43 protein-coding genes are annotated in these 48,821 nt (G+C 70.3%); 4 read left to right on the top strand and 39 right to left on the bottom strand.

Annotated elements, in window-relative coordinates; translation table 11 throughout:
• Window positions 1–64 precede the first annotated feature (64 nt).
• Window positions 65–1,231, top strand: a complete 1,167-nt coding sequence (locus VK611_08490; protein HMG41354.1) for a hypothetical protein — start codon at window positions 65–67, stop codon at window positions 1,229–1,231.
• Here VK611_08490 and VK611_08485 read toward each other — a convergent pair.
• The 6 genes from VK611_08485 to VK611_08460 all read right to left on the bottom strand — a co-directional run bounded on the left by VK611_08485 (window position 1,215) and on the right by VK611_08460 (window position 8,589).
• Window positions 1,215–2,519, bottom strand: coding sequence for a hypothetical protein (locus VK611_08485; protein ID HMG41353.1), 1,305 nt, complete (start codon window positions 2,517–2,519; stop codon window positions 1,215–1,217). The two genes, VK611_08490 and VK611_08485, sit on opposite strands and share 17 nt — an antisense overlap.
• A 323-nt stretch (window positions 2,520–2,842) precedes the next feature.
• On the bottom strand, window positions 2,843–3,247 hold the full coding sequence (locus VK611_08480; protein ID HMG41352.1) for a hypothetical protein: 405 nt from the start codon (window positions 3,245–3,247) through the stop codon (window positions 2,843–2,845).
• Window positions 3,244–5,457 (bottom strand): ATP-binding protein, encoded by a 2,214-nt coding sequence (locus VK611_08475; protein ID HMG41351.1) that lies wholly within the window; start codon window positions 5,455–5,457, stop codon window positions 3,244–3,246. The genes VK611_08480 and VK611_08475 overlap by 4 nt, the downstream gene beginning before the upstream one ends.
• Window positions 5,458–5,748: 291 nt before the next feature.
• Window positions 5,749–6,306 carry an AAA family ATPase gene (locus VK611_08470; protein HMG41350.1) on the bottom strand — a complete coding sequence of 186 codons (558 nt, stop codon included), beginning with the start codon at window positions 6,304–6,306 and terminating at the stop codon, window positions 5,749–5,751.
• A gap of 441 nt (window positions 6,307–6,747) precedes the next feature.
• Window positions 6,748–8,265 (bottom strand): class I adenylate-forming enzyme family protein, encoded by a 1,518-nt coding sequence (locus VK611_08465; GenBank protein ID HMG41349.1) that lies wholly within the window; start codon window positions 8,263–8,265, stop codon window positions 6,748–6,750.
• 15 nt (window positions 8,266–8,280) lie between these two features.
• A complete protein-coding gene (locus VK611_08460; protein HMG41348.1) occupies window positions 8,281–8,589 on the bottom strand; it encodes a hypothetical protein in 309 nt (102 codons plus the stop codon).
• 117 nt (window positions 8,590–8,706) lie between these two features.
• Between VK611_08460 and VK611_08455 the strand changes: the two genes are divergently transcribed.
• The gene (locus VK611_08455) at window positions 8,707–9,138 is read left to right on the top strand and encodes a MarR family transcriptional regulator (protein HMG41347.1); all 432 of its coding nucleotides are present in this window, start codon (window positions 8,707–8,709) and stop codon (window positions 9,136–9,138) included.
• Here the strand turns inward: VK611_08455 and VK611_08450 are convergent.
• The 11 genes from VK611_08450 to VK611_08400 all read right to left on the bottom strand — a co-directional run bounded on the left by VK611_08450 (window position 9,104) and on the right by VK611_08400 (window position 21,583).
• A complete protein-coding gene (locus tag VK611_08450) occupies window positions 9,104–10,426 on the bottom strand; it encodes an MFS transporter (GenBank protein HMG41346.1) in 1,323 nt (440 codons plus the stop codon). The genes VK611_08455 and VK611_08450 overlap by 35 nt on opposite strands.
• Window positions 10,423–11,454: an ABC transporter ATP-binding protein gene (locus VK611_08445; protein ID HMG41345.1), complete on the bottom strand. Its 1,032-nt coding sequence runs from the start codon at window positions 11,452–11,454 to the stop codon at window positions 10,423–10,425. The genes VK611_08450 and VK611_08445 overlap by 4 nt, the downstream gene beginning before the upstream one ends.
• A complete protein-coding gene (locus tag VK611_08440; GenBank protein HMG41344.1) occupies window positions 11,451–13,460 on the bottom strand; it encodes a dipeptide/oligopeptide/nickel ABC transporter permease/ATP-binding protein in 2,010 nt (669 codons plus the stop codon). Before VK611_08440 ends, VK611_08445 begins: the two co-directional genes overlap by 4 nt.
• The gene (locus VK611_08435; GenBank protein HMG41343.1) at window positions 13,457–14,416 is read right to left on the bottom strand and encodes an ABC transporter permease; all 960 of its coding nucleotides are present in this window, start codon (window positions 14,414–14,416) and stop codon (window positions 13,457–13,459) included. The genes VK611_08440 and VK611_08435 overlap by 4 nt, the downstream gene beginning before the upstream one ends.
• 49 nt (window positions 14,417–14,465) lie before the next feature.
• Window positions 14,466–15,839: an ABC transporter substrate-binding protein gene (locus VK611_08430; protein HMG41342.1), complete on the bottom strand. Its 1,374-nt coding sequence runs from the start codon at window positions 15,837–15,839 to the stop codon at window positions 14,466–14,468.
• A gap of 301 nt (window positions 15,840–16,140) precedes the next feature.
• Window positions 16,141–16,965: a TauD/TfdA family dioxygenase gene (locus VK611_08425; protein HMG41341.1), complete on the bottom strand. Its 825-nt coding sequence runs from the start codon at window positions 16,963–16,965 to the stop codon at window positions 16,141–16,143.
• Entirely contained in the window at window positions 16,943–17,407 is a 465-nt protein-coding gene (locus tag VK611_08420) for an OB-fold domain-containing protein (protein ID HMG41340.1), read from the bottom strand. The genes VK611_08425 and VK611_08420 overlap by 23 nt, the downstream gene beginning before the upstream one ends.
• Before the next feature lie 2 nt (window positions 17,408–17,409).
• The gene (locus tag VK611_08415) at window positions 17,410–18,609 is read right to left on the bottom strand and encodes a thiolase family protein (protein HMG41339.1); all 1,200 of its coding nucleotides are present in this window, start codon (window positions 18,607–18,609) and stop codon (window positions 17,410–17,412) included.
• Window positions 18,609–19,901 carry an amidohydrolase family protein gene (locus VK611_08410; protein ID HMG41338.1) on the bottom strand — a complete coding sequence of 431 codons (1,293 nt, stop codon included), beginning with the start codon at window positions 19,899–19,901 and terminating at the stop codon, window positions 18,609–18,611. The genes VK611_08415 and VK611_08410 overlap by 1 nt, the downstream gene beginning before the upstream one ends.
• A 33-nt stretch (window positions 19,902–19,934) precedes the next feature.
• Window positions 19,935–21,164: a CoA transferase gene (locus tag VK611_08405; protein ID HMG41337.1), complete on the bottom strand. Its 1,230-nt coding sequence runs from the start codon at window positions 21,162–21,164 to the stop codon at window positions 19,935–19,937.
• Window positions 21,165–21,340: 176 nt separating this feature from the next.
• Window positions 21,341–21,583: a hypothetical protein gene (locus tag VK611_08400; protein ID HMG41336.1), complete on the bottom strand. Its 243-nt coding sequence runs from the start codon at window positions 21,581–21,583 to the stop codon at window positions 21,341–21,343.
• Between the two features lie 17 nt (window positions 21,584–21,600).
• Between VK611_08400 and VK611_08395 the strand changes: the two genes are divergently transcribed.
• Both VK611_08395 and VK611_08390 read left to right on the top strand, forming a co-directional pair.
• Window positions 21,601–21,840, top strand: coding sequence for an ATP synthase delta/epsilon chain alpha-helix domain-containing protein (locus tag VK611_08395; GenBank protein HMG41335.1), 240 nt, complete (start codon window positions 21,601–21,603; stop codon window positions 21,838–21,840).
• Window positions 21,804–23,027, top strand: coding sequence for a lipase family protein (locus VK611_08390; protein HMG41334.1), 1,224 nt, complete (start codon window positions 21,804–21,806; stop codon window positions 23,025–23,027). The genes VK611_08395 and VK611_08390 overlap by 37 nt, the downstream gene beginning before the upstream one ends.
• Window positions 23,028–23,271: 244 nt before the next feature.
• Here VK611_08390 and VK611_08385 read toward each other — a convergent pair whose 3' ends face one another.
• From VK611_08385 to VK611_08280, 22 genes are all read right to left on the bottom strand, one after another.
• Window positions 23,272–24,231 (bottom strand): hypothetical protein, encoded by a 960-nt coding sequence (locus VK611_08385; protein HMG41333.1) that lies wholly within the window; start codon window positions 24,229–24,231, stop codon window positions 23,272–23,274.
• Between the two features lie 240 nt (window positions 24,232–24,471).
• Window positions 24,472–25,626, bottom strand: a complete 1,155-nt coding sequence (locus VK611_08380) for a ferritin-like domain-containing protein (protein ID HMG41332.1) — start codon at window positions 25,624–25,626, stop codon at window positions 24,472–24,474.
• Window positions 25,623–26,462 carry a PhnD/SsuA/transferrin family substrate-binding protein gene (locus VK611_08375; GenBank protein ID HMG41331.1) on the bottom strand — a complete coding sequence of 280 codons (840 nt, stop codon included), beginning with the start codon at window positions 26,460–26,462 and terminating at the stop codon, window positions 25,623–25,625. Before VK611_08375 ends, VK611_08380 begins: the two co-directional genes overlap by 4 nt.
• Entirely contained in the window at window positions 26,459–27,562 is a 1,104-nt protein-coding gene (locus VK611_08370) for an acyl-CoA dehydrogenase family protein (GenBank protein ID HMG41330.1), read from the bottom strand. Before VK611_08370 ends, VK611_08375 begins: the two co-directional genes overlap by 4 nt.
• Entirely contained in the window at window positions 27,562–28,779 is a 1,218-nt protein-coding gene (locus tag VK611_08365; protein ID HMG41329.1) for an ABC transporter ATP-binding protein, read from the bottom strand. Before VK611_08365 ends, VK611_08370 begins: the two co-directional genes overlap by 1 nt.
• Window positions 28,780–28,799: 20 nt before the next feature.
• On the bottom strand, window positions 28,800–30,503 hold the full coding sequence (locus VK611_08360) for an iron ABC transporter permease (protein HMG41328.1): 1,704 nt from the start codon (window positions 30,501–30,503) through the stop codon (window positions 28,800–28,802).
• 59 nt (window positions 30,504–30,562) lie between these two features.
• The gene (locus VK611_08355; GenBank protein HMG41327.1) at window positions 30,563–31,621 is read right to left on the bottom strand and encodes an extracellular solute-binding protein; all 1,059 of its coding nucleotides are present in this window, start codon (window positions 31,619–31,621) and stop codon (window positions 30,563–30,565) included.
• 124 nt (window positions 31,622–31,745) lie between these two features.
• Window positions 31,746–32,786 (bottom strand): ABC transporter ATP-binding protein, encoded by a 1,041-nt coding sequence (locus tag VK611_08350; protein HMG41326.1) that lies wholly within the window; start codon window positions 32,784–32,786, stop codon window positions 31,746–31,748.
• Window positions 32,779–34,713, bottom strand: a complete 1,935-nt coding sequence (locus tag VK611_08345; protein HMG41325.1) for a dipeptide/oligopeptide/nickel ABC transporter permease/ATP-binding protein — start codon at window positions 34,711–34,713, stop codon at window positions 32,779–32,781. The genes VK611_08350 and VK611_08345 overlap by 8 nt, the downstream gene beginning before the upstream one ends.
• A 2-nt stretch (window positions 34,714–34,715) precedes the next feature.
• Complete coding sequence (locus VK611_08340) at window positions 34,716–35,597, bottom strand: ABC transporter permease (protein ID HMG41324.1); 882 nt, start codon at window positions 35,595–35,597, stop codon at window positions 34,716–34,718.
• 87 nt (window positions 35,598–35,684) lie between these two features.
• Window positions 35,685–37,232 (bottom strand): ABC transporter substrate-binding protein, encoded by a 1,548-nt coding sequence (locus tag VK611_08335; GenBank protein ID HMG41323.1) that lies wholly within the window; start codon window positions 37,230–37,232, stop codon window positions 35,685–35,687.
• A gap of 110 nt (window positions 37,233–37,342) precedes the next feature.
• The gene (locus tag VK611_08330; protein ID HMG41322.1) at window positions 37,343–38,803 is read right to left on the bottom strand and encodes an amidohydrolase family protein; all 1,461 of its coding nucleotides are present in this window, start codon (window positions 38,801–38,803) and stop codon (window positions 37,343–37,345) included.
• Complete coding sequence (locus VK611_08325) at window positions 38,800–40,548, bottom strand: amidohydrolase family protein (protein HMG41321.1); 1,749 nt, start codon at window positions 40,546–40,548, stop codon at window positions 38,800–38,802. Before VK611_08325 ends, VK611_08330 begins: the two co-directional genes overlap by 4 nt.
• 72 nt (window positions 40,549–40,620) lie before the next feature.
• Window positions 40,621–42,168, bottom strand: coding sequence for an AMP-binding protein (locus VK611_08320; GenBank protein ID HMG41320.1), 1,548 nt, complete (start codon window positions 42,166–42,168; stop codon window positions 40,621–40,623).
• Window positions 42,169–42,173: 5 nt separating this feature from the next.
• Window positions 42,174–42,449 carry a hypothetical protein gene (locus VK611_08315; GenBank protein ID HMG41319.1) on the bottom strand — a complete coding sequence of 92 codons (276 nt, stop codon included), beginning with the start codon at window positions 42,447–42,449 and terminating at the stop codon, window positions 42,174–42,176.
• Between the two features lie 5 nt (window positions 42,450–42,454).
• Window positions 42,455–42,991: a carboxymuconolactone decarboxylase family protein gene (locus VK611_08310; GenBank protein HMG41318.1), complete on the bottom strand. Its 537-nt coding sequence runs from the start codon at window positions 42,989–42,991 to the stop codon at window positions 42,455–42,457.
• 14 nt (window positions 42,992–43,005) lie between these two features.
• Window positions 43,006–44,199, bottom strand: a complete 1,194-nt coding sequence (locus VK611_08305; GenBank protein HMG41317.1) for an amidohydrolase family protein — start codon at window positions 44,197–44,199, stop codon at window positions 43,006–43,008.
• Window positions 44,199–44,525 carry a hypothetical protein gene (locus tag VK611_08300; protein HMG41316.1) on the bottom strand — a complete coding sequence of 109 codons (327 nt, stop codon included), beginning with the start codon at window positions 44,523–44,525 and terminating at the stop codon, window positions 44,199–44,201. The genes VK611_08305 and VK611_08300 overlap by 1 nt, the downstream gene beginning before the upstream one ends.
• A 22-nt stretch (window positions 44,526–44,547) precedes the next feature.
• The gene (locus tag VK611_08295) at window positions 44,548–45,912 is read right to left on the bottom strand and encodes an acyclic terpene utilization AtuA family protein (protein ID HMG41315.1); all 1,365 of its coding nucleotides are present in this window, start codon (window positions 45,910–45,912) and stop codon (window positions 44,548–44,550) included.
• A 150-nt stretch (window positions 45,913–46,062) separates the two neighbouring features.
• Window positions 46,063–46,914 (bottom strand): ABC transporter permease subunit, encoded by an 852-nt coding sequence (locus VK611_08290; GenBank protein ID HMG41314.1) that lies wholly within the window; start codon window positions 46,912–46,914, stop codon window positions 46,063–46,065.
• Entirely contained in the window at window positions 46,901–47,860 is a 960-nt protein-coding gene (locus VK611_08285; protein HMG41313.1) for an ATP-binding cassette domain-containing protein, read from the bottom strand. Before VK611_08285 ends, VK611_08290 begins: the two co-directional genes overlap by 14 nt.
• Window positions 47,850–48,821 (bottom strand): ABC transporter substrate-binding protein (locus VK611_08280; GenBank protein HMG41312.1); only part of this gene is annotated, 972 nt, incomplete at its 5' end. The genes VK611_08280 and VK611_08285, both read right to left, overlap by 11 nt.

The following is a 48,821-nucleotide window of genomic DNA, read 5'->3' as shown; positions in this document are numbered from 1 at the left end:
CCTCGTAGCCCCCCCACGTCGTCGCCCCCGATCGGCACTGGCAATTGAGGATACTGTATCACCCATGGGGAACATCAAGGTCGGCGTGGCCGTCGCCGACATGTCGGCCTTCGAGGCCGTCGACCCGGCCTATGGCATCGGCGACCAAGCGGCGCAGGTCGCCGCCGCCCTCGAGGGCACCCGCGCCCGCGGCGTGGCCCACGCGGCCGACGTCGAACTGGTCTTCCGCACCTTCGACGCCGTCGATCCCGACCAGAAACGGGCCGTGGCCAGGGCATTCGCCGCCGACGGCGTGGCTGCCGTGCTCGGCGCCCGCGACTTCACCTACGGCGCCGTCGCCCTCGCCGAGCGCCTCGGCGTGCCCGTCCTCGACGTCAACGCCGTGCCCACGCCGGTCCACGCCCGGTGCGCGCCGCTGCTCTTCACCATCAGGACGGCGCAAGACGTTCTCTACCGAGCGTTCATACGGTGGGCCGCCGCACGGGGGGCGTTCGACGGGTCGCCCCGCATCGGCGTGTTCTCCGACCGGTACACCGAGACGAGCACCAACGCCGCCCTGGCCGAGCTGGAACGGCTCGGCCACCACGACGTCGTGCGGGTCCGCTCCGACGGCCTGGGCTACGGGAGCGACGACGACGTCGACGCCGCCACCCGCTTCCGTGACGAGGGCGTCACCGTGCTACTCCCGTTCGTGAGCGGGAGCAGCCTCGTCGAGCTGCTCGGGACCTCGTCGGCCCTCGGGCATCGTCCGACCGTCGTCGACCTCGAGACCGGCGAGCACGCCACCGACGTCACCGCCAGCCTCATGCCCCCGGCCATCTACGACGGCACCGTGGCCCTGGCCCTCAACCGCGTCGGCGAGTCCGCCGCCGGGCGGGCGCTCACGCCGCGCACCGAGCAGGCGCTCGCCGACCACGAGGCAGCGACCGGGCGCCGGTTGGACACCAGCGGTCGGGCGTCGAGCGGGGAGCTGTCCAACGTGCTGCTCACCTCCGACCTCGTCGACCTGCTGCTCGCCGCCCTCGGTCACGTCGACGGGGCGACGGCAGCCGACGCCGTCGTGGCCGGGTTCGAGGCCATCACCGACCGGCCCTCGGCCAGCGGCGGCGACATCACCTTCGCCCCGGGCGAGCACTGGGGCTACCGCCACGGCCGAACCATCACGTGGTCGGCCGCAGCGGAAGCCTGGCAGGCCCAGGACGAGTACCGGCCGCTCAGCCGGTCAGGCTGAACTCCTGGTAGTCACCTTCGACCTGGTAGCAGGAGCAGTCGGCCCCGATGCTGACCGGGCGGAAGGTGTTCGAGCCGCTGTGGTCGTCGGCGGAGAAGCTGATGCTGTCCCAGTTGGCCGTGGCGAGGCCCTGGATGTTCTCCAACCCGGCCACCAGCCCCTCGGGGGTGATCTCGTCGGCGTTCGACAGCCCGGCGAGGAGCACCTCACCGAGGCTGCACATGCCGAGGATGTTGTTCAGCTCGGCCGACTCCGGCACCGCGGTGTCGGGCGCCTCCCCGGCGAAGTCCTCGTAGTTGTCGAGGCAGGCCTGGGTCTCGGGCGAGACCTCGCCGCCCTCGGTGAAGTCGCCGACCCGGTTCTGGGAGGTGGCGGTCAGCCCCTCGATCTGGGCCGGGGGCCGGCCGGCGACGGCGGCGTCGACCATGTGCTCGGAGAAGTCGAAGTCGAGGTAGGCCGGCCGGTAGCTCTGCTCATCGGCGAAGGTCATGAAGTTCGTCAGCGTCGTGCCCCCGATCATCGGGATCACCGCGGTGACGCCGTCGGCCTCGAAGCGCTGCACGGCGACCTGATCCTGATCGCTGCCGACCCCCTGACCGCCGGTCTCGATCTCACTGGCGATCTCGTAGCCCCGTGACGCGAGCTCGTCCCGGAGAGCGTCGACCGCCTCGATGTTGGCCGTATCGTAGAACAGGCCGATGGTCTGGTCCTCGAACTGGCCTTCCTCGTCGGCGTAGGCCACGAAGTTCCGGGCCGTCGTCGACTCGTCGGAGCGGACCGTGAAGAGGTAGGGCGAGGTGCGGTCGTAGACGCTCACCGCCGCCGCGTCGGCCGAGATCGTGGGGATCTGGAACCGCTCGGCGAGGCACTCGGCCCCGACCGTGAAGGTGCGATGGGCCAGCACGGCGAACACCTCGTCCTCCTCGGCCAGCTGCTGGCAGACCGCCGCCTTGGTGGTGTCGTCGGTCGGGTCGAAGCTGCGGACCACCAGCTCCACCTCGACGCCCTCGGGCAGGAGTCCCTGTGATTGCCAGGCGTCGGCGATGGCCAGCGCCTGCGCTTCGTTGTCGCCGGTGTCGTAGGCCGGGTTGATCGCAGCGAACTGCGACAGGTCGGCGTACACGAGCCCGATGCGCAAGGTCTCCGGCTCACCACCGCCCGTGTCGCCGACCGTCGTCGAGGAGTCGTCGGCCGTTCCCTCATCGTCGTCGCCGCAAGCGACCAGACCCAGGATGAGGAGCCCTACTGCCGTGCCGGCAGCCAGACCCCTACGTGCACGTGCCCCCATGCGACCCCTCCCTCTCGCGGTCCCCCCAGCGGGCGACCTCCTTTTCAGTGTACTCAATAAGACGGCCTGCGGATAGGGCGCACCGCACAGCCGACGACTCCGGCGCCGTAGCAGCGGCCGGCGTCGTCGCCGAGCAGACGCTCCCTGGTGATGGCGCCGAGGTCGTCCCCGCTCCTTCACTGCCCTCACCGAGCAGGGGAAGGCCGAGGCTGCCGTCGATCACCTGGATGTCGATGCCCTCGGTGTCGAGGTCGTCGAGCCGGGCCCGGGCGTTCGACGCGCCGGCCCGGACGCCGCCGAGGTCCTTGCCTTCGTTCTGTGCCCTAGCAGGTTTCTCGGGATGCCACGTGGGCCACGAACTCGTCGAGCTCCTCCCGGAGCTCCTGCTCGCTGATGCCGTCGAGCTCCGCCACGAAGTTCACGCTCTGCCCCGGGCGGATCCGCCCGTCACCCTGGCGGGGCTCGGCGACGACCTCGTCCTGGAGGTCGAGGCCCTCGCCGTCGAGCGCGCTGATCCGGATCTCGACGCAGTAGGTCGTCTCCTCGGAGTAGTTCTTGGCGAGGACCTGCACCCGGGACACGGTCCCCTCGCGGGCGTCACGCACGTCGTCCAACCGGACCGGCGGACGATTGACGATCTCGGCCACCGTCGCGCTGGCCCCGACGACGAGGCCGACGCCCACCACGACGTGGAACAGCCGGGCCCGGTGCCGCCCGTCGAGCCTCACGACGGGGACCGGCCCATCATCCGCTCCACCAGCGCGTCCTCGCGCACGTCGGCAACCGGCCCGAGCGAGCTGACCTCGCCCCGGTCCATGAAGAACACGGTGTCGGCCACCTCGAGGGCGACGGGCACCGACTGCTCGACGATCACGACGGTGGTGCCCAGCCCACTCAGCCGCCCGACGACCTCCAGCAGGTCCCTGGTGACCACCGGGGCCAGGCCGAGGGACAGCTCGTCGACGAGGAGGAGCTGCGGACCGGCCATGAGGGCCCGGCCCAACGCCACCATCTGCTGCTCGCCGCCGGACAGCGTCCCCGCCGTCTGATGGAGCCGGGAGCTCAGCTGCGGGAACACCTCGAGCACGGCGCCGAGGCGCTCGCCTAGCAGCTTGTGGTCGTTGCAGAACGGGAACGACCCGATCCAGAGGTTGTCGTGGACGCTCAGGCTCGGGAACGTCGACCGACCGCCGGCCATCAGCGTGATCCCGAGACGCACCCGTTGCTCCGGGGGCACGCCCACCAGGTCGATCCCCTCGTAGAGGATCCGGCCCCGTTCGGGGTCGACCAGGCCGGCGACCGCGTTGAGCAGCGTCGACTTCCCCACGCCGTTGCGGCCCACCAGGGCGTGGCAGCCGCCGCGAGGGATGGCGCACGACGTGCCGAACAGCACCTGGATCGCGCCGTAGGAGAAGTCGATGCCGTCGATCACCAGCAGGTGGTCGGGATCGGCGACCGGCACGGCACGGTCGCGGACCAGGATGGCGTCGACCGCATCGGGGTCGGCCGCCCTGGCCTCCTCCACCAGCAGTTCGCGGACCCGGCGCTCGTCCCGGACGTAGGTAGGCAACCCGGCCACGAGGAGGATGGCGCCGGCGATGCCGGCCAGCGGGGCGAGGATGAGGAAGCCGGTGCGCAGCGTGGTGGCGTCGGCGAGGATGCCGAGCAGGAGCGGAGCGCCGGCCGCGAAGACGCTCTGGACCACGGCGTCGAGGGCTGTGCCCCGGCCCCGCAGGCTCGGGTGCAGCACGTCGGCCCTCGCCGCGTTGAGCACGGCCTGCGGAGCGATGAGCGTCAGGGCGGCCAGCGAGAAGAGCACCAGCATCACCGGCGTGTTGCCGGTCGTGAAGGTCAGGTAGAAGAGGGGAAAGGTGAGCAGCCGGGCGACGCCGGCCACCATGATCCGGGCCGACGGATGGCCGGAGTAGGTGAGGCGGTCGGCGATGACGCCCGAGAGCAGGGCCCCGGTGAGGCCGCCGACGGCGAGGAGCGTGAGGGCCGTGGCCGCCTGCGACACCGACAGGTCGTGGTAGCGCACGAAGAAGGTGGGGGCCCAGGCCCCGATGCTGCCGAAGAAGACGCTGCCGAGGGCCGACGACACCAACGCCACGGTGAACGTGGGGGTGCGGAGGACGGCCTTGTAGGCGTCCCGGGCCCCCATGGTGTCGTAGGCCGACGGCGGCTGGACGGCGCCGTCGAGGTTCTGCTCCCGCCGGTCCTGCTCGCCGCGGACGGGCTCGGACAGGCGCCAGGCCAGAAGGGCGACGACGAAGGCCGGCAGCGAGAAGAAGTAGAAGGCGCTCCGCCACCCCCACTGGGTGGCCATGGCCGCCGCGATCGGGACGAAGAGCACGCCGATCAGCTGGCCGGTCTGGTAGACGCTCATCACCTTCGAGCGCTGGCCGACCGGGTAGTAGTCGGCCAGGAGCGACTGCGACGTGGGGTTGTCGCACGGGTCCCATGCCCCCAGGGCCATGCGGGAGGCCAGCAGGCTGATGTAACCCCGAGCCATGCCGGTCCAGATCATGGTGACGCCCCAGGCGGCGGTGCCCCAGGCGATGATCCGGGTGCGGGTGTAGCGATCGGCGAGCGTGCCGAAGGGCACGGTCAGGATGGTCACCACCGCGAGGTAGGAGCTGCTGAGCACGCCGAGGGACGTGTCCGAGAGCCCGAACTCCTGCTTCAGCAGCGGGAAGATCGTCGGCAGCAGGTACTGGTCGCTGACGTTGATGGCATAGACCGCCGTCAGGAGGATCAAGGGCCACCGGGTCGAGCCGACCAGTCGGCGGGTGACCTGGAAGTCCTCCCGGGGCGTCCGGCTCGGGCTCAATGAGCCGTGGGCGGCCACGTCGTGGCCGTAGCCGTCGCTGACGCGGAGGGTCGCCGCCCCCGTGTCGTTGGCCTGGTCGATCGCCGGTCGCACCTGCTGCCCGTCCAAGGCAGAAAGAGTAGCCTTAATTATCCGGCGTACTCAACAACCCCGTGCCGTATCGCTGGAACGCCATGCCACACATCCATGCCGTGACCAACGATCCATCGGCCCAGCAATGCCGCCGAGCCCTGGTCGAGGGGGTCAGGAGCCGCGGGTTCTGCTGCAGGAGACCCACAACTCATTCGTCAGCGCCGCGCACACCCACGATGACATCGAGCGAACCGCCGAGGCACTTCATGCCGCTGCAATTCACGCGCTCGGCTGGTGTCGGTGGACGCAAGGGCCATGCTTGCGCGGTTACACGGTGCGAGCTTCAGGCCCTCGGATGAGGGCAAACACATCGCTGGCCAGGGTGTGGATGTCGACGGGAGCGGTTGTGTCGACCCTGATGACCGGGCCCAAGGCGACAGGACGGTCGAACTCGGCGAGGGCCTCGGGCGTGACGGTGCGTCCGACGTGCGCGGCGTGGTGCGCATCAGATGAAGCGCGGGCTGCGTAGCGACAGGCAGCGATCTCAGCTGCGCATGAGCAGTAGACCTCGACAACGCAGGCGTCCAGGCCTGCGAGTTTGCCTCGCTCGTAATGGCTCCGGGGACGGAAGTTCGCCTCCAGCACGACTCGGTCGCATCGTGCGGCGACAGCCCAAAGGACCTCCATCACCGCTGCGCCGGTCCGGCGAGACCAGGTGAGGTCACCGACCGGTGGGCCGACGGCGTCCCAGATCGCTTCCTTCACGTAGTCCTTGGCCACCAGCGGGAACCCGAGCGCGCCGGCCAATGGCACTGCCACGGTCGACTTGCCGCTCCCAGGGGGTCCTGACACCAGCACCACGACCCGTCGACCCGACGACACCATCCCCACACCATCGCAGCCCGACCGACCCGCCCCAGCCCACCCCCGTACCCCCGCTCAGACGCGAAGCACCCGTTACCCCACCTCTCCTGCCGAAGACAGGTGTCTCCGCCAAGCGGACGTGTCCGAGGCAATTGCACCCAGATAAGCAGGAACGTAGCTCGCAACGTAGCTTTTTACCCTCGCAGGACTGATCACAACGCGGTAGTTCAAACAAGTATCAAGCGACACTGCGTGAACGATTGATCTCTTCCGGGGCGATCGACAGCGCCCTGACCTGCCGTGATAGCATGGCAATAGATGGACGCCGAGGAGCGCATTGAACTAATGACCGAGTCCATGGCATGGAAGAGGTCGTGGGTTCGATTCCCACTAGCTCCACTCCCTCGTCGGAGTATCGGGCTCGGCATCACGCCTCGCCCTCGATCGGCTCGGAGCCGGAAGCTAGCCCTGTCCGGACACGGCCGGTTGGGCTGCCAGCTCGTCTCGGAGGACGCGGCGCAGGAGCTTGCCGGTCTCGTTGTAGGGCAGCTCGTCGTAGAAGAAGACGCGCTCCGGCGTCCGGGCGGATCGCAGCACCTGCCGGACGTGCTGCCGCAGCTCCTTCTCCGACGCCTCGGCGCCGGCACGGAGGACGACCGCCGCCACGACTCGTTCGCCCCACTCCTCGTCGGGGACTCCGACGACGGCCGCCGCGCCGACCGTCGGATGGTCGAGTAGCACCGCCTCGATCTCCTCGGGCCTCAGGTTCTCGCCACCACGCACGATGACGTCGTCGAGGCGTCCGCGCAGGTAGAGGTAACCGGCTGCGTCCAGAACGCCGGCGTCGCGGGTGTTGAACCAGCCGTCGTCGGCGCCGCCCCCGCGTCCGAGGTACTCGCCTGAGACCTGCTCGCCCCGAACCCAGATCTCGCCGGCGTGACCAGGAGGCACCGGCCCGCCGAGCTCGTTGCGAATCGAGACCTCGATGCCGGGCAACGGCCGCCCGACGGAGCTGAGCCGAGCCCGAACCTCGGGATCGTCGCTCGTCGCGGCCAGCCGATGGTCCGACGGTCCGAGCACCGCGACGGTGCTGGAGGTCTCGGTGAGCCCGTACGCGTTCACCATGTCCGTCTCCGGCAGCAACCGCATGGCGCGCTCGACCACGGCTCTCGGCATCGGTCCACCCCCGTAGGCGAGCGACCGGAGGGACGGTAGGCCCTGGCCGTCAGCCTGGACGACGTCGAGGATCCGGTTGAGCATCGTGGGGACGACCATGCCGTGCGTCACCGACGAACGCTCCACGACGTCGACCCACGCCTGCGGATCGAACCGCTCGAGCTGCACGACGCGACGCCCGAGGTAGGTGTTCGACAGGACCGCGGAGACCGCGGCGACGTGGTACGGCGGGACCGACACGACTGCCGCTTCGTCCTCGCCTGCCGTTCCGAACTCGAGGGATGCGACGATGTACGCCGCCAGGTTGCGGTGCCGGAGCACGGCCGCCTTCGGCTCGCCCGTGGTCCCGCTGGTGAACAACAACACCGCGACGGCGTCGGGATCGCAAGCCCATCCATCGGACTCCGGGACGGACTCGTCCTCGATCGAGGCGAGGAAGTCGAACCGCGAGATGACGTCGATCTCACGCACGCCGGCGAGTCGCTCGGCGACGCCGTCGCCGGCGATCACCACTGCTGGCGCGGTGCGCTGGACGATCGCCACCAGGCGCTCGTCGGCGAGGCGATAGTTCACGGGCACGAAGGGCTTGGCGGCGATGCCAGCGCCGAAGAGCGCCACAGGGACCGCTGGCGAGTTCTCGTCGATCAAGACGATGTTGTCGACGGTCCGTCGTGCCAGCAGCGAGCCGGCACGCCGCGCCCGGACCCCGAGCTCGGCGAAGGTCCAACCCTCGCCCCGTGCGCCGAGCGCGGTCCGTTCGCCGAGCGAGTCGGCGGCCATCTCGAGGATCATGCCGGTGTGCATCGGTCCCTGCCTGCGTCAGTCGGAGGAGGGGAGCGGCTTGGCTCCCTTGATCAACAAGGCGGCACCGCCAACCGACAGGGAACCGGCGCCGGCCTTGCTGCAGAGCGCTTCGAGCGAGTCGTCGACGCTGACGTAGCGCTTGCCGACCAGGGTGCCCTCGTCGAACGGCGGGGTCGGCTCGCCGCTCGGAGCGCCTTCGTCAGGGAGCGGCAACATCGACAGGCCGCCGCAGCGCAGGTCCACGTCGCCCTCGGGCGCTTTGACCACGACGATCTCGGTCGAGCATGCGGCTGACCGCAGACGGGTGCCGGGCTTCAGTTCCATCGCTGGCCACCTCCTTCGCTCGCACACGCGAGCTGAGCGGGCTGCCTCAATGGTCTTGATACAGCCGGTACGATTGCTTCGTTCTCTACGGATCCTCTAACGGTCAGGTGCGACGCAATGTCACAACCTCCTCGCGTTACGGTCGGACGGCTGATCGTCGAGTTGCACAGGCTCACCCGCCAGGAGCTCGATGCTGCGACCCGTCCCCACGGCATCACCCCCACGCAATTGGGCATGCTCAGGCGGCTGGCGGAGCAACCGGGCCTTTCCGGTGCGGATATGGCCCGGCGCTTTGGCACGTCCCCGCAGGCTTCGTCGGCCGCCCTGGCCACGCTCGAGAGCAAGGGGCTCATCGAGCGGTTGCAGGAGCCCAACGGACGCAAGCTGGTCCGGTCCTCCCTGACGGAGACAGGCAAGGAGGTGCTCGCGGTTGCGTTGGACGATCTGTGGGAGGTCGAGCGACGGCTCCTCGCCCCGTTCACGGATGAGCAGCTCGAGACGTTCATCGAGCTGATCACGTTGTACCTGTCGCATTCGGCTGCAACGTGACGGGCTCGGCAGGGCACGGCCCGATCGGGTCGGCGACCCGTACGTCGGCTGCTCGCCGGCCCGGCCTGAGATCGGCGTACCAGGCCAATGGCAATGCGATCGCGGCACCGGCCAGCAGGACCGCCATCGAGCCGACCGCATCGGCTATCGGGCCGAGCATGAGGCTCGACGCACCGACCGTCCCTGCGAACGCCATCGTCCAGAGGGTGCTGAGACGACCGCGCTCGTGGTCCTCGAGCTCGACCTGGAACGAACTGGTGAGGGCGGTCGTCGCGGCGAGGTAGCTGGCGCCGACGCCGATCACGAGGATCGATCCGCCGATCGGCCCTCTGACGAGCGCGAAAGCTGCAAGCAGGAAAGCGAACGCAACAAGGCCCCTACGGACGACGGCGGCCTGGGAGACTCGGCTGAAGATGGTCCCGTTCGAGAGCGCGCCGAGCACGGCACCGAGTCCGAAGCAGGCGTAGAAGACGCCATAGGCGGGGGAGGTCGCTTCGAGGCCGAGGTTCTCCTCTGCGATCACCGGTAGCTGGTTGACGAAGTAGAGGCACGCGAACGAGAAGACCGTGATGGTGACGAGCGCCCTGCCCACGACCCGGTTGTGTCGACCGGTCGCGAAGCCGGCCAGCAGCGCCTCCTTCAAGGGCTCCGATCGCGCCCGTTCCACGCTCGCGATCGGCACCCGCACGAGCGTGACGATGACGAAGATCATCGCCAGCCCGGCGATCACGAAGATGTGCCACGGCTCGAGCGCCACCAGGCAGGCGCCCGCCGCCACCGGCCCGATCACCCGTGTCGCGTTCTGCTGCGCGCTCATCAACGAGATGGCGCCGGCGAGGTGCCTGCGCTCGACCATTCCTGGGAGAAGGGCCATGTACGCGGGCATGTAGAGGGCGTTGCAGACTCCGAAGCCGGCCGTGACCACCAGCAGGAGGCCGGGCGTCACGTTCTCCCCGACCACGACGCGCGCAAGCGCGAACGACAGCAGCATCTGCGTGACGGCCAGACCGACGAGCAGCTTCCGCCGGTCCAGACGATCGACGAGCAAGCCCCCCGGGAGCCCGAGCACCAGCACCGGCGCGAGATAGACGAACGTGATCTGCCCGACGAACCCTGCCGACTCCGTCAACTCGTAGGCGAAGGCCATCAGGACGACGTGACGCATCCACGTGCCGACGTTGGCGACGAACGAACCGACGAACACCGTGCGGAAGGCCCGGTAGCCGAAGGCTGCTCGCGCAGAGCTCTCGGGGCGCTCGCGCCCGGGGCGGCGCCCTTGGGCTCTCACCGCTGCAGTTCCGGCAACCGCAGCTCGACCAGCGACTGGATCTCCGCGATCTTGCCCGGCGCGTGCAGGTGGCACCACGCCGAGGATCCATCGGGGGCGAGGATCGGATCGGGGGTTGCGTCGCGACACACCTTCATCGCCAACGGGCACCTCGTGTGGAACCGGCAACCGGCGACCTTCGCCCGCGGCGACGGCAGCTCCCCCTGCAGGACGATGCGTGGCCGACGATCGCGCTCGCGTAGTTCGTCGCCCGGCACTGCCGAGAGGAGGGCAAGTGTGTACGGATGCTTCGGTTTCGCCACGACGACATCCGCTGGACCTTCCTCGACGATCCGCCCGAGGTACATCACGGCGATCCGGGTGCTGATGTGGTCCACCACGGCGAGGTCGTGGGCGATGAAGAGATAGGCGACGCCGAGCTCCGCCTGGAGCTTGGCGAGGAGGTTGATGACGTCGGCCTGGGTCGACACGTCGAGCGAGCTGACCGGCTCGTCGAGCACGACGAGCTCCGGGTCGAGGGCCAGGGCGCGGGCGATGGCGATGCGCTGGAGCTGGCCGCCGGAGAACTCCCGCGGGTACCGCTGCGCGAAGGCGGGACGCAGGCCGACGAGCTCGAGGAGCTCGGCGACACGATCCGGGCGGCTGGTGCGATCACCGAAGTGGTGGGTGCGCAGCGGCTCGGCGATCGAGTCGCCCACCGGCGTGAAGGGATCGAGTGACGAGTACGGATCCTGGAAGACGAACTGCACCCGCCGACGCACGGCCTGGCGCTCCCTGACCTCGAGGTTTGCGAGGTCGATGCCGTCGACGAGGACCTGTCCTGCTGTCGGTTCGATCAGCCCGAGCGCGATGCGACCCAGCGTCGTCTTGCCCGAGCCCGACTCGCCGACGAGGCCGAGGGTCTCACCCCGGTTGAGGACCAGGTCGACCGAATCGACCGCTCGGGTCGAACTCGTCCTCCGACGAAGGAACGCGCTGCGGAGGGGGAACTCCTTGCTGACCCCTCGCAGCTCGAGCAGTGCCGTCATGACTGCCCCATCGCCTCGGCGACGGGCGCCGCTCGATTGCTCGTTCCGTTCAGCTCCGCCGCCGTCGAAACGGGAACGGAGTGGCGCACGCACCGCACGATTCGTCCGACCGCGACCTCCGACGTGGGGATCGACGCGGCCGCGCACGCATCCTCGCGGTGGTCGCAGCGGGCGAAGAAGCGGCAGCCTTCCGGCATGGCATCGGGTGAAGGGACGACACCCGAGATGGACGGCAGCCGATCCAGACGTGCGCCGAGCCGGGGCCGCGAGCGGAGGAGCGCCCGTGTGTAGGGATGGAGTGGACCGTCGAAGAGTTGCTCGACCGTGCTCTGCTCGACGATCTGGCCGGCGTACATCACCGCGACCCTGTCGCAAAGCTCCTGCACGACACCGAGGTCGTGCGTCACGAAGACGACCGACATCCCACGCTCCCTGCTCAGATCTCGGATGAGCTCGAGGATCTGGGCCTGCACCGTGACGTCGAGCGCGGTGGTCGGCTCGTCCGCGATGAGTAGCTTCGGATCGTTGGCGAGTGCCATCGCGATGAGGGCCCGCTGGCGCATGCCACCGGAGAGCGTGTGTGGGTACTCCTCGAGGCGGCGTTCGGGATCGGAGATACCGACGCGGTCGAGTAGTTCGATGGCCCGTTCACGAGCGGCGGACCGGGACACCTTTCGGTGGACGCGTTGGGCCTCGATGAGTTGGTCGCCGATGGTGAACGCGGGGTTGAGGCTGGCCATCGGGTCCTGGAAGATCATCGCGATCTCCGAACCACGGACGCTCCGCATCCCCTTCGGCGACAGCGTCAGGAGGTCGCGTCCCTCGAAGCAGATCTCCCCGGCGAGGATCCGCGCCGGCGGCGAGGGCAGCAGCCGCAGGATCGACTGCGACGTGACCGTCTTGCCGCAGCCGCTCTCACCGACGAGGCCGAGGATCTCGCCCCTGTGCACTTCGAGGTTCACGCCGTCGAGCACTTCGACGACGTCGGATCCCGAGTCGAAACCGACGCGGAGGTTGCGGATGGAAAGGACCGCGTCGTCGACGCCCTGCACTCGCTCGCCGGGCACAGAGCCCTGGCGATCCCTCTGCGCCCCTGGCACGACCGACGTCGTACCGAGGACGTCGCCGACACGGCGGTGCAGCTCTCGCCCACCGCTGACCAGTGCGTCGCGCAGGCCGTCGCCGAGGGCGTTGAACGCCAGCGTCGTGAGGGTGATGGCGATCGCAGGCACCAGGATCAGCCGAGCATCGGTGGCGATGAGCGCGAAGCCGGACTTCAGCATGGCGCCCCAGGAAGCATGGGGCAGCTGCTGACCCAGACCCAGGAAGCTCAGCGAGGCCTCCACGACGAGGATCGTTCCCAGCACGACCGAAACCTGGACCAGTAGCGACGACAGCACATGCGGGAAGATCCGTCGAGCGAGGATCACGTTCGAGCGGGTCCCGATCGCCTTCGACGCTTCGACGTAGCCCTCCTCGCGGATGGCGAGGGCTTGCGCCCGAACAAGGCGCACGAGCCCGGGCACGACCACCACGGTCAGTGCGATGACTGCGTTGCGCGTTCCCGGTCCGAGGATGCCGGCGACGGCGAGGGCGATCACCAGCGGGGGAACGGAGAGCAGTGCATCGGTGACCCGCATCACCGCGAGGTCGACCAAACCCGATCGGTAGCCGGCGACGAGCCCGATAGGGACGGCGATGGCGACGGCGAGGAGGGCGACGAGGACGCTGGTCTGGAGCGACACCCTGGCGCCGAACAGGAGCCGGGCGAAGGTGTCCCGGCCGAGGTCGTCGGTGCCGAGCCAGTGCGTGCCCGACGGACCGGACAAGCGTTCGGACAGGTACTGGAAGTTGGGGTCGTGCTGGGCGATCAACGGCGCGAAGACCGCCATGACGACGACGATGATCAGGTAGGCGCAGGCGACCGCGGCCACGGGGTCGCGTCGGAGCCGACGGCCCGCCCGCCCCCAGTGCGACGCCGAATGAGTTGTCGCGGTCGAGCTCACGAGACGGAGACCTTCGGGTTCAGCCAGCCGTAGATCAGGTCGACGGCGAGGTTGATCACGGCGAAGGCGACGACGAACATGACGGCCACCCCTTGGATCACGGGCATGTCCTTGCTGGTCACTGCCTTGACCAGGTAGTCACCCATCCCCGGCACGGCGAAGACCGTCTCGACGATGACCGTGCCTCCGAGCATCCCGCCGAGGAGCAGACCGGCCACCGTCACCGCTGGGATCGCCGCGTTCTTGAGGACGTGCTTGCCGACCACGGTCAGAGGCCGGCATCCCTTGGCCCAGGCCGTACGCACGTAGGGCTCGTGCAGCGTGTCCACGACCCCGGCTCGCACCTGGCGGGCGAGCCGGGCCGCGGTACCGATGCCGAGCGCGACGGACGGCAGCGTGAGCGACTTCAGCCAATCGCCGACCTGGAGGCCCTCCGGGGACGTCAGCCGCGTGAAGCCGACGGCATCGAACCAGCCGAGCCCTATGGAGAGGTAGTTGACCAGCAGGATGGCGAGCACGAAGTTGGGCACGGACAGCCAGACGCTCGTGATCGCCAGGAGCACCCTGTCGACCAGGCCGTGCTGCCGTGCCCCGGCGATGACCCCGACGGGCACGCCGAGGGCTATGCCGACCACCATCGAACCGAGCACCAGGCTCAAGGTGACCGGCAAGCGATGCCGCACCTCCTCGGTGACGCTCGTGCCCGTCAGCAGGCTCTCGCCGAAGTCCAGACGGACGACATCGCCCAACCAGGTGCCGTACCGGGCGAGGAATGGACGGCTCAGGCCGAGCTCCTCCCGAACCTCCGCGATCCGCTCGGGCGTGGCGCTGGCGCCTCCGGCAAGGGTGGTCGCGGGGTCGCCCGGGACCAGCTCCAGGAGGGAGAAGATCCCTAGCGTCACGAGGAGGATCGTCGGCACCAGGAGGACGAGCCGACGCCCGATCAGCGGCAGCATGGCACCGCCCCCGGGTGGGCGCGAACGGCGGAGCGCCGACCCTGCCGCATCACTTCGACCCCACCGTGATCTCCCGCACGTCGGGGATGGACGTGTGCGGCCCGACCATGGAAACCACGTTCCCGACCCGCTCGGGGTCGTAGGCGTGGAAGGCGGAGCGGTAGAGCACGAAGACGCTGAGGGCCTCGTCCACCACGTACTCCTCCACCTGGTGCCAGAGCTCGGCAGCCCGAGGATCGTCGCTGGTGATCGTCTGCAGCTCGGCCACCATGGCGTCGAGCTCGGCGTCCTCGTAGCCGCAGACGTTGCCGATGGACGGCCCGGACCACTGCTCGAGCCGGCGAAGCCCGGCCTGGCTCGACACCGGCGTGAGGCTGACCGGCGCCCGCGGGTTCATGTAGGCGTCCTCGATGAAGTTGGACGTCTGGACGATGTTCATCGTGACGCCGATCTGGGCGAGCTGCTGCTGGATCACCTGGGCGGCTTCCGGCAGGCCCTGCCCGGGAGCCGGGACGATGTCGAAGGTGAACCCGTCCGGCAGTCCGGCTTCGGCGAGCAGCTCCTGAGCACCGTCCGGGTCGTAGGGGTAGACATCATCGAGGTCCGGGTTGTGGAAAGGATGCCCCTCCGGCCAGATGCCCGCGGCGGGGATGGAGGTGCCGCCGTAGACGGCGTCGTTGATGGCGTCACGGTCGATGGCCATGCTGAGGGCACGCCGCACCAGCGGGTCGGAGAAGGGCTCGTCCCGCTTGCAGGTCGTGAAGCTGGCGAGCTGGTTGGGATCAGGGACCACGGTGGTCTCGTAGCTGCTGTTGACGGCAGCGAGGTTGGGGTAGTCGAGGGGGATCCAGTCGACCTGTCCGGCGCTCAGCGCCCCGACCGCTGCCGGGATGTCGGGCACGTTGACGAACTCGATCCCGGCGATCCCGATGGAGTCCGCGTCCCAGTAGTCGGGGTTCTTCTCCAGCACCATCCCCTCGGTCACCGAGAAGGACACGACACGGAACGGTCCAGCCCCGGCCGGACGCTCGAAGTCCGTCCCGGGCGGCACGATCACCCCGGCAGCGCCACGTAGGCCGAGCTCGACCCATGAGGCAGCGGTGCCATCGGGGACCGAGAGGCGGAGCGTCGTCTCGTTGACGACCTCGACCTCCTCGAGCGAGTAGAAGGCCGGGATCATCGACGGCAGTTCCGGCGTGGCGAGGTACGCCTCGAGCGCCGTCTTCACGGCCGCGGCGTCCAAGGCGCTGCCGTCGGGAAACTTCAGTCCTTCCCGCAGCACGATCTCCACGGTCTCGGCGTCGACGACCGTGACCGACTCGGCGAGGTCGGGGGTCATGCCACCGTCGGGCGTGAACCGCATGAGCCCGCCGTAGATCAGGTGATGGACGGGGATGTCGCCGAACGCATCCACGCTCTCCATCGGGTTCAATGTCAGTGGGTAGCCCCGTCCCGGCGCGTTGAACTGGTACGCGATGCGGAGCTCGCCGTTCGGGTCAGCTTGGCCCGTCCCCTCTGTCCTCGGGCTCCCACTGCCGCCACAGGCGGCGACACCCAGTCCCAAGACCGCCGCAGCCAGCCACGTCAGCAGCCGCCTGCCTCGTCCCCCCGTAGTCATCGTGTCCTCCCAAGGATCTCCGCCTGCGGCACTTCCCTCAGCCGCGCGGTGGATCTGTTGTTGGTGTGGTTGTTCTGGTCGCAGGAATCGCAGGAACGCGCTGCTGTCACGCTTCCTGCAGCTCGCGCCGACGCCGCTCCTGGTCCCGGGCGATCTCTATGAGCTGGCTCAGAGGCATGTCGCCGAGGCAGACGCGCTGCACCGTGCGCTTGCCGGCGCTGGGCGCAGCCTCCTCTTCCCGAGCGTGCTGGATGGCGATGTTGTCCCAGATGACGAAGTCGTGAAGCCGCCACTGGTGCCGATAGACCTGCCGTGGCGCGTACATGTGAGCGAACAGCTCCTCGATCACCTCATCGCTCTGGGCCTCGTCCAGATCGAGGATCCGGTCGGCGTGGTGTTCGGTGATGAAGAGGACCGGCCGCCCGGTCCGAGGGTGCAGCAGGCGGAGGGGGTGGAGCGCGATGAACTCGGGCCAGTCGCTCGAGATCACCGAAACGTGGCGGTGCCGCAGGGTGAGATCGGCCAGGAACTGCTGGCGCTCGGGGAGGAGCGTCGACCAGGCGCTGGCGCCGCTGACGTAGGACGTCGACGTGCCCCCTTCCGGCACAGCGATCGCCTGCAGGCTGATCGCCTTGAGCGGGTGGTCGGTGTAGGTGAAGTCGGAGTGGAACGGCAGCCGGATGCTCCCGGCGGCGGTGTCGTTGTCGAGCACCCCCCAGCGGCTCCCGTTGTCCTCGAGCACGTCGCCGAACCACTCCATGATCTCGATCTGGCGCTCCGGCTCGAGTGCTCGTCCGACCCGGAACAGCAGGAACTGATGCTGGTTGAACGCAGCACGCAGCGCTTCGATCTGGGAGTCGTCGACGGTTCCGAGTAGATCGACGTCGAGCACCTCGACGCCGAATCCCTCATGCAGTGGACGCAGTCTCATCCTGTGCCCCTTTCTGGTTCTTTGGACCTGTCGGTCCGACGGGCTCGAAGGCGGGGAGTCGGAACCTTCCGGTTTCGTCCTCACAGTCCACGAACGTCACCCGGACCGGCATGTTGATCCGGACCTCCTCGTTCGTGAAGCCGTCGGGGTTGCTGATGAAGAGGGGGCCTTCCTCGAGCTCGACGAGGATCGTGTCCCAGGGCACCGGAAGGTCGGGGTAGTACGAGCGCTCGAACGTGCACCAGCTGACGATCTGACCGGTACCGGACAGGCGCTCCCACTCCAGGACCGCAAGCTCGCAGCGCTCGCAGGCGTCGGGCACCGGCGGCCACTGGACGTGTCCGCAGTCCTTGCAGCGCTGCATACGGAGCTCGCCCGCCTCGCAGAACGCCCAGAACTCATCGTGTCCCCGACCGCGAACGCGCCGAGGGCGTCGTTGCACGCTCACGCGTCGGCCCTCCTCAGGACGAGGGGATGTGACGACTCGGTGGTCGTCAGCGAGAAGAGTGTCGTCGTGACATCGAGGATCTGGCGATCGCCGGCCTCGTGGCGAAGCTGTCGGGCCGCCTCTGCGAGGTGGTTCCATCCGTGCATGTACGCCTCGGAGAGGAGCCCACCGCTGATGTTCGTCGGCAGGCGGCCACCGACGTCCATCTGGCCGTCCTGGCAGAACGCCAGGCCCTGTCCGGGCTCGACGAAGCCATAGCCCTCGATCTGGTTGATCAGATGGATCGTCGAGGCGTCGTAGCCCTCGAAGTGCTGGACGTCGGCGAGGGAGACGCCTGCCATCTCGAGTGCGCCCCTGCCCGCTGCCTGGAGCTGCGTCCGTAGTCGTTCCTTGACCATGTGGTGCATCTTCGACTCCGTGACCTCGACGTCGGCCCAACCGGCGACGGCGACTGGTATGTGGCGCAGGTCGTTCGCCTCGTCCGTTCGACGAAGGATCAAGCAGACCGAACCGTCGTTCGGGATGCACAGGTCGAAGAGGTGCAGCGGCCGGACGATGTACCGAGACGCCAGGTACTCGTCGATCGAGAGCGGCTTCTGCATGATGGCGTTCGGGTTCCTCAGGGCGTGCTGCCGAAGCTCGACCGCCACGGAGCCCAGGTCCGCCTCCGTCGCTCCGTACGTTTCCTGGTAGTAGCGGAACATCAGCGCCCAATGGGCGGCCTGGGCGCTCCAACCCCACGGGTGGTAGTAGTAGTACGAGCTGCGGTCAGCTCCGACGTAGGTGTCGCCGCCGAACTGACGACCGCTGCCCCGTGACCGTGAGGCGTAGAGGACGGCGACGGTGTCCGCTCGTCCGCCCGCCAACGCCGTGACTGCGTTGGCGACGATCCCGGCCATGGACCCTGCGGAGTCGCTGAAGCGGGGCTGCACGCTCAGCGCCTTGGCGATCGTCTCGACACCGACCGCTCCGTAGTCCAGCGTGGAGATCAGACCATCGACATCGTCGCGCTCGAGCCCGCAGTCCTCGAGCGCCCTGCTGAAGGACCGCTCGGCGAACTCTTCGACGCTCGGTCCGACGTAGTCCGGGCCCCCCGCCCGCCACGCGGCGTAGTCCTCGCCGTAGTCGGTTTCACCGACCCCGACGATGGAGCCGATGCCACGCAGCGCGACGCTCGGTGCGATGGACCCGATCATCAGGGTCGTGCCGGCCCGACGATGTGCGCCTCCGTGCCACCCTGGGTCGTGAGGGCGAGCTCTGACAGTCGGCCCGGCACGAAGCTGACATCGTGGTCCCCCGCATGGGCCCGCAACGCGGCGACGGTGCACTGCTCCCTCGGACGGAGCGAGAACGGGTCGTAGTGGAAGATTCGCATCGCGTTCAGATGCGTGATCTTGTCGACCCGCGTGTCGTCGCCCACGAGACGCAGGTAGCGCCACGCCTCCTCGGGGGAGTTGGGCCACGTGCTGTCCGGGTGCGGGTAGTCGCACTCCCACGTCACGTTGTCGATGTTCATCAGGTCCAGGTTCCGGACGCCGTGCTCGTCGTCGATGAAGCACGTGATGAACCGCTCGTTGAACTGCTCACTCGGCCACCGCCCGTAGAAGGGATGGTCGGGCAGGTACTCGACGTGGTGCTTGTACGTGTAGTCGGCGCGCTCGAGGAAGTAGGGCACCCAGCCGATCCCACCCTCGGAGAGGGCGAACTGGAGCCCTGGGAACTTGTGCATCATCGGTGACCAGATCAGGTCCGCCGCCGTGGGGTAGATGTTGATCCCCGAACAGGTGACCCTCGTCAGCATCGGTGCATCGGGTGACGTCTGGATCATGAACGAGCCCGAGCCGATGTGGAGGCAGACCACGACCTCGAGCTCCTCGCACGCCGCCCAGAACGGATCCCAATGAGTGTCGTGAAGGGACGGGAGCCCGAGCATGTAGGGGTTCATCGAGAAGGTGACCGCGTGGACGCCCTTCGCGCTGACCCGGCGGATCTCCTCGGCCATGAGCTGGGGGTCCCAGATCGGGACGAGCGCGCACGGGATGGAGCGCTCCGGGTACGCACCGCACCATTCCTCGATGTGCCAGTCGTTGTAGGCACGGACCGCCGCCAGGGCGAGGCCGACGTCGTTCTGTGCGGCCTCGGCGAAGAGCTGGCCGGCGAATCGGGGGAACGACGGGAAGCAGAGCGAGCCGAGCACGCCGTTCGCGTCCATGTCCTTGACCCGCTCGTGGATGTTGTAGGTGCCGGGCCGGATGTCCTCGTACGAGGTCGGCTCGTCATGGTCGCCCTTGCCGCGGCCTGCGGTGGCAGCGGTGGTCAGGCTCGGCGCGGCGTGGCCGTCGAACACCCAGTTGAACAGGCCCTTGTTGTCGCCGACCACCCTCGGGGCCCGGTCCGCGTACTTGCTGGGCAACCTCCCCGCGAACATGTCCGGGGGCTCGACGACATGGTCATCGGTGCTGACGAGTACGAGATCATCGATCTCCACTTTGCTCCTCCGCTTGTTGTCGAACTGCGGCGCTCAGACGATGGCGCCGTGGGCCTTGAAGCCCGCGATGTCTTCCCACGTGTAACCGAGGGTGAGCAGAACGTCCTCGGTGTGCTCCCCGTGCTCCGGCGCCCGAGCCGGCGAGTTGGTTTGCTCGTCGAACTGCACTGGCGAGGTCACCATCGGAAGCGTGTTGCCGGTGATCATCTCCACGTCGGCGATGAACCCGTTCGCCTGGGCCTGTGGATCGTCGTGCACGTCGGCCGGTGTCTGGATCGGCGTCCACTGCCCGTCGAAGTCGTCCAGCAGTACCCGCCACTCAGCCAGGTCGTGCTCGGCGAAGATCGCCTCCAGCGTCTCCACACAGGCCCGTGAGTTCTCCTGCCGGACGGTGGCGTTCGCGAACCGAGGGTCATCTGCCAGCTCGGGACGACCCAGGGCCTTGCACAGCTCACGCCACCGCCCGTCGGGCTCGAGCATCATCAGCCCGACGAACCGACCGTCGGCGGTCGGGTACGACAGCACGAGCGGGTTCCATGCTTCGTACCGGTTCTGGCCGCCCGGCTTGCCAGCGATTGCGTGGGTGTTGCCGATCTTCGCGTTCACGATGTCGGGCTGGATCTGCCAGAGGCCCGCCGCGTACAGCGAGGTGTCCACCACCGAGGGCTGGCCCGTGGCCTTCCGGCCGTAGAGCGCCGTGCTGATGGCGCCTGCGATGATCAGGCCGCCGACGACATCACCGAACGCCGGCCGTGGACCCGCCGGCGGCCAGACCTCGCCCGGCGGCGTGAACACGTGCTGCATGCCCGTGCGGCCCCAGTAGACACCGCCGTCGTAGCCGCCTCGATGGCCGTCGGGACCTTGGGCGCCGAACGCCGTGCCCCGCACGTAGATGATCGATGCGTTGTCGGCACGGATGTCCTCGACGTCGATCCTCAGGCGCCGGCGGGCGTTGACCCGCACATTGGTGAGGAAGACGTCCGCCTCCGCCACCAGTTTGGACAGGATCTCCCGGCCCTCGGGGTGCTTCAGGTCGACACCGACGGACTTCTTCCCGCGGTTGGCCATCTGGAAGTAGGGATCGACGCCGTCGTGCAGGTGATGGAGCCCGGCTGTCACCAGCCCCCGGTACGGATCGCCCGTGACGGGGTGCTCGATCTTGGTGACCTCCGCGCCCCATTCCGTGAGAACGCCGCCGGCGATCGGCACGAACACGTGCGTCGCCACTTCCACTACGCGGACGCCGGCAAGGGGAGCCGTCATCGACCGACCCTCCTCTCCTGCACACGCTGTTCAAGCGCGGCTGTTCTCGACGCTGTAGCGCCCTCGACCATGCTCTCGGCCCCCTCGGTCCATTCGCTCACGCTGTCGCAAGCATGTTGATACAAATAACATGAGCGGTCAGGTATGTCAACAGTATTGAGACGTCACCGGCGCTCTCACAGGGTGAGCACCCAACCCAGGAACGCCAGGGGACGACCCGACGTAGGGGGCGGCGACATCGCGTTCCTGGCCGGGCACTCGCTGTTCGTCGGCGCGCTCGACGTCGGCATGGTGATCATCCGCACCCCCGCGGGCGTCGACGACGAGATCGTCGCCGTCCACGACGGGTCCGCGGAGGTGTCATCGGTGCCGGCCGGTCCGGCCACGGTGTCCGGCGGCGAGGCGCCGGGGTCGTTCACCGACGATCCTCTCGGACGTGGCCGAGCTACGCAGCCAGATCGACGCCGACCGGACCCGCGCCGCCAAGGAGCGGGCTGGAGCCGAGCTTCGCAACGGCGACGACGCCGAGGCCCAGGCCGCCCTGCGGCGGGCCGACGTGCGCCTCGCGGCCGTCGAGGGGCGCGGCGCTCACGCACTGACCCCCTTTCGGTACGCACCGGCGTGGGGCAGACTGCGCAGGTGGCGGACGTGCGTGCGGTGGTTGCCGCCGTCCTGACCGTCTCCGTGCTGGCCTCGGCCTGCAACGGGTCGGAGGACGGAGGGTCGGAGCCGGAGCCCGAGTCGGAGCAGGAGGCGACGGAGCCGGAGCTGTTCGAGGGCGGCGACTTCTATGCCGTGCCCGATCCGTTGCCCGAGGGCGAGCCGGGTGACCTCGTCCGCTACGAGGTGGTCGACGACGGGGCCGGTGGCGACTTCGCCATCTGGCGGATCATGTACCTGTCCGAGTCGCTGCAGGGCGACCCGATCGCCGTGACCGGGTCCGCCCTGGTCCCTACGGCACCGGCCCCCGCCGAGGGCCGGAACGCGGTCGCCGTGGCCCACGGCACCACGGGCATCTCCGATGTGTGCGCTCCGTCGCGGGACCCTTACGAGAGCCTCGACCTCGGCATGATCAGCGGGTCGCCGTTCCCGGTGCTGGCGTTCTCCGACTACGAGGGCCTCGGCACACCCGGTCGCCACCCCTATCTGGTGGGTGAGAGCGAGGGGCGTGGCACGCTTGACTCCCTGAAGGCCGCCCGGCAGCTGCCCGACGCCGAGGTCGGCGACCGCTACGGCATCTGGGGCTACTCCCAGGGCGGCCACGCGGCGATGTTCGCCCACCAGCTGGCCGAGGAGTGGGGACCCGACGACATGGACCTCGTGGGCACCGTCGCCGGCGCACCTGCCACCGAGATGCCGATGATCTTCCAATCGGCCGGCTCGCAGCCGGGCTCCGGGTTCTTCTACATGATCATCGCCGGCTTCGAGGCCGCCTACCCCGAGGCCGACCCGTCCCTCATCCTCACCCCGGCCGGCGTCGAGATCCTCGACGCGGTGGACAGGGGCTGTACCGGGGGCGGGATCTTCGCCGCCGCCGCGAGCCGGCCGACGAGCGAGCTGCTGCAGGCCGGCTACGTCGAGGCCAACCCCTGGCCCGAGCTGATGGAGGCCAACAACCCGGGCACGGTGGCCACCGACGACCCGCTGCTGATCCTCCACAGCGCCGCCGACGAGATCGTGCTGGCGACGTTCAGCGAGTTGACGTTCGAGCGGCTGTGCGAGCTCGGCCAGGTCGTGGAGCGCCGGGTGTACGAGCAGGGCGATGGCCACAACGCGGCGTCGGTCGACGCCGCTCTCGACGGGTTCGCCTGGCTGGACAGTCTGTTCAAGGGCGACGTCGAGCCCGTCGACGGCTGTCCGTGACCTGGCCTGAGACCGCCGTACCGGCCCACCACAGGTCCAGCTTCCTTCTATCAGCCCTGATAACTGCCCCTTGTGCAGCTCGACAGCAGCCCCGGCCCCGGCGGCGAGCCCGCCAAGAACCCGGACCGGGCCGACGCCGACACGCTCATCGCTCATCTCGAGGCCGTGGCGGCGGAAGGATCGACCCGTTCGCCTGAGCAAGGCGATCCATGATCCCCGTACCGGCGATGTCGCCGGTACGGGATCACGTACTTGGCATATGTGGGTGGGTGAGGCCCGCTGCCGGGGCTGCGCCGGGACGGTCACTGAGCAGCCGGTTCAGCCCGTGGGAGATCAGCAGGCACGCGGCGAGCACCGCGGCGATCAGCAGGTTGCGGTCACCGAACTCCCACCCCCTGATGACTCCGGCCGAGACGAGCAGCTGCACGGCGACAGCGCCGAGCGCCGCCGTGATCGGCCCGATGAGCCGGTTGCCCCGGACCACCCCACCGATTGCGACCGCGCAGAACAGCATCAAGAGCAGGGCCGAGCCGTCGTTGGCGGCAACCGCCCCGGTCATGGCCGCGGCCAGCGCCCCGTACGTCGCGGCCGCGGCCCCTGACAGGCCGAAGCCGACGATGACCTCGGGGCCTCGGGGCCCGCCGACAGGCTCGTGGCCGGCTCGACCCCTGAGGACGATGGCGACCGCCACGGTGACCGAGGTGAAGCCGAGCGCGGCCAACACCGCGAGGCCCGAACCCTCGACGTGCCCTTCCTCGAGCACACGCAGCGGCGAGCCCTCGACCAGCAGCCTGAAGGCAACCGCCTGGAGCACGAAGCCCGCCCCCAGCGACACGACGGCCGACGGCGCCCGGGTCGACCAGCGCAACACCCCGACGACCGCGCCGATCACCAGCCCGGCCATACCGGCGGCGATCAACCCCACCAGCACGCCAGTGTCGCTGACCTCGGCGTAGATGTAGCCAGCGAACGGGAGCATCCCCAAAGCCGACAGATCGACCTCACCCCACGCGAACAACAGCGCCACCGGCGCGGCGAGCGCCGCCAGGATCATGGCGAACGGAACGACGATGTCACCGAGGTAGCCGTCGGGCAGATCGCTCGCCGTGAAGTAAACGCCGAGAGCGACGATCCAACCCAGGCCGAGCGCCACCGCCGACCCGACCAGCTGTCCCAGGCTCAGGGCATCGGCCGACGCCGGCACCCGCGTCCCGTCAGGCACGTAAGTCGAGCTGACCGGCGGCGGCGGCGGGAACGACGGTGGCAACGTCTCCCCGGCCCCACCCAACGACCCTCCGCCATCCTCTGAAGCAACCATGCCCAGACGCTACTGAGCACCGCGGGACCGCGTCACCCGACCACCCAAGACTCGCCTTCCCCACCGAGTCGAAGTGACGCCAGCGAACGTAGCTCACCACGAGTTCCATGGATGTCGAGTCGGCGGTCACATGAAGTTGCGGGTGTGGAGGGAGGAGAGCGCCTCCGATTCGCCCGGCGTGAAGCCCAGCCGGTTGAGCCGCGCGCGGCGGTTCTCGTCCATGTCGCGCTGCAGGTCCTGGACCGCCGCCCAGCCGCGGGCGATGGCGGCCGGCGTCGCCTCTCCGGCCGCGAGGAGCACGAGGGAGTCGAACACCTCGTCGTTCAGCCCGGCGGTGCTGCGCAGCGCGTGGTGGCGACGTTCGACCGCTCGGGCCAGCCGGGGTCGGAGGTCGGGCTCGAGGCTGGCATGGCGTTCGAGGTGGCCCATCGAGAAGGCGACGTGGCGCGCTTCGTCCTGCCGGGTGAGGTGGGCGATCCGCCTCGTCAGCGCGTCGGGTGCGTGGCGCTCGAGGAAGCCGAGCAACGACACGAACGTCCCCTCGCCCATCACCGACAGGAGGAACGACGCCGTGGCGTAGTCGGGCTCGTCCAGCAGGGTCTGGAGCGAGGTGCGACCCGCCGCCCCGGAGAGCGCCAGCGGGGCTCCGGTCATGAGGGCGCGCCGGGTGAAGACCTCGATGTGGCGCGCCTCGTCCGCCACGGTGGCGGCGAGGATCTGCTGGATCTCGCGGAAGTGCGGGTGCACCTGGCCGAGGAACCGGGCGGGGACGACGAGGGCGGCCTCCTCGTTCTCGACGAGGAACGTCATGACCTGGACCACCGCGGCCTCGACGTCGGCGCCGTGGTCGAGGGGTGCGTCCCAGTCGATCGCCTGCGCCGGGTCCCACTGGCCGGCGGCCGCCTGGCCGTACAGCGCGTGGGCGCGCTCGGACCAGAGCGTGCGGCCATCGGCGAGGGAGAACGAGGGCGCCGGTCCTCCCGGCTCGACCATCGCGCCGCGAGCCGCGAGACCCCACCCGGGCTGGGGGTGGTCGTCGGGCGCGGCGCCGGCACCGGCACCGGCGCGCTCCGCACCGACCCACGCCGCGCCGGCGAACCGGCCGCGGGTGACGAAGCGACCGTCCCGCACGCGGTGGCCCTGCTGCCGGCACCAACTGGCCAGCTGACCGAGGAGGTCGGGATGCGACCCGCGGACCTCGATCTCGTCGGCGGAGAGCGCCAGCTTCACGAGGACGTGGGCGCCCTCGTCGAAGCCGAGGTCGCCCAGCTCGACGATCACCCGGGGAGGGTGCCGTCGGCGCCGTAGAAGCCGAAGGTGTCGACGGCCGCCTCGAGCAGGTCGTAGCCCGACGTGCGACCGGGCCGCCACTCCTTCAACCCCTCCAGCTGGAGCAGCGGTCGCACGGCCGGATCGTCGTACGACATGGCGGACAGCAGCGCGACGAACCGGTCGACGGTGGCCTCGGGTGCGTCGTCGAGCACGGTCATCGTGCAGTGGTCGTAGGTGGCGGTTCGGGCGAGGACCCGCACTGCCCCGGCCTCGACGGTGCCCTCCCTGGCGAACAGCAGGTCGTTGCCGTCGATCACGCACGCGGCGTCGACCTCGCCGGCGACGAGCGCCTTCACCGCGTCGCGCTCACCGCCGACGTGGTCGCCGTGCTTGCCGACCATCACGTCGAAGCGACGGACGGTGAAGTCGTCGCCCGGTGCCAGTCCGAGGCCCGCCAGGTGCGCGAGGGGCAGGAGCGTCGCCTGCGGTGAGTCGGACGCGCCGGTCGCCACGGTGCGGGCGGCGAGCTGGGCCGGTGCAGTGATGCCGCCGGCGTCGCGGACGAGGATCGACGACCGGAGGTCCTGGTCGCTGTCGCGCATCGCGACGGCCCGGGCGGTGCGCCCTGCGGCCTCCGCCAGGCGACGGGTGCGCACCCACGCGAGCGGCGAGTCCCAGGTCACGTCGACGTGGCCGGCCAGATGGGCCTCGGCCTGAGCCTCGTAGTTGGAGAACAGGACGTAGTCGAACGCGAAGCCCTGGCCGGTGAACCAGTCCTTGAACCCCTCCCAGATCGTGACGACCTTGGGGTCGTACGCGACGGCCCCGAGCACGAACGGCGTCATCCGAACAGGGGAAGGCCGCTGATGGCCCGGCCGACGAAGTCGCGGAGGGCATCGCTGGTCGGCGCCATGACGACGGCGGCACGTGCGTCGCGCAGGTGGCGCTCGATCCCGATGTCCTTGCGGAACGCCGCTCCTCCTCCGACGCGCATGGCGATGTCGAGGACGGCGAGCGCGGTGTCGCCGGCGACGGCCTTCGACTGGAGCATCCGGAGGGGCGCGTCCTCCCGGCCTGTCGTCAGCGCGGCGACGGCATCGTCGACGAGCACCGATGCCGCGTCGGCCCGGTTCTTCATCTCGGCCAGGTGCTGGCGCACGACCGGCTGCTCGGCGAGGGTCTGGTCGAGGTGCTCGAGCCGGGCGGTCGTGGCGTGCGCCAGCGTCTTGGCGATCGCCGCGTCCATCAGTCCGAGGCTGCACGACGCGTTGAGCACCTGGAACACCGGCAGCACGACGCCGAGCGCGATGTCGAGACCCGCACCGTCGTCGCCGAGGCGCGCCGTCGACTGCACGCCGGTGGCCAGCACGGGGCTCGACGCGTTGCCACGGAGCCCCAGCCCGTCGAACGGGGCGCCGACCTTCAGCCCCGCCGCGTCGGCGGGGACGAGCCACAGCGTCGCCGCCCCGGGCGTCACCGCCGGTCGGCTGGTCCACACGTAGGAGTCGGCTTCGCCGGCGGACGTCACCCAGCTCTTGCTCGCATCGAGGACGCCGTCGGCCGTGGCCGTCGACAGCGGCGCCCAGAAGTGGCTGCGCGAGCCGGTCTCGGAGAAGGCGAGCGTCGAGAGGTGCGTGCCCGCGGCGATGGCCCGTCGCACCTCCTCGGGCCCGTGCTGCTCGATCACGGCGGCGGCGCAGTAGTGCATGCAGACGACCATCGCGGTGCTGCCGCAGCTGGCAGCCAGCCGGCGGATCACCTGGGCGGCTTCGTCCAGGCCGAGGCCCATGCCCCCGACCTCCGGGGCGGACATGAGGCCCAGCAGACCGTGCTCCGCGAGCGCGGTCACCGCCGCCCGGGGATACGCCCCGGTGGCGTCGACGTCGGCGGCCGCCGGTCCGACGACGGTGGCGACGATCTCGTCGAGGACGGGAACCGTGCTCATCAGCTGTCTCCGTCGTTATCGACGTCCTGTTCGGTCGGCAGGCACCGAAGATCCCGGGGCGGCACCGAGATCCAGACGGACGAGCCCTCCTCGTAGATGTCGTGGTCGGCACGCCAGACCCGGAACCGGGAGGTGCCGACCATGAGGGCATGCTCGGTGTGCGACCCGACGAACCGCGAGGCGACGACCTCCGCGCTCCAGCGGTTGGGGCCTTCGGGCTCCTGGGTCGACAGTGTGCAGCGCTCGGGGCGGCACACGAGGGTCGCGTCGCTCCCGGGCCGGATCTCCGAGCTGCCGGCGACGGCCTCCACCGGGCCCAGGTCGCTGTCGAGCGTGAGCAGGTCGCGGGAGTCGTCGTGCCCGGTGACGACCCCGGCGAACACGTTGGTCGTGCCGATGAAGTTGGCCACGTAGTACGACCGCGGCTCGTCGTAGATCGTCCGCGGCGGGCCGATCTGCGCCACCCGACCCTCCTGCATGACCGCGATCCGGTGGGCCAGCTCCATCGCCTCGATCTGGTCGTGCGTGACGTACACGGCGGCGAAGCCGAGCTCCCGCTGCATCGAGAGCAGCTCGAACCGGAGCTGTTCGCGGACCTTGGCGTCGACGTTGGAGAGAGGTTCGTCGAACAGGACGAGGCGCTCGTTGGAGACGAGGGCGCGGGCCAGGGCGACGCGCTGCTGCTGCCCCCCGCTCATCTGCCCGGGGTGCTGCCCGCCGAGCTCCGGGATCCCGACCATCGCGAGGGCGCTCTCGGCGCGCTCGCGACGCTCGGGCTTCGGGACGTGCGCGCACTCCAACGGGTAGGAGACGTTCTGCAGCGCGGTCATGTGGGGCCAGAGCGCGTACGACTGGAAGATCATGTTCACGTTCCGCCGCTCCGGCGGGACGTCGATGCTCCCCACCGGCGAGAACACCACCTCGCCGCCGATCTCGATGGTCCCCGAGGCCGGTTGCTCGAGTCCGGCGATGCTGCGCAGCAGGGTCGTCTTCCCGCAGCCACTCGGGCCGAGGAGGACCATGAACTCGCCGGGCGCCACCTCGATGGAGACGTCGTCCACCGCGTTGACCGTCGAGCCGTCGTCCCGCCGGAAGTGCTTGACCAGGTTCTGCACCCGCACGGCTGGGACCGGGGTGGCCGACGGGTCGGCCGTGGCCGCGGTGCCCGCGGCAGGAGACCGGTCGTCCGTGGGGTGGTCGTCATCGAGGACCGTCATGGGGCCTCCCATCGTTGCGCTCATGCCGCCGGCCGGTACTCGGTCCAGGAGCCCCGTCCTTTGCGGCTGATGATCATCACCGCAGCCACCGCGATCGCGCTGACCATCGTGAGCACGATCGCGAGAGCGGCGAGGGGTGCGTACGTCCCGTGGAGGAACTTGTCCATCAGCTCGAAGCCGACGACGCGGTTCTGGGTGCCGGCCAGGATGGCCGACGCGTTCAGCTCGCCCAGCATCCAGACGAACAGAAGGGCCCAGCCGGCCACCAGCCCGGGGAGCATGATGGGAAGGTGGATCCGGCGGAAGGTCCGTCCGCCTCCGGCGCCGCTGAGCGACGAGGCCTCCACGAGGTCCCGCCCGACCTGGGCCGCCGCGGCGTCGGCCGCGACCGAGGCCTGGGGCAGGAACAGCGCGAGGTAGGCGAGCAGCAGGATCCAGAAGCTCCCGGCAAGGTGGAACGGCGACCCGCTGAAGGCGAAGAGCATCCCGATGGCCACGACGAAGTGCGGGATCACGGCCGGGAGCTTGATGCTGCTGTCGAGCACGCGGCCGAACACCGACCTCGACCGCCGGAGGAAGATGGAGATGACGGCCGCCGCGACGATGCCGATCGTGGCGCCGAGCCCGCCGAGCCGGAGGCTGTTGACCAGCGCTCCCCTGGTGGCGATGTCGTCGAACAGGACGTTCCGGAACGCGTCGAGGTTGAGGTCGCCGAAGCTGAAGTCCTGTGTCCAGAAGCCCGTCAACGCGACGCGCAGCAGCGCGAGCAGCGGGAGCGCGACCGCCAGGAGGACGTAGCCGACCAGGACGAGGCGCCCCGCCCACTTCCAGCGGCCGAGGCGCACGATGTTCGTCCTCTGGCCCCGGCCGCCGACCGACGCGTGGTGACCACTCTTCAGCACCCGACCCTGCAGGTACCACGCCAGCCCGACGGCGACGAGCATGACGACGCTCAGCGCCACCGCCTCCGCCGTCTGCGCGGGGTAGGTGAAGGTCAGGAGCCGGACGATGCGGACGGACAGCACCTCGATGTCGGACTGCGTGCCGAGGATGACCGGTACCGAGAAGAGCGCGAACCCGAACCACACCGTCAGCAGGATCGCACCGCCGAGGCTCGGCTTCACGGCCGGGATCGTCACCCTCCAGAGGGTGCGCAGGCGGCCGCCACCACAGAGCCGCGACTGCTCCTCGAGCTGGGGGTCGAGGTTCCGCAGACCGGCCGACACCAGGAGGTAGGTGAACGGGATCATGTAGAGCGTGTACAGGGCGATGAAGCCCCACCACGAGTAGATGTCGAGCGGGCCGGTCGCGGCGTCTGAACCGGTGATGTCGCGTATGACGACGTTCACGAAGCCCGCGCCGGGTGAGAGCAGCAGCACCCAGCCGATCGTCCCGGCGATGGGTGGCAGCACGAAGGGCAGCATCGGGATGACGTCGGTGAGCGCGCCGAGCCGGGCATCGGTCCGTTCGCTCAGCCACGCCATCGCCGAACCGACGACGATCGCGAACACGCCGCTGACCGACACCACGACGGTGGTCTGGACGAGCATCCGGACGAGTCCGGGCTGCTGCCAGACGTCCGCCATCGGGCTGAGGTCGACCTCGCCGTCATCGACGAACAGCCGGATCAGCACCCGCGACAGCGGATAGAGCGCCAGCAGGGCGAAGCCGACCGCCGTCAGCGAGCTCACGGCCTGGAACGGGCTCGGCAGTCGGCTCCACACGCCGCGCGTCGTCGCGACGGGCGACGGTGCCGCAGTGTCGATCGAGGTCATCCGGCCGGTCAGGCGCCGAGCAGCGAGATGATCTCGTCACGCTGCTCGGCGGTCGTGTCGAGGGGCACCGCGACGTAGTCCTCGGGGACGTCGTCGCCGTAGACCGACAGGCCGCTGAGGCGGACCGCTTCCGCGGCCTCCTCGGAGAGCAGGAAGTCGGCGAAGAGGCGGGCGGCGTTGGGGTGCTGTGCCTCGTCCGATGCCGTGAGGACGATGCCCAGCTCGATGCCCGAGACGAGGTCCGGGATGACGTAGTCCACCGGGGCACCGGATGCCTTCAGCTCGTCGATGCGAGCCGGGCTCACCGGAGCGACCAGCGCATGCTCGCCCGCGCCCAGGGCCTGCACCGGCGGGCCACCACCCTCGTAGTAGACGGGGTCGTTGTCGGCGAAGTCGCTGAGGAGATCGTCGCCGAACTCGCTCCGCAGCAGGGACCACTCCTGCACGTAGGCGTCGGCGGCGCTGGGCGACGGGCTGGCGATCTCGCCCGCGTACTTCGGATCGGCGAGGTCCTCCCACGTGCTGGGGTAGTCGGCTTCGTCGAGGAGATCGGTGTTGTACCCGATGATCCACAGCTGCACCTGCACCGTGGCCGTGGTGCCGACGGGGAACCGGTCTGCGGGGTAGGTGCCCTCGGTGAGGACGGGCAGCTCCGCATCCTCGACCGGTTCGATCCAGCCCTCGCTGAGCGCCTTCTCGGTGAAGGCGGGTTCGTGGCCGATCGTCATGATGTCGGCCCCGATGGCGCCCGCCTCGGCCTCGCCCTGGAACCGCTCGATCAGCGGACCGCCGGGCTGGTTGAGGATCTCGACCTCGACCCCGTACTTCTCGGTGAACGCCGCAGCGATGTCCTCGCGACCGGCGGGCAGGGCCGTGTACCAGGTCACCGCGCCCTCGTCCTCGGCGGCGTCGATGACGTCCTGGAAGCCGGCGTCCTCCCCGCTGCCGCCGGTCTCGGGGGCCGCGGTGTCGTCGTCGTCACCGCAGGCCGCGAGGGTCGTGCCCAGCAGCATGAAGGCGACGAGCGCCCCCTTCGAGCCGGATCGACCGCGCGTTCGCTTGAGCACGTGCATACCCCCGTTGGCGGCGTGCAGCACAGTTGCCCGCCGAGTCGGTCTGTCCATCGACATCCATATATTGATTATTCAGTCCATTACTTGGTAGTCAGCATTGACCACCTGACGACGCGTGTCAAGGACTCGGTGTGGTCGGGGTCACGTCCGGCTCCTGTGCGTACCAGCAGGCGGCCAGGTGTTGCGAGCTCTGGACGGACAGGGGTGGAGCAGCCGTCGAGCACTCCTCGCGCGCGATCGGGCAGCGCGGATGGAAGCGGCATCCCGAGGGAGGATCCAGAGGGCTCGGTGGGTCGCCCCGAAGGACGATCCGGCCCCGCGCCGCGGCGCCGTTCGGCTGCGGGCTGGGCACCGCGGACAGGAGCGCCCGGGTGTAGGGGTGCTTCGGCGCGCCGCAGATCTCGTCGGCCGGGCCCACCTCGACGATCTGGCCCGCGTACATCACCGCCACGCGATGGGAGAGCGACCGGACGACCGCAAGGTCGTGGGTGATGAAGAGGTAGGAGACCCCGAGGCGCTCCTGGATCTCGAACATGAGCTTGAGCACCTGGGCCTGGATCGAGACGTCGAGAGCGGAGACCGCCTCGTCGGCGACGACGAGCTTCGGATCCACCGCGAGCGCCCGGGCGATGCCGATCCGTTGTCGCTGGCCCCCGCTGAGCTCCTGCGGCCGCCGGTCGGTCACACCGGACGGCATGGCGACCATCTCGAGCAGCTCGCCCACCCGGCGCTCCGCCGCCGCGCGGCTCTGCACCAGACCGTGCACCCAGAGCGGTTCGGCCACGATCTCGCCCACGGTCATCTTCGGGTTGAGCGACGTGTACGGATCCTGGAACACCATCTGGAAGTCGCGGCGACGGCGCCGCAGCTCGCGGCCGCTCGTGCGGGTGATGTCGGTGCCGTCGAGGAAGATCCGCCCCCGGGCCAGCGGCACCCGGCGCATGATCGCCCGAGCCAGGCTCGACTTGCCCGACCCGGTCTCGCCGACGAGGCCGAGCGTCTCGCCCCGGGCAAGCTCGAACGACACGTCGTCGACGGCCCGGACGATGCGCGGCCCACGGCGGGCGCGGCCCCGCAGCGGGAACTCCACCCGAAGCCCCTCGACCCGGAGGAGTGCGGCGTCCTCGACCGGAGCGGGGACGAGCCCGGGATCAACCATCGGGGCTCCAACAGGCGGCCGACCGCGCCCCGACCGCGACCATCGGGGGCAGCTCGACGGCGCACCGGTCGATCGCCCGGTCGCACTGGGGCTGGAACGGGCAGCCGGCCGCCACGACCGACGCGCCGTCCGGCACGGCCGAGGGGCTGCCGTCGAACTGGAACCGGGGCCCGTCGAGCCGCGGACTGCACGCGATCAACCGACGGGTGTACGGGTGTCGGGGCCGGCGCAGCACCTCGTCGACGGGGCCTTCCTCCATCACGCGACCGGCGTACATGACGACGACCGTGGAGCAGCTGGCAGCCACCACGCCCAGGTCGTGGGAGATCAGGAGGACCGCGAGGCCGAGCCGCTCCCGGAGCCCGTCGAGCAGCTCGAGGATCTGGGCCTGCGTGGTGACGTCGAGCGACGACGTCGGCTCGTCGGCGATCAGGAGCTCGGGCTCGGCCGCGATCGCCATGGCGACGACCACGCGCTGCGCCATGCCACCGGAGAACTCGTAGGGGTACTGCCTGGCTCGGTCCGACGGCGCCGGGATGCCGGTCAGCGCCAGCAGCTCGACCGCGCGCTCCGCCGCCGCCCGGCGCGACAGGCCCCGATGCTCCCGGAGGACCTCGGCGATCTGCCGTCCGACCGTCATCAGCGGATCGAGGGCGGCCACCGGGTCCTGGAACACCATCGCGATCCGCTTGCCGCGGAGCCCCTCGAGATCACGAGGAGCCAGCGCCGTGCCGTGCCAGCGGATGGTCCCCGCCTCGCGCCGGCCGGGGGGTGGGACCAGGTCGAGGAGCGCCATCGCAGTGACGCTCTTGCCCGAGCCCGACTCCCCCACCACCCCGACCGCCTCGCCCGCCCGGACCGTGAGGGACACGTCCTGCACGGCGGGGGTTGGGCCTTCCGGCGTGTGGAAGACCACCCGGAGGCCGTCGATCGCCAGGAGCGGCGCGCTCTCGTCCTCGGGCGACGAGGCGGGGGCGGGCTCGCTGGCACCCGCTCGCCCCTCGGCGTCCGGCGGCTCGACGAGCGCAGGCGCCGGTTCCGGGTGTAGGCGGGTGGACATCCAGTTCGCCAGCACGTGCAGGGCGAACACCGTCGCCGCCAGCCCGAGGCCGGGGAAGACGACGAGCCACCAGGCCGAGGACGCGTAGGCCTGGCCCTCGGCCACCATCAGGCCCCAGGACACGGCCGGCGGCTCGATGCCGAACCCGACGTAGGACAGGGCCGACTCGGCGAGCACGGCGTTGGCGAACTCGAGGGTGGCGACCGTGAGCACCGCGGGCATGAGCCCGGGGAGCAGGTGCCGGAAGACGATCCGCCGCGGGGAGCAGCCGACGGTCTCGGCCGCCTCGACGTAGGTCGTCTCCTGCAGCGAGAGGACCATGTTCCGCGCCAGCTTCGTGTACACCATCCAGCCCACGAGGCTCAGGACGAGGATGATCGCCAGCTTGCTGGGCCCGACGAGGCCGATCACCGCGAGCACGATGAGCAGGCCGGGGAAGGACAGCTCGGCGTCGACGATCCGCATCAGCACCGCGTCGCCCCAGCGCCGGTGCCGGCCGGCGAGCACACCCAGCCCCGTGCCGACGACACCGGCGAGGACCACGGTGCCGAGGCCGACCTCGAGGCTGACGCGCGCTCCCATGAGCAACCGGGCGAGGACGTCGCGGCCGAGCCCGTCGGTGCCCAGCGGAGCCGACCAGTCACCACCGAACAGGGCCGGCGGCTCGAGCTTCTCCGTGAGCCGCACCGTTCGGGCGTCGTCGGCGACGAACCAGGGGCCCACGACCGCCGCGACGGCGATCGTGACGAGCACGGCGGCCGCCACCACCGCCGACCTGGTCGGCGGGCGACGGTGCCCGGGTCGGCCCCAGCGGCGGCGCCGCGGCACCGAGGCACCGCCGGGGGCGGGGGTCGTGAGAGCCGCCATCGTCAGCGGGCCGCCGCCCGTGTCCGGGGGTCGACACGCTGCAGGCCCGCGTCGCCGAGTGCGTTGACGACCACCACGGTGACCGCGACCAGGAAGACGACCGCCTGGATGACGAAGACGTCGCCCCGCTGCAGTGCGGACACGGCCAGCTGCCCGACGCCCGGCCACCCGAACACCGTCTCGACGACGACCGTGCCGCTCGAGATGGCCCGGCTCACCTCCCAGGTGAGGATGCTCAGGATCGGCGCCGCGGCGTTGCGCAGCGCGTGGAAGACGACCGCGCGCCGGCGACTCATCCCCTTGGCCAGCACGGCGGTGATGTACCGCTCCTGCATCTGCTCGAGCACCGCCGCCCGCCCGACCTGGGCCAGCCGTCCGGCCGAGGGCAACGCCAGGGCGATCGCCGGGAGCACGAGGTGCTGCAGGTCACCGCCCCCGGATGTGGGGAGCCATCCGAGGTTCACGGAGAAGAGCAGGATGAGCAGGGCGCCGAGCCAGAACGAGGGCACGGCGATGCCGAACAGGGCGCCTGTGGTCGCGATCCGGTCCAGCCAGGAACCCGGCTTCAGCACCGCGATGACGACGGTCGGGACGGCGATCAGGACGGCCAGGCCGATGCTGGCGCCGACGAGCACCAGGGTCGCCGGCATCCGCTCGACCACGATGGTCCGGGCGTCGCCGCCCAGCCACACCGACCGTCCGAAGTCCAGGCGCACGAGGTCGCCCATGAAGTCGACGAACTGCGCCGGGATCGACCGGTCGAAGCCGTGGGCGGCCTGGGCTGCGTCGTACTGCTCCTGGCTGCTCCCGATCGGGACCAGCCGTGCGGTCGGATCGATCAGGAGCCGCGTGACGACGAAGACCACGACCGAGACCCCGAGCACGACGACGACGCCTCGCAGGAGCTGTCGGATGAGTCGGATCAGGTGGTCCTCCCTGGTCGAGCCGAGACGTGCCCTCGGCGGTGGTGGTCAGTCCGACAGGTCCATCGCGAAGAAGCGGAGCTCGGAGTCGGCCGGCGGATCGAACTCGAGCCGGTCGGACGTGCCCCAGATCGTCTGGGCGTTGAGCAGCCACACGAACGCCGCGTCGTCGCACGCCGCCTCGAGCGCCTCGTGGAGGAGCTCGATCCGGGCATCCGCGTCGGTGGAGGCCTTGATCTCCGCCGCGAGCGCGTCGATCTCGGGGTTGCTGTAGGCCCCGACGGGCGACTCCGTCGTCAGCCACTGGTCGATCGACTTGGAGGCGTCGAACAGGTCGTCCGAGGTCGGCGCGTACCAACCGGTCGGCCGTTCCGGCGTCTTGACGAGGCCCTCGGCCTGCTCACCCGCGCCCGGGTGCATCTCGATCTCGGTCTTCAGCCCGACGGCGTCCCAGTAGGACGCGACCGTCTCGGCCATCTCCCGGCCCTTCGGCCAGGACTGGGCCGAGGCCAGGCGCACCGTCTCACCGGTGGCACCGGCCTCCTCGATGAGCTCCTCGGCCCGGTCCGGGTCGTAGGGGTAGGGCTCGAGGTCGGGGTCGTACCCGACGGATCCGGGCGACACGATCTGGCAGTTCGACACCGTCGCGAACCCCCCGAAGAGCTCGTCGGCGAGCGCCTCCTTGTCGATCGCGAGGTTCAGCGCCTCCCGCACCCGGTGGTCCGTGGCGACGCCGTTGAGCGCGTCGAGCGAGATGAAGGGGTTCTCGCCGCCCTCGGTGGCGGGGGCGTTGGGCAGGTCCCCGGCGATGTCGGGGGTGACGGCGGTGATCAGGTCGACCTCGCCGGCGCGCAAAGCGGACGCCCGGGTGGTCGGGTCCTCGACGAACCGGACGGTGACCTCGCCGATCGCCGGCTCGCCGCCCCAGTAGTCGGGGTTGGCGGCGAGGACCAGCTCGGTCGGTCCCTGCGAGGCCAGCGTGTAGGGCCCGGTGCCGACCGGTTCGCGGGCGAAGTCGGGCTGCTGGGAGTACTCGGGCGGCAGGACGAAGAGCCGGGTGGCACGGGACGGGAGCACCGGGTCGTAGGCCTCGGTCGTGATGTCGACCGTCAGCGGGTCGACCACGGTGGCGCCGGTGATGCCGCCGACGACCTCGACGAGGTAGCTGTCCGAGGCCGGGTCGACGATGCGGTCCACGGAGTACTTCACCGCGGCGGCGTCGAGCGGCTCGCCGTTGGTGAACTCGACCCCCTCGCGGAGCGTGAACCGCCACGTCGTGTCGTCGACGAGCTCCGGGAGCTCCGTCGCCAGCTGCGGGACGATCTCGCCGCTCGCGTCCCGGCTGAGCAGGGTCTCGTAGACGTTGTACCAGACCACCCGGGAGCCCACGGTCTGCGGCGACTGGTTGATCTGGTGCGGATCGAGGTCCCCGGGCGTGCTGTCGACGGCCACCGCCATCGCGTTCACCGACCCGGCGGACGAGCCTCCGCCACCGGTGCCCCCGTCGTCGCCACCGCATGCGACCAGACCGAGCAGCAGCGCAGCTGCGCCGAGCCCCCTCGCCGCCGTCCGGACACGCCCATGATGGTTGGCCACGCCTTCCCCCTTGTCCTCCGCCTCTCCCCCACTAACCATGTAATGGTAGTGCTGTACCAGAACATGGCTGCAAGACCTTGTCTACCATGACCGCCCGGGTATGGCAACGGTCACACCTGGCGGGTGCGGAGCTCCGCCGTGGCCGCGTCCTCGACGGCGGTGCCCGTGAAGACGTCCGGGTTCATCTGCCCGTGCAGCTCCACGACGTTGGCGAACGTGAACCGCCGGAAGTCGGCCTCGTCGAGCAGCCCGTGCTCGACGAGCTCCCACGCCTCTTCCAGGACCTCCGCCATGTCGAGCACGTCGAAGTGGGAGATGTCCGAGCCGAAGATCGGCTTGAGCTCGGCGCCCATCCGCCGGTCGAACGCCAGGGCGGTCATCGGGTCGTCCGCCTCGCAGCCGAAGTAGAAGTTGTCCGCGAAGCGCGCCTGGAGCTCGGCGCCGGTACTGACCTCCGCCGCCGCGAAGTCGTCGATCGCCCCCTCCCGCGCCGCGAGCTCCTCGAGCGACGTCCCCGGGTACACGGGGTCGAGGCTCGCCATGACCTCCGCCTCGCGGTCGCGGAGCCGTTCGCCGCCGTACCGTCGGATCAGGCGGCGCATCTCGTCCTGGTCGATGTTGGTCGGCCGCAGGTGGTCGAGCATCGGCTGCCGGGACCGCTTCTCCCAGTGCCCGACGAGGTCGGCGCAGAGGATGCGTGCCCAGCCGACGCCCCCTTCGAGGAACCCGAAGTTGAGATCGGGGAACCGCCGGGTGACACCGCCCAGCACGAGCGACCGGGCGAACAGGTGGTGCGCCTGGGCGAAGTGACCGACGTGGTTCGCGACGAAGTTGGCGCTCGACCGTCGATCCGGCCAGCCCATCGTCCCCCGGTGGGTGGTGACGGCGACGCCGAGCTCGACGCAGCGGCGCCAGAGCGCGTCGTAGTCGTGGTCGCTCTCGAGCGCCAGGGGATCGACGAACTGCCCGGCAGATCCGTCCGCCGGGCCGTCCGCCGGGACGGGCCTCGTGACGTAGCCACCGAGCACGACGGCCTTCAGGCCCAGCTCCTCGACGGCGAAGTCGAGCTCCTCGACCGCCTCGTCGGGGGTGTTCGTGGGGATGACGCCGACCGGGGCGAACTGCGACGAGTACGCCCGGAACGAGTCGGCCGCCATGGCGTTGAGAGCGCGGACGAAGGCCCGCCGCAGGCCGGGCTCCTCGACGGTGAGACCGAGGTTCCCCATCGACGGGTAGACGAAGGCGAAGTCGAGGCCGAACTCCTCCAGGCGCTCGGCGAGGAGCTCCGGCATCATGGAGGTCGCCCGGTCCCGCGCGTTGGCGGGGAAGCTCCACCACGTCGGACGGGTGTGCCGGGCGCGTCGCCGAGCTTCGGGGGTCATGGCGTACCAGGCCCCGTGGCGACGGCTGCGGAGCGCGTCGAAGTCCTCCACCGCCCGGCTCCCTCCCACCTCACGGAGGTGGTCGTAGAACACGGGCATGGCCTCCATCCAATGACCGTCGGCGTCGACGACCGGATGCCCGAGGTTCGCCCGCACCGCGCGGGAGCCCATGGCGACGTGCGCGCTCATCCGCGGAGCGCGGCGGCGTGCGAGGCGACGTCCCGCGTGTCGAAGTCGCGGTACGAGCGCAGCACGGTGCCCGGGAGATCGCCGGTCGCCTCGTTGTCGTGCACGACCTCCGTTCCGTTGACGAAGACGTGCTCGATGCCGATCGACTCGCGGTAGAGGCGCGACGCCCCCGCCGGGAGGTCGTCGCGGGTGTGGATGGGCCCCGATGCGATCCTCGCCGGATCGAACACGGCGAGGTCGGCGTGGTAGCCCTCGGCGATCCGGCCCCGTCCGCGGATGCCGTAGAACCGGGCGGGCGCGTCGGTGAGGAGCTGCACCGCCTCCTCGAGCGGCAGCAGGCCCCGCTCGCGGACGCCCTCGCCCAGCAGCGCGGTGGTGTAGGACGCACCGCACATGAGGTCGAGGTGGGCGCCGGCGTCGGACCCGCCGAGCACCGTGCGCGGATCGCGCCACACCTGCGCCCGCAGCCGCCACGTCTCGTCGTCGTCGCCGCGCCGGGGCAGGACGAAGTAGGTGCGGAGGTCGTCGGCCAGCGCGATGTCCAGCATCGTGTCGAACGGCGACGAGCCCCGCTGCTGCGCCACCTGGCCGACGGTCCGACCGACGAGCCCCTCGTTGGCGGCGCTGAACGTCTCGCCGACGGCCAGCCGGCCCCAGCCCGCCATCAGGCCCAGCACCCCCGAGAGCGGGGAGGCGTCGTCGACCGCGCGCTCCAGGTGGCGGCGACGGTCCGGATCGGAGAGCGCCTCGATGCGCTGGGGAACGGGAAGCCGCATGGTGTCGAGCCAGCCGGGGAGGTTGTCGAGCACCAGCGGGCCCGAGAACGTGACCCGGAAGTTCAGGGGCTCCGGGTTGGTGAGGGCGTAGACCGCCGCGCCACTGGTCCCGGCCTCCGTCGACGGCGCCAGGCAGCGCTCGGCGATGCCGAAGTCCGGCTCGTCCAGGCGCAGCAGGTTCCAGTTCAGCGACCGGTCCGCCGCCCGCGACATGGCGATCATGGCCTCGATCTGCGGCCGCTCGAAGGTCGCGCTCAGGCCCGGCACGAACTCCACCACCGTGCCCGGACGCGACCGGAGCACCCCCGCCAGGGTGACCAGCTCGTCGAGTGCGGCGGCCCGCGACGGCACCGGCAGGCTGTCGCCGTCGGAGTGCGCCGGGTTCCAGGACGACGAGAAGCCGAGGGCGCCGGCGTCGACCGATTCCGCCAGCAGCGAGGCCATCCGGGCGATCTCGGCCTCCGTCGCCGCCCGCTCGCCCGCAGCGTCGGCCATCACGAGGCGCCGCAGCGTCGAGTGCCCGGCGAGGAACCCGACGTTCAGCGCGGTCCTGCCCTCGATCCCGTCGAGCCACGCGCCGAACGACGACCAGTCCAGCCGCACCCCTGCCTGGAGGGCGGCCAGCGGCATCCCCTCGACGGCCGCGAGCATCTTGACCAGGTAGTCGGCCTGGGCCTCGGCCATCGGCGCCAACGTGAACCCGCAGTTCCCACCGATCAGGGTTGTGGTGCCGTGCGCGCTCGACGGGCTGAGCAGCGGGTCCCACTGGATCTGGGCGTCGTAGTGGGTGTGGATGTCGACGAAGCCCGGGGCGACGACCAGCTCCGTCGCGTCGACCACCTGCCGGGCGTCCTCCCGGGGGCCCCCGACCGACACCACGAGCCCGTCGCGCACCCCGACGTCGTCGACGTGCCCGGGCGACCCCGACCCGTCGACGACGAGGCCACCGCGTAGAACGAGATCAAGCATGCTCGCCTTTCCCCCCGTCATATAATGACTAGCAACGCCATAGAATGACCTAGGGATTGTCCCGAACGACGGTCAGGTTGTCAATGGCCTCGCCATGGCCTCCCGGAGCTCGCGCTTGAGGACCTTGCCGGTCTCGTTCCGGGGCAGCGCATCGACGAGCTCGATCCGTCGGGGACGCTTGTAGTCGGCGAGCTCGCCGGCGCAGTGCCGGAGCAGCTCGTCGGTGGTGACCGCGGTGTCGGCGACGACGACGGCCACCGGCACCTCGCCCCAGCGCGCGTCGGGCACACCGACGACGGCGACCTCGCGCACGGCGCCGTGCTGGCCCAGCACGCGCTCGATCTCCGCCGGGTAGACGTTGAACCCGCCCGAGATGATCACGTCCTGGTGGCGGCCGAGGAGGTAGAGGTAGCCGCCGGCGTCCTGCATCCCGACGTCGCCCGTCGAGAGCCACCCGTCGACCGCCGCGCCCGCCGTCTCCTCGGGCAGGTGCCAGTAGCCGGTCATCGACTTCGTCGACCGGACCTGGATCTCGCCCGCCGCGTCGGGCCCGAGCGGCTCGCCCGCGGGGCCGACGACGCGGAACCGCACGCCGGGGACGGGCCGGCCGACCGACTGGAGGCGCCGCCGCTGCGCCGGGTCGACCGCGAACCGCCGGTGCTCGTCGGGCGACAGCGACGCCAGCGCGGGACAGCCCTCCGTCAGCCCGTACCCCTGGAGCAGCCCGCAGGGCAGCCGGTCGAGCGCGTCGAGGATCAGCTCCTCCGAGGCGGGCGCGGCGCCGTAGACGACGAAGCGGAGGCTGGAGAGGTCCGCGCCCGGCAGCGCCGGGGAGTCGACGAGGTCGCGCAGCATCGTCGGGACGACGATCGTCGACGTGACGCGGTGGCGACGCACGGCCTCGAAGAACAGCTCGGGCGTGAACCGCTCAAGGATGGCGTGGGTCAGGCCGTCCACCGCCAGGCTGAAGATCCGGGTGCCGGCAGCCGCATGGGTCAGCGGCGTCGTGGTCAGGAAGACGTCGTCGTGGGTGAGCTGCTGCGACAGCTGGATGGTCAGGCCGTTCTGGATCAGCGCGCGCTGGGTGAGCAGCGCTCCCTTCGGGCGGCCCGTCGTCCCCGACGTGTACAGCTGGAGGACCGGGTCGCCCGGATCCTCCTGCTCGACCGGCTCCCGGTCGGGCCCCTGGTCGCGGTAGCCGGCGTAGTCCGCACCGCGGGTGGCCACGATCGGGACGTCGCCGAAGCCGTCCGTGGACGGGTGGCCGCGCTCGACGAACGCCAGGCGCAGCTCGGCGTCCTTGACCAGGTAGGCGACCTCGGCCGACGTGAGCCGCGGGCTGATCGGCACCAGGACGCTCCCGAGCAGTGCCGCCGCGAAGGCCACCTCGCCGATCTCGGGCCCGTTGCCCTGGAGCACGCCGACCCGGTCGCCGCGCCCGATGCCGTCGTGCGCCATCCGGCCCGCCAGCCGGAAGACCCGCTCGGCGAGGCCGCGCCACGTGACCACCTCGTCGCCGCACACCACCGCCGGCTCCGCGCCGTAGCAGTCGACGTTGCGCAGCAGCACGTCGCGGAGCCGGAGCTCGGCGAGCACGCCGCCGCGCTCCCCCGGAAGCACGCGCCTCAGCTCGCCGGGTCGGTCGGGTACACGAGCTCGATCGCAAGCCCACCCAGGCCGGCCGTCTCCAGTGTCGACTGGATGATCGAGCTCATGAGGGGCTTCGGCACCAGGCAGTCCTCGCACGCGTCGGGACGCGCGTCGATCGTGAGCTGGACCGAGCCCGGGTCGGGCTGGTCGACCGTCAGCCCGTAGCCGTCGGCGTCGAGCATCGACTCGATGGTGCCGAGCGCCGTTCGGAGGTCCGGCGAGACCTCCGCGGTGTGGTTCTCCGTCGTCATCGCCTTCAACCTCCTGCTCGGACGTCCAGTTCGAACGCGTTGATCACGCCCGCGAGGAGGGCGTAGTAGCCGACGAGCGTGCAGAGCTCGACGATCTGGGCCGTGGACAGCAGCTCGTCGACAGACGCGAAGGTCGGCGCGGCGACGACCCGCTCCGCCAGCAGCTCCTGGCAGAAGGCGACGACGGCGGCCTCGTCCGGCGGGGCGACGTCCCCGTTGCCGACGAGTGCTCCTTGGCCCCCGGTCGCCGCCACGGTCGCGTCGGCGACGCCGGCGGCGCGGGCCAGGGGCAGATGGCTGCGGTACTCGAAGTCGCACCGGACGACGTGCGCGGTGGCCAGGATCGCGGTCTCCCGCAGGCGGTCGTCCAGGCTGCCGTGGAAGCGGAGGTGCTCGCCCAGGTCGCCGACGAGGTTGCACAGCTGCGGCGCACGCACCAGGGCCTCGAACGGCAGCGCCACCGAGCCGCGACTCGCCACCAGCCGCTGGCGCGCCTCGTCGACCTCTCGTCCTCCATCGTCGGAACCCAGGCGAGGCCCCATCGCCGTCCCCTCGGTCAATCGACCGGCGCCAGGGCGGGCGAGAGGTCCAGCTGGTAGAGCCGGGCCGCGGTCTCGTAGAAGACCTTGCGGGCAACGTCGTCCGAGCTGCCGCGCAGTGCCGTCTCCGCCATCTCCCGCGGGTTCCCCGCCGCCGACGCCGGCCCCGGCGACAGGCTCGTCGGGTGCGGGAAGTCGGTCTCGAACATGATGTTGTCCGGCAACGCCTCCACGACCCGGCGCATGGCCTCCCCTTCGAACCAGAAGCTGCCGTAGACCTGGCGCCGCATGTAGAAGCTCGGCAGCTCGAGGTCGGGGCGGTCGCGGAGCCCGCCATAGCTCTTCCAGTGCCAGTCGAGGGACTCGAGGAGGTACAGGAGCCATCCGGCACCGCTCTCCACCGACACGAAGTTGAGCCGCGGGAAGCGGGCGCACAGGCCCTTGCACACGACGTCGGCGATGGCGCGGGCGTTGCCGAGCATCGCCACGCTGGTGATCCGCGCGTGGTCGTCGCCCGACGCCTCCGTGCGCTCCTTCAGGTCGGCTTCGCTGAGGTCGGAGAACCCGATGTGGAAGTTCACCGAGAGCTCGTGTTCCTGGATGGCGGCGAGCAGGCGGTCCCAGTGCGGGTCCCAGATCGGGGGGAGGCCGACCTTGCTGAAGTCGGCCGCGAAGAGCACGCCCTTGTGGCCGAGCTCCACCGCCCGCTGCAGCTCCCGCTCGGAGGCCTCGAGGTCCCAGAACGGCAGCATCATGATCGGGACCAGCCGGTTGCGGTCACGGTCGGCGAACTCGGCCAGGAAGTCGTTGTAGGCGGAGACGCAGTCGAGCGCGAGTTGCGGGTCCGGGAGGGCGATGAACGCCGGCGTCGAGAACGCGATGACGTTGGGGTACAGCACCTGGGCGTAGAGGCCGTACTCGTCGAGCCGATCGAGGCGGGCGGCCGGGTCCCACGACGCCGGGTCGGCTTCGTCGAGCGTCGGCGGGTGCGACGGCGGGTAGTCCGACCAGCCGGCCATCGAGAACTTCGCCTCGCTCGTGAGGAGGCTGTCCCCGACCCGCCACTTCCGCTCGCCGCTCGGTTCGTGCATCTCGAGGTGGGGCACGTCGTCGCCCCACTTGCTGCTCACCCGCGACGTCCACAGGTCGGGCGGCTCGGTGACGTGCGAGTCGCAGTCGACCAACGGCATGCTGGCGAAGTTGTCTGGCATCAGGTCTCCCCTGCGGCGGGTGGGCGATCGAGCTCGAGTGTCAACATCAACGAGGCGCGCGACTTGCCGTGGGTGTCCATCCAGATGGACCGGGTGACACCACCACCGAGCGCGCCCTGCATCACGAAGTTCAGGGCGCTGATCCCGGGCATCTCGTACCGGGTGACCTCGCCGCGGACGAGCTCCCCGAAGTGGCCGCGCACGCGATCGGCGGTCAGGTGCTCGACCAGGAACGGGTAGGCCCCCGGATCGTGCGGCACCACGACGACGTTGCTCACGTCGCCCTTGTCGCCGGCGCGGGCGCAGGCGATCTCCCTCAGGAACATCAGGACTCCTCCGGACGGTGCGTCACAGCGTGACGAGGCTGAACGACGGCGCGACGAGCTCGCGGTCGACGTACGCGCTGTAGGTCGAGACGATCTGGGCGATGCGGGTGCGATGGGCCGCGGCGGCGCCCGCCGGTCCGAAGAGGAGCAGGTACTCCACCTCATGGGCGAGGGCCTCCGCGGCGCGGCGCTCGGTGCAACGACCCGCGGCCCGGACGTGGACCTCGTACGGGGGGTGGTCGGCCGAGACGAGGGAACGGTCGCCGTGGAGCGCGTCGACGCCCAGCAGGTCGACACGCCACTCCTCGATGTCGTAGGTCGCCGCCAGCCCTGCCAGGCGGTGCTCGAGGATCCCCTTGGCGCCTTCGGCCCGCTCGAGCGCACCGAGGCCACCGAACGACACGGTGTTCTCGCCGATGAAGCCCTCCGCCACACCGATCACGACCTTGAGCTGACCGGGACGAGGCGCACCTGCCGCCCCGCGGAGCAGCACGCCACCGTCGTCCTGGTCGATCGCCTCGACGTGCGAGAAGTCGGCCACGACGTCCGGCGTCGGATGGTGGGCGGGGTCGTGGATCTCGTAGCCGAGCTGCAGCTTGCAGGTCATCGAGTTGAGGGCGCCGCCCGAGCCCGGCAGCTTCCGCAGCACCGCGGAGCCGTCGGCCGCCACGTCGGCCAGCGGCAGGCTCGGCCGGGTGAAGTCCTCCACGACGTTGTAGGGCGGGTCGGCGAAGTTGCCGCCGGTCACGTAGGTGCCGCACTCGAGGAGGTGGGCGATGCACGATCCCGCGGCGAGCTCGTCCCAGTCCTCGTTCGACCAGCCGAACTCGTGGGCCAGCGGCCCGAGGAAGAGGGAGGCGTCGGCGATCCGACCGCCGATCACGACGTCGGCACCCTCGCCGAGAGCCTCCGCCACGGGTTCGTAGCCGAGGTAGGCGTTGGCGGAGACCACCGCGTGGGCGAAGTCGGAGACCCGCCCACCGGTCTCGGCGATCTCGGAGTCCGCCTGCTTCACGTGGTCGAGGACGTCGTCGCCGGCGATCACCGCGAGCTTCGTGCCGGTCAGCCCATACTCGGCGGCGTGCTCCTGGAGGAACGACATCGCGCCCTCCGGGTCGGCAGCCCCGAGGTTGGCGATGACCGAGACGCCCCGCTCGCGAGCGAGGGGCAGCAGCTGCGCACCGATCTCGGCGAGACGGGGGTCGTAGCCCGGCCCGCTGCCGGAGGTCCGGCGCAGGTGGGCGAGCGCCAGCGACCGCTCGGCCAGGCAGTCGAGGGCGAGGTAGCGGACGTCGCCGTCGCGCACCATGTCGACCCCCAGGGAGATGCGGTCGATCGCGCCCGCGCTGCCGCATCCGATGCGCACCGACTCCGGTCGTCCGGTCACCGTTCTGTCCGACATCGATGCCTTTCGGGTCTCGGATCCGTGCACTCCATATAGTGATCGTATAAACCACTAACTGGAGTAGATCCATAGTCCGCTCCGGATGACGACTTTGTCAAGGGTTGCGAAGCCGCGATCCAGCCGGCACCGGCCTCACGGTCGCCACCAGTGCAGCAACCGGGCCCGGGTGACCTCCGCGAGCGCCACCCCGGCGAGACCGAGGAGGCTCAGGATGATCGTCACCGCGAACGTGAGCGACGCCGCACCGGTCTGCATCGAGATGAGCAGCATCCGGCCGAGGCCGCGGGCGCCGATCAGCACCTCGGCCGTCACGACCGAGATCACGGCGAACGTGACCGACAGCGGGAGCGACGCGAAGGTCCACGCCACGGCGTAGGGCAGGCGGACGCGGCCCAGCACCTGGAGGCGGGAGGCTCCCAGCAGCCGCGCGTTCTGCAGCACCTCGGCCTGCACGCTCGATCCGCCCTCGTAGGCGTTGAAGAACGCGACGAAGAAGACCACCGCGAACGACACCGCGGCGGTCCCCCGGAGGGACGGCCCGAACGCGATGATGAACACGGGCACCAGCGCGATCCGCGGGACGGCGTTCATCGCGATGAGGAACGGGCGGAAGACCCGGTTGGCGAGGCGGCTCTCGGCGAGCACGAGGCCGATGACCAGGCCGGCGACGATGCCCGTGCCCAGGCCGATGATCGAGGCCCACACCGTCGGCCACATGAACGACCACATCTCGCCGCCACCGCTGTCGTTGCCGACGAACTGGTAGTAGAGCTCGTCCCACACCTTCGTCGGCGAGCTCACGTAGATCGGGTCGACGAACCGGAACCGGTCGCTCAGGGACTCGATCTGGGGCAGGAACTGCCAGCCCGCCAGGAACACCACGACCAGGACGAGCTGCAGCGAGCGGACGAGCAGGATCCGATCGTCGCCGGCGCCGTCGTCGTGGCGGGCGGCGGCCCGTCGCGAGCGCTCAGATCGCCGCATCGTCCGCACCTCGCTCCGGGGTGGCGGCCCGCGGCCGGACCTCGAGCTGGACGCTCAGCTCCCGCCACAGCGTCGCGTACAGGTCCAGGAAGTCGCGCTGCTGGCGCAGCGCGAGGAGGTCGCGCCGGTCGCCGAACGGGACCTCGTGGTGCGACGCCACCGTCGCCGGCCGCCGTGTCAGGATCACCACCTCGTCGGACAGCGACGCCGCCTCGGCGAGGTCGTGGGTCACCAGGACGGTCGTGATCCCGTACCGCCGGGTGATGTCGAACACGTCCTGGTGGATCGCCAGCCTCGTCGGCTCGTCGAGCGACGAGAACGGCTCGTCGAGGAGCAGGACCCGCGGCAGCGGCGCCACCGCCACGAGGAACGCCAGGCGGCGGCGCATCCCCCCGGACAGCTCGTAGGGGAAGGCACCGGCGAACTCCGTCAGGCCACCGAGCTCGAGGAGCGACGCGACCCACTCCTTCGTCTCGGCGCTACGGCTGCGGCGGTGGAGCTTCGCGTGGAACCCCACCTGCGCCTCGACGGTCAGCCACGGGAGCAGTGTGTCCTTCTGGAACACCATGGCGACCTCGTGCCGGCTCCCTCTCGGGTCGAGCTGGCGGGCCACCCGCCCGGACGTCGGCTGCATCAGGCCGGCCAGGATGGCGAGCAGGGTCGACTTCCCGCAGCCGCTCGGCCCGGCGACGGCGATGGTCCTCCCCACGTTCACGGTGAGGTCCAGCGAGCGGAGCGCCTCCGTGCCGGTCCTGTAGACGTAGGACACGTCGCGCAGAGCGAGCTGGACGTCGCCCTCTCGCGGCCCGGTCGAGTCCTGCGGGTCGCTCCGCTGCCCCTCGCCGTTCGTCCCGTTCGTCCCGTTCGTCTCGACCGTCCCGGTCGCCTCGGTCGCCTCGGTCGCCTCGGTCGCCTCGGTGCGCCTCCCGAGGCGGCTACGCGCCATCGGTGGCCTCGTCGTAGTAGCTCATGTCGACGAGGTTGTCGTAGGACCACCGCTCGTCGTCGGGGTCGACGAAGTCGAGGCCCTGCGACGCGAAGACGTCGAGCGCGTCGGCCCACTGGTCGTCGGCGATGTCGCCGCCGCTCGGCACGTAGAAGGGCAGGTTCGCCTCGACCTGCCCGACGATCGCGGCCTCGTCGAGCACCTGGAACGCCTCCCGCTCCCGGAGCAGCCCGGCGATCTCCGCAGCCGGCGCCTGGGACATGGTGTCCGTGTAGGCACGGTGGAACGCCCGCAGGAAGCGGACGATCGCCTCCCGCTCCCCGTCGAGGTGCTCCGCGATCCCGAAGAGCCCCGCCTCCGGGAACGTCGAGGGGATGAACGACGGCCGCTGGTCCTCCTCGCGGGTGTCCACGAGCACGTTGACGCGGTCCTCGTCGATGAGCCGGGCGAAGCCGAAGAAGTCGCCGACGCCGCAGGAGATCTGCCCGCCGTCGAGGGCCGCGGCGATGGTCGCCGTGTCCTGGAGCGGCACGATGTCCGGGTCGATCCCCGCCTCGTCCGCGTAGTTGACCGCCCACCCGTAGGCGGCGCTGCCGGGCCCGAGGGCGCCGATGGTCTCGCAGTCGGCCACGTCGGTGATGTCGGGGCGGGCGGCGAGGAACGCCCCGGCTCCACCCCCGAGGGTGTTGTACACGATCGAGCAGTCGGCGCCCTGGTTCTCGATCGTGAGGCAGAGGCCCGTGCCGATGAAGGCGAGGTCGACGCTCTCCGACAGCAGGGAGGAGACGATGTTGCCCCCTCCGACGGCCTGGATGTTCACCTCGAGGTTCTCGTCCTCGTAGTAGCCCTTCTCGTCCGCGACGTAGAGCTGCGCGAACGCCGGCAGGTCGCTCGGCACGGCGACGTCGATCGTGGCGGGCTCCACCCCCGGGTCACCGGCCTCGGTGCCTTCGTCGTCGGC

This window comes from Acidimicrobiales bacterium (assembly GCA_035316325.1).
Taxonomy (GTDB): domain Bacteria; phylum Actinomycetota; class Acidimicrobiia; order Acidimicrobiales; family VFJN01; genus DASXTK01.
The sequence above is the reverse complement of the archived record's forward strand: the minus strand, read 5'-3'. Positions and strand labels throughout refer to the sequence as shown.

Bases quoted from the DNA above. Each gene is read 5' to 3' on its own strand.
- VK611_08310 (HMG41318.1), bottom strand. From the start codon at position 42,991: ATGGGGCCTCGCCTGGGTTCCGACGATGGAGGACGAGAGGTCGACGAG.
- VK611_08490 (HMG41354.1), top strand. From the start codon at position 65: ATGGGGAACATCAAGGTCGGCGTGGCCGTCGCCGACATGTCGGCCTTC.
- VK611_08425 (HMG41341.1), bottom strand. From the start codon at position 16,965: ATGAGACTGCGTCCACTGCATGAGGGATTCGGCGTCGAGGTGCTCGAC.
- VK611_08350 (HMG41326.1), bottom strand. From the start codon at position 32,786: ATGGTTGATCCCGGGCTCGTCCCCGCTCCGGTCGAGGACGCCGCACTC.
- VK611_08285 (HMG41313.1), bottom strand. From the start codon at position 47,860: ATGGCGCGTAGCCGCCTCGGGAGGCGCACCGAGGCGACCGAGGCGACC.
- VK611_08455 (HMG41347.1), top strand. From the start codon at position 8,707: ATGTCACAACCTCCTCGCGTTACGGTCGGACGGCTGATCGTCGAGTTG.
- VK611_08470 (HMG41350.1), bottom strand. From the start codon at position 6,306: ATGGTGTCGTCGGGTCGACGGGTCGTGGTGCTGGTGTCAGGACCCCCT.
- VK611_08370 (HMG41330.1), bottom strand. From the start codon at position 27,562: ATGAGCACGGTTCCCGTCCTCGACGAGATCGTCGCCACCGTCGTCGGA.
- VK611_08485 (HMG41353.1), bottom strand. From the start codon at position 2,519: ATGGGGGCACGTGCACGTAGGGGTCTGGCTGCCGGCACGGCAGTAGGG.
- VK611_08305 (HMG41317.1), bottom strand. From the start codon at position 44,199: ATGCCAGACAACTTCGCCAGCATGCCGTTGGTCGACTGCGACTCGCAC.
- VK611_08445 (HMG41345.1), bottom strand. From the start codon at position 11,454: ATGACGGCACTGCTCGAGCTGCGAGGGGTCAGCAAGGAGTTCCCCCTC.
- VK611_08465 (HMG41349.1), bottom strand. From the start codon at position 8,265: ATGCACACCGGCATGATCCTCGAGATGGCCGCCGACTCGCTCGGCGAA.
- VK611_08330 (HMG41322.1), bottom strand. From the start codon at position 38,803: ATGAGCGCGCACGTCGCCATGGGCTCCCGCGCGGTGCGGGCGAACCTC.
- VK611_08460 (HMG41348.1), bottom strand. From the start codon at position 8,589: ATGGAACTGAAGCCCGGCACCCGTCTGCGGTCAGCCGCATGCTCGACC.
- VK611_08300 (HMG41316.1), bottom strand. From the start codon at position 44,525: ATGTTCCTGAGGGAGATCGCCTGCGCCCGCGCCGGCGACAAGGGCGAC.
- VK611_08430 (HMG41342.1), bottom strand. From the start codon at position 15,839: ATGGAGAGCGTGGATGCGTTCGGCGACATCCCCGTCCATCACCTGATC.
- VK611_08345 (HMG41325.1), bottom strand. From the start codon at position 34,713: ATGGCGGCTCTCACGACCCCCGCCCCCGGCGGTGCCTCGGTGCCGCGG.
- VK611_08315 (HMG41319.1), bottom strand. From the start codon at position 42,449: ATGACGACGGAGAACCACACCGCGGAGGTCTCGCCGGACCTCCGAACG.
- VK611_08415 (HMG41339.1), bottom strand. From the start codon at position 18,609: ATGATCGGGTCCATCGCACCGAGCGTCGCGCTGCGTGGCATCGGCTCC.
- VK611_08375 (HMG41331.1), bottom strand. From the start codon at position 26,462: ATGACGCCGTTCGTGCTCGGGGCCGTCGCGTACGACCCCAAGGTCGTC.
- VK611_08365 (HMG41329.1), bottom strand. From the start codon at position 28,779: ATGACGGTCCTCGATGACGACCACCCCACGGACGACCGGTCTCCTGCC.
- VK611_08435 (HMG41343.1), bottom strand. From the start codon at position 14,416: ATGCTGCCGCTGATCGGGCGTCGGCTCGTCCTCCTGGTGCCGACGATC.
- VK611_08290 (HMG41314.1), bottom strand. From the start codon at position 46,914: ATGCGGCGATCTGAGCGCTCGCGACGGGCCGCCGCCCGCCACGACGAC.
- VK611_08325 (HMG41321.1), bottom strand. From the start codon at position 40,548: ATGCTTGATCTCGTTCTACGCGGTGGCCTCGTCGTCGACGGGTCGGGG.
- VK611_08405 (HMG41337.1), bottom strand. From the start codon at position 21,164: ATGACGGCTCCCCTTGCCGGCGTCCGCGTAGTGGAAGTGGCGACGCAC.